The sequence below is a fragment of the Streptomyces sp. NBC_00887 genome, assembly GCF_045207585.1.
Map to the genome: position 1 here is coordinate 5,769,225 of NZ_CP108788.1, position 57,671 is coordinate 5,826,895.

47 protein-coding genes, 2 tRNA genes, 1 pseudogene and 1 riboswitch (2 of these 51 cut by a window edge) are annotated in these 57,671 nt (G+C 69.6%); of the genes and pseudogenes, 26 read left to right on the plus strand and 24 right to left on the minus strand.

The genetic code is table 11. The features are described from left to right. A protein-coding gene (locus tag OG844_RS26400; RefSeq protein WP_406393572.1) for a PAS domain-containing protein crosses the window boundary here: on the plus strand, positions 1 to 2,023 show its final stretch. 2,048 nt of this gene lie to the left of the window's left edge; the window shows 2,023 of its 4,071 coding nt (coding positions 2,049-4,071); the start codon falls outside the window, past its left edge; it ends in the stop codon at positions 2,021 to 2,023. Positions 2,024 to 2,117: 94 nt separating this feature from the next. Here the strand turns inward: OG844_RS26400 and OG844_RS26405 are convergent. The 3 genes and pseudogenes from OG844_RS26405 to OG844_RS26415 all read right to left on the minus strand — a co-directional run bounded on the left by OG844_RS26405 (position 2,118) and on the right by OG844_RS26415 (position 5,035). Continuing rightward, positions 2,118 to 3,763, minus strand: a pseudogene (locus tag OG844_RS26405) (long-chain fatty acid--CoA ligase). A gap of 138 nt (positions 3,764 to 3,901) precedes the next feature. Further along, positions 3,902 to 4,456, minus strand: coding sequence for a SigE family RNA polymerase sigma factor (locus OG844_RS26410; RefSeq protein WP_406393574.1), 555 nt, complete (start codon positions 4,454 to 4,456; stop codon positions 3,902 to 3,904). 267 nt (positions 4,457 to 4,723) lie between these two features. Beyond that, positions 4,724 to 5,035 (minus strand): hypothetical protein, encoded by a 312-nt coding sequence (locus OG844_RS26415; RefSeq protein ID WP_406393576.1) that lies wholly within the window; start codon positions 5,033 to 5,035, stop codon positions 4,724 to 4,726. Between the two features lie 298 nt (positions 5,036 to 5,333). Here OG844_RS26415 and OG844_RS26420 point away from each other — a divergent pair, with 298 nt between their 5' ends. Beyond that, complete coding sequence (locus OG844_RS26420; RefSeq protein ID WP_406393578.1) at positions 5,334 to 6,218, plus strand: bifunctional DNA primase/polymerase; 885 nt, start codon at positions 5,334 to 5,336, stop codon at positions 6,216 to 6,218. A 124-nt stretch (positions 6,219 to 6,342) separates the two neighbouring features. Here OG844_RS26420 and OG844_RS26425 read toward each other — a convergent pair. After that, a tRNA-Ser gene (locus tag OG844_RS26425) sits at positions 6,343 to 6,429 on the minus strand. 179 nt (positions 6,430 to 6,608) lie between these two features. After that, complete coding sequence (locus OG844_RS26430; protein WP_406393580.1) at positions 6,609 to 8,114, minus strand: S1C family serine protease; 1,506 nt, start codon at positions 8,112 to 8,114, stop codon at positions 6,609 to 6,611. Positions 8,115 to 8,311: 197 nt separating this feature from the next. Here OG844_RS26430 and OG844_RS26435 point away from each other — a divergent pair, with 197 nt between their 5' ends. The 3 genes from OG844_RS26435 to OG844_RS26445 all read left to right on the plus strand — a co-directional run bounded on the left by OG844_RS26435 (position 8,312) and on the right by OG844_RS26445 (position 10,904). After that, a complete protein-coding gene (locus OG844_RS26435) occupies positions 8,312 to 9,139 on the plus strand; it encodes a glycerophosphodiester phosphodiesterase (RefSeq protein ID WP_406393582.1) in 828 nt (275 codons plus the stop codon). Positions 9,140 to 9,192: 53 nt separating this feature from the next. Further along, positions 9,193 to 9,786, plus strand: coding sequence for an ATP-binding protein (locus OG844_RS26440; protein ID WP_406393584.1), 594 nt, complete (start codon positions 9,193 to 9,195; stop codon positions 9,784 to 9,786). A 152-nt stretch (positions 9,787 to 9,938) separates the two neighbouring features. Then, complete coding sequence (locus OG844_RS26445; protein ID WP_406393586.1) at positions 9,939 to 10,904, plus strand: DUF5926 family protein; 966 nt, start codon at positions 9,939 to 9,941, stop codon at positions 10,902 to 10,904. 725 nt (positions 10,905 to 11,629) lie between these two features. Here the strand turns inward: OG844_RS26445 and OG844_RS26450 are convergent. Beyond that, on the minus strand, positions 11,630 to 12,313 hold the full coding sequence (locus OG844_RS26450) for a bifunctional DNA primase/polymerase (protein WP_351173103.1): 684 nt from the start codon (positions 12,311 to 12,313) through the stop codon (positions 11,630 to 11,632). Positions 12,314 to 12,952: 639 nt separating this feature from the next. Between OG844_RS26450 and OG844_RS26455 the strand changes: the two genes are divergently transcribed. Further along, entirely contained in the window at positions 12,953 to 14,323 is a 1,371-nt protein-coding gene (locus OG844_RS26455) for a PP2C family protein-serine/threonine phosphatase (protein WP_406393588.1), read from the plus strand. 99 nt (positions 14,324 to 14,422) lie between these two features. Then, entirely contained in the window at positions 14,423 to 15,898 is a 1,476-nt protein-coding gene (locus OG844_RS26460; protein WP_406393590.1) for an aminopeptidase P family protein, read from the plus strand. A gap of 49 nt (positions 15,899 to 15,947) precedes the next feature. On the opposite strand, the gene OG844_RS26465 is transcribed toward OG844_RS26460, so the two are convergent. After that, a complete protein-coding gene (locus OG844_RS26465) occupies positions 15,948 to 16,547 on the minus strand; it encodes an ATP-binding protein (protein ID WP_406393592.1) in 600 nt (199 codons plus the stop codon). 258 nt (positions 16,548 to 16,805) lie between these two features. Here OG844_RS26465 and OG844_RS26470 point away from each other — a divergent pair, with 258 nt between their 5' ends. From OG844_RS26470 to OG844_RS26510, 9 genes are all read left to right on the plus strand, one after another. Beyond that, positions 16,806 to 17,633 (plus strand): hypothetical protein, encoded by an 828-nt coding sequence (locus OG844_RS26470; protein ID WP_406393594.1) that lies wholly within the window; start codon positions 16,806 to 16,808, stop codon positions 17,631 to 17,633. Positions 17,634 to 17,761: 128 nt separating this feature from the next. Further along, positions 17,762 to 18,511 (plus strand): YcnI family protein, encoded by a 750-nt coding sequence (locus OG844_RS26475; RefSeq protein ID WP_406393596.1) that lies wholly within the window; start codon positions 17,762 to 17,764, stop codon positions 18,509 to 18,511. A gap of 43 nt (positions 18,512 to 18,554) precedes the next feature. After that, positions 18,555 to 19,211, plus strand: a complete 657-nt coding sequence (locus OG844_RS26480; protein WP_406393597.1) for an SCO family protein — start codon at positions 18,555 to 18,557, stop codon at positions 19,209 to 19,211. Continuing rightward, positions 19,208 to 19,651, plus strand: a complete 444-nt coding sequence (locus OG844_RS26485) for a copper chaperone PCu(A)C (RefSeq protein WP_406393599.1) — start codon at positions 19,208 to 19,210, stop codon at positions 19,649 to 19,651. Before OG844_RS26480 ends, OG844_RS26485 begins: the two co-directional genes overlap by 4 nt. Positions 19,652 to 19,665: 14 nt before the next feature. Then, entirely contained in the window at positions 19,666 to 21,606 is a 1,941-nt protein-coding gene (locus tag OG844_RS26490) for a copper resistance CopC/CopD family protein (RefSeq protein WP_406393601.1), read from the plus strand. 5 nt (positions 21,607 to 21,611) lie between these two features. Then, entirely contained in the window at positions 21,612 to 22,943 is a 1,332-nt protein-coding gene (gene efeB, locus OG844_RS26495; RefSeq protein ID WP_406393603.1) for an iron uptake transporter deferrochelatase/peroxidase subunit, read from the plus strand. 41 nt (positions 22,944 to 22,984) lie between these two features. After that, a complete protein-coding gene (gene pheA, locus OG844_RS26500) occupies positions 22,985 to 23,920 on the plus strand; it encodes a prephenate dehydratase (protein ID WP_406393605.1) in 936 nt (311 codons plus the stop codon). 713 nt (positions 23,921 to 24,633) lie between these two features. Beyond that, positions 24,634 to 25,911: a serine--tRNA ligase gene (serS, locus tag OG844_RS26505; RefSeq protein ID WP_406393606.1), complete on the plus strand. Its 1,278-nt coding sequence runs from the start codon at positions 24,634 to 24,636 to the stop codon at positions 25,909 to 25,911. Then, on the plus strand, positions 25,908 to 26,723 hold the full coding sequence (locus tag OG844_RS26510) for an HAD family hydrolase (RefSeq protein WP_406393607.1): 816 nt from the start codon (positions 25,908 to 25,910) through the stop codon (positions 26,721 to 26,723). Before serS ends, OG844_RS26510 begins: the two co-directional genes overlap by 4 nt. A 57-nt stretch (positions 26,724 to 26,780) precedes the next feature. Here OG844_RS26510 and OG844_RS26515 read toward each other — a convergent pair. The 6 genes from OG844_RS26515 to OG844_RS26540 all read right to left on the minus strand — a co-directional run bounded on the left by OG844_RS26515 (position 26,781) and on the right by OG844_RS26540 (position 31,698). Then, positions 26,781 to 26,870, minus strand: a tRNA-Ser gene (locus OG844_RS26515). A gap of 274 nt (positions 26,871 to 27,144) precedes the next feature. Continuing rightward, the gene (locus OG844_RS26520; protein ID WP_406393609.1) at positions 27,145 to 27,837 is read right to left on the minus strand and encodes a hypothetical protein; all 693 of its coding nucleotides are present in this window, start codon (positions 27,835 to 27,837) and stop codon (positions 27,145 to 27,147) included. Positions 27,838 to 28,131: 294 nt separating this feature from the next. Beyond that, entirely contained in the window at positions 28,132 to 28,851 is a 720-nt protein-coding gene (locus OG844_RS26525; RefSeq protein ID WP_406393611.1) for an ABC transporter permease, read from the minus strand. A 30-nt stretch (positions 28,852 to 28,881) separates the two neighbouring features. Beyond that, entirely contained in the window at positions 28,882 to 29,793 is a 912-nt protein-coding gene (locus OG844_RS26530) for an ABC transporter ATP-binding protein (RefSeq protein WP_329208994.1), read from the minus strand. Then, positions 29,790 to 30,698 (minus strand): ABC transporter permease, encoded by a 909-nt coding sequence (locus OG844_RS26535; protein ID WP_406393613.1) that lies wholly within the window; start codon positions 30,696 to 30,698, stop codon positions 29,790 to 29,792. Before OG844_RS26535 ends, OG844_RS26530 begins: the two co-directional genes overlap by 4 nt. Beyond that, positions 30,688 to 31,698, minus strand: a complete 1,011-nt coding sequence (locus OG844_RS26540) for an ABC transporter ATP-binding protein (RefSeq protein WP_406396267.1) — start codon at positions 31,696 to 31,698, stop codon at positions 30,688 to 30,690. The genes OG844_RS26535 and OG844_RS26540 overlap by 11 nt, the downstream gene beginning before the upstream one ends. 342 nt (positions 31,699 to 32,040) lie before the next feature. Between OG844_RS26540 and OG844_RS26545 the strand changes: the two genes are divergently transcribed. The 5 genes from OG844_RS26545 to OG844_RS26565 all read left to right on the plus strand — a co-directional run bounded on the left by OG844_RS26545 (position 32,041) and on the right by OG844_RS26565 (position 37,619). After that, positions 32,041 to 33,813, plus strand: a complete 1,773-nt coding sequence (locus tag OG844_RS26545; protein WP_406393614.1) for an SDR family oxidoreductase — start codon at positions 32,041 to 32,043, stop codon at positions 33,811 to 33,813. Beyond that, positions 33,810 to 34,844: a MerR family transcriptional regulator gene (locus OG844_RS26550; protein WP_406393616.1), complete on the plus strand. Its 1,035-nt coding sequence runs from the start codon at positions 33,810 to 33,812 to the stop codon at positions 34,842 to 34,844. Before OG844_RS26545 ends, OG844_RS26550 begins: the two co-directional genes overlap by 4 nt. 148 nt (positions 34,845 to 34,992) lie before the next feature. Next, positions 34,993 to 35,535: an RNA 2'-phosphotransferase gene (locus tag OG844_RS26555; RefSeq protein WP_406393618.1), complete on the plus strand. Its 543-nt coding sequence runs from the start codon at positions 34,993 to 34,995 to the stop codon at positions 35,533 to 35,535. Between the two features lie 141 nt (positions 35,536 to 35,676). Next, on the plus strand, positions 35,677 to 36,588 hold the full coding sequence (locus OG844_RS26560; RefSeq protein WP_406393620.1) for an LLM class flavin-dependent oxidoreductase: 912 nt from the start codon (positions 35,677 to 35,679) through the stop codon (positions 36,586 to 36,588). A gap of 185 nt (positions 36,589 to 36,773) precedes the next feature. Further along, positions 36,774 to 37,619 (plus strand): Cof-type HAD-IIB family hydrolase, encoded by an 846-nt coding sequence (locus OG844_RS26565; RefSeq protein WP_406393622.1) that lies wholly within the window; start codon positions 36,774 to 36,776, stop codon positions 37,617 to 37,619. A gap of 175 nt (positions 37,620 to 37,794) precedes the next feature. Here the strand turns inward: OG844_RS26565 and OG844_RS26570 are convergent, their stop codons facing one another. The 5 genes from OG844_RS26570 to hisC all read right to left on the minus strand — a co-directional run bounded on the left by OG844_RS26570 (position 37,795) and on the right by hisC (position 47,161). After that, positions 37,795 to 39,495 carry a GAF domain-containing sensor histidine kinase gene (locus OG844_RS26570; protein ID WP_406393624.1) on the minus strand — a complete coding sequence of 567 codons (1,701 nt, stop codon included), beginning with the start codon at positions 39,493 to 39,495 and terminating at the stop codon, positions 37,795 to 37,797. Between the two features lie 9 nt (positions 39,496 to 39,504). Next, positions 39,505 to 43,125 (minus strand): thiol reductant ABC exporter subunit CydD, encoded by a 3,621-nt coding sequence (cydD, locus tag OG844_RS26575; protein ID WP_406393626.1) that lies wholly within the window; start codon positions 43,123 to 43,125, stop codon positions 39,505 to 39,507. Between the two features lie 141 nt (positions 43,126 to 43,266). Continuing rightward, positions 43,267 to 44,268, minus strand: coding sequence for a cytochrome d ubiquinol oxidase subunit II (gene cydB, locus OG844_RS26580; protein WP_406393628.1), 1,002 nt, complete (start codon positions 44,266 to 44,268; stop codon positions 43,267 to 43,269). Between the two features lie 18 nt (positions 44,269 to 44,286). After that, complete coding sequence (locus OG844_RS26585) at positions 44,287 to 45,795, minus strand: cytochrome ubiquinol oxidase subunit I (protein ID WP_406393630.1); 1,509 nt, start codon at positions 45,793 to 45,795, stop codon at positions 44,287 to 44,289. Positions 45,796 to 46,081: 286 nt separating this feature from the next. Further along, positions 46,082 to 47,161 carry a histidinol-phosphate transaminase gene (hisC, locus tag OG844_RS26590; RefSeq protein ID WP_406393631.1) on the minus strand — a complete coding sequence of 360 codons (1,080 nt, stop codon included), beginning with the start codon at positions 47,159 to 47,161 and terminating at the stop codon, positions 46,082 to 46,084. A 405-nt stretch (positions 47,162 to 47,566) separates the two neighbouring features. Here hisC and OG844_RS26595 point away from each other — a divergent pair, with 405 nt between their 5' ends. From OG844_RS26595 to OG844_RS26605, 3 genes are all read left to right on the plus strand, one after another. After that, positions 47,567 to 48,688: a LacI family DNA-binding transcriptional regulator gene (locus tag OG844_RS26595; RefSeq protein ID WP_406393633.1), complete on the plus strand. Its 1,122-nt coding sequence runs from the start codon at positions 47,567 to 47,569 to the stop codon at positions 48,686 to 48,688. A 165-nt stretch (positions 48,689 to 48,853) separates the two neighbouring features. Beyond that, complete coding sequence (locus OG844_RS26600) at positions 48,854 to 49,909, plus strand: metallophosphoesterase (protein WP_406393635.1); 1,056 nt, start codon at positions 48,854 to 48,856, stop codon at positions 49,907 to 49,909. 181 nt (positions 49,910 to 50,090) lie between these two features. Beyond that, complete coding sequence (locus tag OG844_RS26605; RefSeq protein WP_406393637.1) at positions 50,091 to 50,927, plus strand: hypothetical protein; 837 nt, start codon at positions 50,091 to 50,093, stop codon at positions 50,925 to 50,927. 130 nt (positions 50,928 to 51,057) lie between these two features. On the opposite strand, the gene OG844_RS26610 is transcribed toward OG844_RS26605, so the two are convergent. Further along, positions 51,058 to 51,411 carry a DUF805 domain-containing protein gene (locus OG844_RS26610; protein WP_406393638.1) on the minus strand — a complete coding sequence of 118 codons (354 nt, stop codon included), beginning with the start codon at positions 51,409 to 51,411 and terminating at the stop codon, positions 51,058 to 51,060. Positions 51,412 to 51,731: 320 nt separating this feature from the next. Then, positions 51,732 to 53,552 carry a phosphomethylpyrimidine synthase ThiC gene (gene thiC, locus OG844_RS26615; RefSeq protein WP_406393640.1) on the minus strand — a complete coding sequence of 607 codons (1,821 nt, stop codon included), beginning with the start codon at positions 53,550 to 53,552 and terminating at the stop codon, positions 51,732 to 51,734. Further along, a riboswitch (TPP riboswitch) is annotated at positions 53,545 to 53,678 on the minus strand. (Overlaps the previous gene by 8 nt.) A 71-nt stretch (positions 53,679 to 53,749) precedes the next feature. On the opposite strand from thiC, the gene OG844_RS26620 reads away from it, so the two are divergent. Next, positions 53,750 to 55,099: a YibE/F family protein gene (locus OG844_RS26620; protein ID WP_406393641.1), complete on the plus strand. Its 1,350-nt coding sequence runs from the start codon at positions 53,750 to 53,752 to the stop codon at positions 55,097 to 55,099. A gap of 51 nt (positions 55,100 to 55,150) precedes the next feature. Here the strand turns inward: OG844_RS26620 and OG844_RS26625 are convergent, their stop codons facing one another. The 4 genes from OG844_RS26625 to OG844_RS26640 form a co-directional block, all read right to left on the minus strand. Beyond that, positions 55,151 to 55,588, minus strand: a complete 438-nt coding sequence (locus OG844_RS26625) for an SsgA family sporulation/cell division regulator (protein WP_329209020.1) — start codon at positions 55,586 to 55,588, stop codon at positions 55,151 to 55,153. Positions 55,589 to 55,689: 101 nt separating this feature from the next. Beyond that, a complete protein-coding gene (locus OG844_RS26630; RefSeq protein ID WP_406393642.1) occupies positions 55,690 to 56,460 on the minus strand; it encodes an IclR family transcriptional regulator in 771 nt (256 codons plus the stop codon). Positions 56,461 to 56,748: 288 nt separating this feature from the next. Next, positions 56,749 to 56,958 (minus strand): DUF5326 family protein, encoded by a 210-nt coding sequence (locus tag OG844_RS26635; RefSeq protein ID WP_406393643.1) that lies wholly within the window; start codon positions 56,956 to 56,958, stop codon positions 56,749 to 56,751. A gap of 127 nt (positions 56,959 to 57,085) precedes the next feature. Beyond that, complete coding sequence (locus OG844_RS26640; protein ID WP_351173496.1) at positions 57,086 to 57,403, minus strand: cupin domain-containing protein; 318 nt, start codon at positions 57,401 to 57,403, stop codon at positions 57,086 to 57,088. Between the two features lie 78 nt (positions 57,404 to 57,481). On the opposite strand from OG844_RS26640, the gene OG844_RS26645 reads away from it, so the two are divergent. Further along, a protein-coding gene (locus OG844_RS26645) for a phage holin family protein (protein ID WP_351173499.1) crosses the window boundary here: on the plus strand, positions 57,482 to 57,671 show its 5' portion. It continues 188 nt past the right edge of the window; 190 of the gene's 378 nt are visible here — the first part of the coding sequence; its start codon is at positions 57,482 to 57,484; its stop codon lies off the right edge, out of view.

The window sequence follows — 57,671 nt, forward strand, 5'->3', positions numbered from 1 at the left end:
CTCCGAGGGCTCCGTGGTGACGGCGGCCGAGGGTGCGCAGGGCGGGGGCGGCCGGCCGCAGCGCGGGCAGACCGTGCCTCCGCAGGGTGTGCCGCAGGAGGCCCAGGGCAGACAGACGCGTCCCGGCGGCGGGAATCAGCGTGCCCTCCCGGCCCTCGCGTCGGCCGACGCCGGGGCCCAGCAGACCCAGCAGGGTCAGGCACAGGGACAAGCGGCACAGCAGACCGGTGGGCGACGGGCCCGGCGGGCGCTCTCGGCTGCGCCGGAGCACTCGGCTCCGGCCGAGCCCGCACAGCCGCGTACGGCGTTCGCGCTGCCTCCCGCCGATGCGGACCGGGTCCCGCCCGTCGCGCAGGGCCGGCCGTCCGGGCCGCTGCCCGAGCGCCACGACGCCGTACGGAGCACACCGGACGCGGACCACACACCGCCGCAGGCGCACCCCGCGCCGTCGGGTCGCCGCAGGGCGCGCGCCGCCGACGTGCAGGAGCAGCAGGGCGGGCCGGACCACTCCGTCGCCGGGCAGCCGCTGCCCGCCGTCCCCCCGCAGCCCGACTGGTCGCAGTCCGACACCTCGGGACAGGGCCTGGCCGCACTGGACGTGCAGGACGCCGTCGACGTCCCTGCCCAGGCTTCCGACGAATCCTGGGTGGGCCCGGACAGCACCACGCACACCACGGGCACCATCGCTGCTCCCCCCGCGGCCGGGGCTCCCTCCGGGCCCGGGGCCGCAGCCACGTCCGTACCGGCTCCGCATCCGGCAGCCGACGACGCGGACGACCCCGCGCCCGAGGCGCAGGGCCCTGCGGACGCCCCCGTGGCCGCGCAGGTCCCCGCACCGGACGCGCGGCGCCAGCCGCTGCCCGCCGAGGCGCCGTCGCCCGCGTCGTCGGACTCGACGCAGGGCCGCGCGTTCAGCGTGCGGACACTGGGCCAGGGGGTGCCGTTCGCGCAGCACCTCGCGCACCAGCAGAACCAGACGCTCGGCGGTGCCGGACGCCGCCGTAAGCTCGCCGCCCCTCCGGAGGCCGAGCACCCGGTGCTGCCCGCGGCGCCGCAGCCCGTCCCGTCACCTGTCGCTCCGGCCAGGCCCGGCTCCGCGGGTGCGCCGGCGGGTGCCGCACAGGGCGGCACCACCCAGGGCTCCGGCTCGGGTCAGCTGCTGTCCGCTCCCGCGGCCGAGGGGCGCTCGTACGCCATAGGCGCTCCCGACGAGGGCGCCGAAGGACCGGAGCCGCTGGACGGACCGGGTGGCGCGGTCGAGGTGGCCAACCGGCCCCAACCGCTCCACCTCGACGACGAGCTGCCCCCCGAGCCTCTGGACAACCCGCGGCGGCTGCTCGTCTGGCCCGCCCCGGACGTCTCCACCCAGCAGGCCCTCAGCGACCGCGGCTACCGTCCGGTGATCGTGCACTCCCGCGAGGAGGTCGACGCCCAGATCGCGGCGTTCCCCGCCGCGCTGTTCGTCGACCCGCTGACCGGTCCGATCACCCGTACGGCTCTGCAGTCGCTGCGCCAGGCGGCCGTGGCCGCGGAGGTTCCGGTGCTGGTGACGGCCGGTCTGGGGCAGGCGACCAGGGAGGCCGCGTACGGTGCCGACCCCGCCGTGCTCCTCAAGGCCCTCGCCCCGCGCGACAGTGATCAGCATCCGCCGCGGGTGCTGGTGATCGACGAGCACGAGGAGATCGCGCTGGCGCTCACGGAGACGCTGGAGCGCCGCGGCATGCAGGTCGCGAGGGCGTCGAGTGACAGCGAGGCGGTCGAGCTCGCCACGCGGATGCGGCCGAACCTGGTGGTGATGGACCTGATGCAGGTACGTCGCCGACGTGCCGGGATCATCGACTGGCTGCGCGCGAACGGCCAGTTGAACCGCACGCCGCTGGTCGTCTACACCTCCGGCATGGACGAGGCGGATCTGCCGCGGCTCGGTTCGGGCGAGACGGTGCTGTTCCTGGCCGAGCGCTCCACGAGCGACGAGGTGCAGTCCCGCATCGTGGATCTGCTGGCGAAGATAGGGACCAACTGACGGTCGGCCTCGGGAGAGACCGACGGACGCACGCGTACGACGAGGGCGGTACGGGAAGACCCGTACCGCCCTCGCCCGTGTCCAGCGGTTCGGCTCAGAGCTGGGTGACGTCCAGCTCGCCGTCCGCGTACTGCTTGCGGATCACCTTTTGTCGAACTTGCCCACGCTCGTCTTCGGCACCGCCGGAATGATCGACCAGCGCTCCGGCAGCTGCCACTTGGCGACGGACTGGGCGAGGAAGGTCCTGAGCGCCGCGTAGTCGGCCGTGGCACCCTCCTTCAGGACGACCGTCGCGAGCGGGCGCTCACCCCACTTGTCGTCGGGGACGGCGACGACCGCGGCCTCCGCCACATCGGGGTGCGCCATGATCGCGTTCTCCAGGTCGACGCTGGAGATCCACTCCCCGCCGGACTTGATGACGTCCTTGGCGCGGTCGGTGAGCGTGAGGAAGCCGTCGGCGCTGATCACACCGACGTCGCCGGTCTTCAGCCAGCCGTCCTCACTGAACTTGTCCTCGGGGCGCAGGTCCTCACCGTTCGCACCGCCGTAGTACGAGCCGGCGATCCAGGGGCCGCGGACTTCCAGTTCACCCGCGGACTCTCCGTCCCAGGGCAGGTGCTCGCCACCCGGGCCGACCAGACGCCCTTCGACCCCGGCCGGGAACCTGCCCTGGGTGACGCGGTACGGCCACTCCTCATCGGCGGTCAGTCCGGCGGGCGGGTTGGCCATGGTGCCGAGCGGTGAGGTCTCCGTCATTCCCCAGGCGTGGCAGAGGCGGACGCCCAGCTTGTCGTAGGCCTCCATCAGGGAGGGCGGACAGGCGGCGCCGCCGATGGTGACGTTCGCCATGGAGGTGAGGTCGCGCGGTTTCGCGGTGACCTCGGCCAGCAGGCCCTGCCAGATCGTGGGGACGGCGGCCGCGTGCGTCGGCCTCTCCTGCTCGATCATGTCGGCGAGCGGGGCCGGCTGGAGGAAGCGGTCGGGCATGAGCATGTTGACGCCGGTCATGAACGTCGCGTGCGGCAGCCCCCAGGCGTTCACGTGGAACTGGGGGACGACCACCAGGGTCGTGTCCTTGTCCGTCAGGCCCATCGACTCGGACATGTTGACCTGCATGGAGTGCAGGTAGACGGACCGGTGCGAGTAGACGACGCCCTTGGGGTCCCCGGTGGTCCCGGAGGTGTAGCACATGGCCGCGGCCTGGCGTTCGTCCAGCTCGGGCCAGTCGTACGTGGTGGGGCGGCCGGCGATCAGGTCCTCGTACTCGTGCACCCGTGGCGCGATTCCCTCGAGCCCGGAGCGGTCGCCCGGCCCGGCGACGACCACGTGCTCGATGGACGGCAGGCGGGGGAGCAGCGGTACGAGGAGCGGCAGCAGCGAACCGTTGACGAGAACGACCTTGTCGTCCGCGTGGTTGACGATCCACACCAGCTGCTCGGCCGGCAGCCTGAGGTTCAGCGTGTGCAGCACGGCGCCCATGGAGGGAATCGCGAGGTACGCCTCCACGTGCTCCGCGTTGTTCCACATGAGGGTGGCGACGCGCTGGTCGCCATCGATGCCGAGTTCGTCGCGCAGGGCGTGGGCCAGCTGTGTGGCGCGCCTGCCGATCTCGGCGAAACTGCGCCGTTGCGGCTCTGGTTCGCCGGTCCAGGTCGTGACCTGTGACTTCCCATGGATGGTCATCCCATGCGTCAGGATGCGGGTCACAGTCAGCGGTACGTCCTGCATGGTGCTCAGCACGGCGTCCTCCCGGTGGGCGCTACGCGGCAGTAAGGTTGCGCTGATTCTGCTCACATACCGCTTGGTATGTCACTACTCCCGGGAGTACGAATCGGTGTCGGTCGGCAGAATCGGGCCGTCACGGGCACGCGCCGGGGCTCACCGGACCGGATCGAGCCCCGGATCCTCGCGCAGCTTCCCGAGCGCACGGGACACGGCGCTCTTGACCGTGCCTATGGACACCCCGAGGACATCGGCCGTCTGGGCCTCGCTGAGGTCCTCGTAGTACCGGAGGACGACCATGGCCCGCTGGCGGTCCGGGAGCTTCATCACGGCACGCCACATCGCGTCGTGCAGCACCTGCTGCTCGGCCGGATCCGGCGCGGGAGCGGCCTCCTTCTCGGGCAGTTCCTCGCAGGCGAACTCGTCGACCTTGCGCTTGCGCCACTGAGAGGTGCGGGTGTTCACCAGGGCACGGCGGACGTATCCGTCGAGCGCCCGGTGGTCCTCGATCCGCTCCCAGGCGACGTACGTCTTGGCGAGAGCGGTCTGCAGCAGATCCTCGGCATCGCTCGGGTTCGCGGTGAGGGAGCGGGCGGTACGCAGCAGCACGGGGCCCCGTGCCCGTACGTACGACGAGAACGATGTGAAACGCGGGTGTCCGGCGGAAGCAGCGACTGCCCTGGAGGCGCCGGTGCAGACTGGCGTGGTCATGCCTCCACGCTAGGAGCGGGCACCGTCGAGGGGATCGGCCCCAGGTCCCGAAGCGGCGTCCGCCTCAGGTTGTAGGGGTGGGGCAGGCTCCACCTCCTGAAGGTGGAGGGACCACCGGCCTCCCTCAGGGTCCTCACCCCGAGGGAGGACCGCACGGGCGCCGCCCGGACAGGCGGACAGCGGTCTGCGGGGCGCACCGGAGTGCCGCCCCGCAGACCGCTGCTCAGCCGGCCGGGTGTCGACCCCCCGGCACCCTCGGCCGGGCGCTCACCAGAGCGGCGTGAAGTGGACCGCGACGATGTCCGTGGACTGGTCGATCGCGGTGAAGGCCGATCCGCTCACCTGGGCCGAATTGCTGTGGTTCGATGCGCCGGAGCCGACGGCCTGTTGCTGCGAGGTCGATGAATTGCCGGAGTTGTTCCCTCCGACTCCGGCGGACCCGATCGTCGCCACCGCCGCGTTCGATCCGTCGCTCGCGAACGATCCGTTGTCGGCGACCGCGACACCGCCGAACAGTGCGGCAGCGAGAGGCAGCGCGGCAACGGCGGCGAGGGCACGAGCGGTACGGGTGCTTGCCATGTCAATTTCCTCCAGGAACCGAAAGTACGGCTTGGTACGGCTGGTTCCGAAGCAGTTGGCCGACCACCTCGGTGCTGGTCACGACGTCGCGAGACGAAAGCTGCCCACCGAATCCATGGCGAACCACCCATGGTTCCTGATTCCCCCGCAAGCATGAGGAACACCCGATAAACCTCTCGCACACCCGCAAGTCGTCACACACCCCCACCCCGCGCCCGGCACAGGAAGAAGCGTTCCGCCACCCCACACGCCCTCCAATCCACTTCCCTTTTTCGAACATCTGTACGAACATAGAGGCATGGCCACCATCGACCGGCAGACCGCCACCCTGGCCCTGGCGCACGCGCTCTCCGCCGCCGAACGCGGGCTCCCCGTCTTCCCCCTGTCCGCGACCAAGCTCCCCGCACTGCGCTCCCCGCATCGCGGCGAGGACCCTCCCGTACGCTGCCGGGGTGCCTGCGGACTGCCCGGTCACGGCGTCCACGACGCCACGACCGACCCGGCCGCGGTGCGGGCACTCTTCGCCGCCGCGCCCCGGGCCGCCGGATACGGAATCGCCTGCGGACGGCCTCCCCACCGCCTCATCGGCATCGACCTCGACATCGACGGGACGCACGGCAACGACTCCGTGGCCGCACTCCAGCAGATCGCCCTCCAGCACCTGTTCACCATCCCGGCCACGGTGACGGTGCTTACTCCCAGCGGTGGCCGCCACCTGTGGCTGACGGGACCGTCCGGCACCACCGTGCCCAACTCCGCGAGCCGCCTCGCCCCCGGCATCGACGTCCGCGGCAGCGGTGGCTATCTGGTCGGACCCGGATCGGTCACCACCCACGGCAGGTACCGGCTCGCCCCCGGCACGGCCCACCTCTCACCCGCCCCGTGCCCGCGCGCCCTCCTGCGCCTGCTCACGCCCCCCGCGCGCCCCCACCACCCCACGAGCCGCCCTTCCCGTGCCGGCCAGGGTCAGGGCCTCGTCCAGTTCGTGCTCGCCGCCCACGAGGGCCAGCGCAACACCCGCCTCTTCTGGGCAGCGTGCCGCGCCTACGAACACGGCTTCGGCGACGCGCTCGCGGACGCCCTCACCGACGCCGCAGTCCGCACCGGTCTCTCCGAACAGGAGGCCCGCGCGGCGATCGCCTCGGCGGCCCGCCTGACATCGGAACGCCCTGAGGCCCTGTGAACCCCCCGCGCACCCGTATCTGCGCCCGGCAGACAGCGGACTGACGGCCGGTCACCGCACCCGACGCGCAACGCGAACAAGAACGGCCCCTGACCGATTCACCTGGTCAGGGGCCGTTCATCTGCGGTGGGTGTGGGATTTGAACCCACGGTGACATCGCTGCCACGACGGTTTTCAAGACCGTTCCCTTAGGCCGCTCGGGCAACCCACCCTCGCCCGCCCACCTGCAGCGGAGCGCCTACAGCGTACCGGGTCGCTGATCCTTCCGGGCAACACTGACCGGAGGGGGGTCGGCCACACGTGCCGGAGGGGGCGGGCCGACGTGCCGGAGGGGCCGCCGAGGATTTCGGCGGCCCCTCCCACGTGCAGCGTTCGGACAGTCCCGGCCGGTCAGCTGTCGCCCTTGCGCTCGCCCAGGACGAGTTCGGCCGTCGCCGTCTTGCCGTCGCGCTTGTAGGTGAGCGTGACCCTGTCGCCCGGCTTGTGGGTCCAGATCTCACCGATCAGGGTCGGTCCGCTCTCGACCACCGTGTCGTTGAACTTCGTGATCACGTCGCCGGCCTTCAACCCGGCTGTGGCCGCAGGCCCGTTCGGCGTGACGGCGGGAGTGCCTGCCGCGCCCTGGTCCGAGATCGTGGCGCCGCCGGTCTTCTCCTCCATCGTGACCGTCGCGCCGATCACCGGGTAGACCGGCTGCCCGGTCTTGATCAGTTGCTCGGCGACGTTCTTCGCCTGGTTGACCGGGATGGCGAAGCCGAGGCCGATGGAGCCCGCCTGGGACTGGCCCGCGCCGCCCCCGGTGGTCGACTGGATGGCGGAGTTGATGCCGATGACCGCACCGCCCGCGTCCAGGAGCGGACCGCCGGAGTTGCCCGGGTTGATCGAGGCGTCGGTCTGCAGGGCGCTCATGTACGAGTTCTTGTTGCTGGAACCGTCGCCGGAGGCGACAGGACGGTCCTTGGCGCTGATGATGCCGGTGGTGACCGTGTTGGACAGGCCGAACGGCGCGCCGATCGCGATGGTCGAATCGCCCACCGCGACCTTCTCGGAGTCACCGAGGGGCAGCGGAGTCAGTCCGTCCGGAGCGTTCTTCAGCTTCAGGACGGCCACGTCGTAGCCCTGTGCCCGGCCGACCACCTCGGCGTCGTACTTCTTGCCGTCGGAGAACGTCGCGGTCAGCTGTCCGTCGTCCGCCGCGGAGGCCACCACGTGGTTGTTCGTGAGGATGTGGCCCTCCTTGTCGTACACGAAGCCGGTGCCCGTGCCGCCCTCGCCGTCGCCGGACTGCGCGTCGATGGTGACCACGCTGGGCAGCGCGTTCGCCGCGACGCCCGCGACCGTGCCCGCATCGCGCTTGAAGTCCTTCGGACTGTTGGAGGCCGCCACCGTGGTCGATCCCGAGGAGGAACCGGAGTCGTTGCTGTCGGCGGCCCAGTAACCGAGGGCTCCGCCGACGCCGCCCGCGACGAGCGCCGCCGCCGCGACTGCCGCGATCAGACCGCTCGCGCGCCGCTTGCGGGGACCTTCGCCTTCGGGCTCCGCCGCGGCCGGGGCGCCCCACACCGGGGTGCCGCCACCGTCCGCGTACGACGGGACGGCCGGAGGAGGCGGCGGCCAGGAGGCCGGACCGGCGGGAGGCTGCTGCGACGGGGGCCCGTAGGGCTGCTGCGGCTGTTCGTGGTGCGTCATGGACGGCTCGGGGCCGGACCGGTGCGCGGCGTCAGCCGGAATCTGCGCCGTCGGCGTGTCCGCGGGAGGGGCCGGGGTGGCCCCGGATGCCGGCAGGCCGCCCGGCGGGGTGCCCTCAGGAGCGGCAGCCGGCACGGGAGGTGCGGACGGAACAGACGGTACGGACGGAACCGTGTTGCCCTCGTTGCCCTCGTTCTCGGTGCTCACAGCTCTTTACTCCTCGGTTCCACTCGGCATTCGGCAAGAGATCCGCTGTGCACGTGTCTGCGGTCAGCTTTTCCCACAGCACGTCAGGCCACTGTAAGCAGGACCTGTGCATCCGCACACCAATCTTTACATCAGGCAAAACGGTCCCCCGCGACAAGGTGCCCGCACCCGCCGCGTCACGGTGGCACCATGACGCGGTGACCCACGCACGGCAGCACAGCATGCCCCCTCCCATCCAGGTCATCGCCCATCGCGGAGCCTCGGACGATGCCCCCGAGCACACCCTGGCCGCCTACCGGAAGGCGATCGAGGACGGCGCCGACGCCCTGGAGTGCGACGTACGCCTCACCGCGGACGGACAGCTCGTCTGTGTGCACGACCGCAGGGTGAACCGCACCTCCAACGGGCGCGGCGCCGTCTCCGCCCTCGAACTCGCCGACCTCGCCGCACTCGACTTCGGTTCGTGGAAGGACCACGAGGAGTCCCCGGACTGGGATCCGGTGCCGGGGGAGCTCACCTCCGTACTCACGCTGGAACGGCTCCTCGAGCTGGTCAGTGAGGTGCGGGCCACCGGGCGGCCGCTCCAGCTGGCCATCGAGACCAAGCACCCCACCCGCTGGGCCGGGCAGGTGGAGGAACGCCTCCTCCTGCTGCTCAAGCAGTTCGGCCTGGACAAACCCCCGGCGGGCGGACCCTCCCCCGTACGCGTCATGAGCTTCTCCGCACGGTCCCTGTACCGCATCCGGGCGGCGGCGCCCACCCTGCCCACCGTCTTCCTGATGCAGTTCGTCTCGCCGCGGTTGCGCGACGGACGGCTTCCGGCCGGCGCACGGATCGCCGGTCCCGGGATGCGGATCGTACGCAGCCACCCCGGGTACATCGAACGCCTGCACCGGGCGGGCCACTCCGTGCACGTATGGACGGTGAACGAACCGGAGGACGTCGAGCTCTGCGTAAGCCTCGGCGTGGAAGCAATCATCACGAACCGCCCGAAGCAGGTTCTTTCGCAACTGGACCGCTTTTAACATCAGTTATAGGGGGTGCACCGGCGCATTCGCTCCGCAATCGATCGTTACGAGTGCATCACTGCCAGGGCTTTGGCCGGTTTCCGGTGAAGCCCAGGGGGGCATCCAATCCGTGGCGTGGGGCAAAGGAGGTCTCGGGGGTGACGTTGGTGGTGGCACAAGAGGTGCCCACGTCGTCGAGCATGGCCGTTCCTCATGGCCCTGCAGGCGTGGGGCAGGCACGGCACTGCATGCGTGAGCAGCTGCGCGGCAACGGGGTGTCGGACACGGTCGTCGACGACGCCGTATTGATCCTTTCCGAACTGCTCAGCAACGCCTGCCGCCACGGCAGGCCCCTGGGCCTGCACACGGAGGTCGGCGACGGCGACGTCCGCGCCGCATGGCGCGTCGACAGAGCGGGCGGCCTGACCGTCGAGGTCACGGACGGGGGCGGCCCGACCAGGCCGATTCCGGCCACCCCTTCGGTCACCGCGCGCGGCGGACGAGGGCTCAACATCATCAGCGCCCTCGCCCAGGAGTGGGGCGTACGGGACGACACCTCGGGCGAGGTCACCGTATGGGCCCTGGTCTCCGCGGATCACGGGCTCGGCCCGCTGGACGGAATGGACTTCGCCGACGCCTTCGACGCGTTCGACGACGCGGACTGAAGCGGCTCGGCAGGAGGGGCGCGGGCTCCGGCCGGCCGCACTCCGGGGCGGAACTGCCGTGACGGGCCCGGCGGCAGGTGTGACCCTGCGGTGGCGGGGGCGGCTAGGCTCGCGCCGGAGACCGCACCGTCACGATCGGGAGAACGCCCACCATGGCCAAGAAGCGCCCTCAGTCCAAGGCCGGGAAGCAGCAGCTCAAGGATGGTGAGATCCCGGTCGTCGGGGCCCGTGAGCCCTGCCCCTGCGGTTCGGGCCGCCGCTACAAGGCGTGTCACGGACGCGCCGCCGCCCAGGCCGTGACCGAGCTGGTCCAGCGCCCCTTCGAGGGACTTTCCGGAGAGTGCGACTGGATCGCCCTGCGCGAACTGGTGCCCGCCGCTACGGTCGAGCTGGCGCTGAAGGGCGGTCTGCCCGAGGGCGTACCGTCCGTGACGCTCGCGACCGTACTGCCGATGGCGTGGCCGGCTCTGCGCCGTGACGACGGTTCCGTCCTGCTCGCCCTGCAGAACGACACCTCATCCGGCGACCTCAGCCGCGACCTCGCCGACACCCTGCAGCGGGCGCTGGAGGCGGAGCCCGGTACGCCGGTCGCCGCCCGCCGTGTGTCCGCCGACGGTCCTCGGCTGCAGGACGTCCTCGACCCGAGCGCCCCGTTCGAGCCGGTTGTGCACTCGGGGTTCGAGTTCTGGGTCCCGGACGCGGAGAACGCCACCCCCGAGGTGTCGGCATCCCTGGAGCGCGCCAACGCCGCGGCGATCCCGACCACGCTGCTCTCAGGAGTGGACGCCGCGTACTGGTGCGAGACGCCGGAGAAGAACCACCTGCGCTGGGTCATGCCGCATCCGGAGGAGCAGCTCCTGGACGCGCTCGCGCGACTGCACGCGGCGGGTGCGTCCTCGCTCGGCGAGGGAACGAGGCTGGTCGGCTCGTTCCGGGCGCACGGGCTGATGGTCCCGGTCTGGGACCTGCCCTCCGCGATGGGCGCCGAGGAGTGCGAGAAGCCCGCGGCGAAGTTCGCGGAGCAGCTCGCCGAGGCTCTCGCGTCGGACGCCCCGCTCACGGGTGAGGAGCGGCGGGCACGTGGTGGGCTCACCAACCGCCAGGTGACGCTCAGCTGACAGTGACGGCGCCGCGGACGGTTCGGTGACCCCGGTCACAACTCGCCGTACTCGTAAGTAAATCGCTGTCCGAATAGGCGAGATCGAATTTGCTCACAGCAGATCTCTTGTTACCGTTCTGGAAGCCCGGTCGCTGGTGCATCCCCCGTCGCCAGCGGCCGGGCGTCCGCGTTTCCGGATAGGGCACGTGCCGGGCGCACGCCGGAGCACCGGCGGATCGGCCCTGCCACGGCACTCTGGCCGCGTCCGATGTCAGCGCCCCCTCCGCGCACTCCCTCCGCCGCCGGTTACACGCCTCGGCCGTTGCACGCGGAGGGGTTCCGATACGCACACCGAAGGTCCGGGAACACCGGCGCGCGCCGTCTTCCTTCAGGGCTACGGGTGATGACGGAGTGTTTGCTTTCGGACAGATGTCCGGCACCACAGAGGCGTCGTGCGCATGGGCGAGGGCTCAGCACGAGCATGTGCCCCCCTCGACTTCCGCCCGGACTTCCATCGCCGCACCGTTTCCGTGATCCTCTGCGGAAAGGTCATCAGAAAGTCTGCCATCAGCGCATTTTGCGCCCGGCACGGGATTCCATCGATTCGGGCCGGGGATTTCGGGGACGAATTGAGCTCGTCCCGTGCGGGCCCGTCCGGTTGTCCGCGCAGAACACGGGCGGACTCACACCCTTACGAGTGAGCCGCCCGTCGTTCATCGGTTACCCGCAGCCGACACCGGTTGGTCAGTACGCGAGCCGACTGCCGCCGTCGGGAGCGCTGTTGCTCGCCTCGACGAGTGCGTCCAGGACCGATTCCACGTCCGGGAGCCACGGCGCGGCAGGGCCGGCCAGCGGTGCCCGTTCCCAGCGCACCTGCCCCGTACCCACCTCGGACGGAGGAAGGATGAGGTAGCCGCCCTCACCGTGGAACCTCAGGGAGCTGGGCACCCAGTCCTTGGCGTGCAGCAGCTCTCCGAGCCGTTCCAGCGTGTACGGAGCGACCAGCAGCGACCAGCGGGTCGGCGTCGCCACCACCGGGCCGAGTCTCAGCCCCATGGCGTCGAGCGCGGTCAGCGCCCGGGCACCCGCCACGGCCGGCAGGCTCAGCGCGCAGGGCGCCTGGCCACCGGTGGCCAGCACGACGGGAGCGGCCGGCCGGTTGGTCCACCACCAGCGCACCATGCGCGCGTCGGTGGTCGCGGCGAGGAGACCGGGGTCGAAGGGATGTGCGCCAGGCACGGCGCACTCGGGATCGGGGCAGGCACACCCGCGGCCGCGCTCGCCGCGCACACCTGCCGTCGCCAGCCCCGCTCCGGGGAGGACGGGCCATTTCCAAGCGGTGGCACAGGTCAGCGCCGCGTCGAGCTGGGCGGGACTTGCCTTGCGCCGGGGCCGGTGCCTGCGTCGCCTTCCGAGGATCTCGCGCATGAGCGCTCGTTCCTTTCCGTTGAACGCCGAGGTCCACATCACACCACGTGTTCGTTACACCACGTGTGCGTCTCTTCGCTGTGCGTGCATGCCCACCGGGCTGCGGTACGGACCGGGCAGTCCGCGCCGAGCGTGAGCCGAGCCGAGCAGAGTGGAACCGAACAGAATGGAGCTGAGCCGAGTCGAACCGTGTGGAACCGAGCCGAGTCCAGTCAATACATCGCGCGGGCGGCGTGCGCGTCGCGCTTGCCGTCCCTTGTGCAAACCCCGCCACTCGCGGGCGGGGGTGCGGCCGTCACGGGTGAGGACGTCCGGGCGCGCTGTCGGGTTCCGGGGCGATCACAACTGCCCCTGGCCATCAACGGTTACGTACCCAGCATGCCCGGAATGACGCTCCCTCCGGCACTTCACCCCGAGGGCGCCCCCTGTCGAGCACACCCAGTCGACCGCAAATAGCTGCACGGGGGTGCATTTTTTGGCCAACTTAACAGACCCTTGGACACCACAAATATCGCAAGGACAATACTGGACATCACCTTACTTGTACGTGTACATGTGGATGCATTGATAGCGGCGCAGAATGACATGGGGGTTTGCGATGCTATTTGACCAAAAACACCAGTCGGAAAGCCGACGGCCATGAGCGCCCCACATCTTCCGAAAGTGGCTGGAATCGATCCCATGGTTCCTGTTTCAACGCACACTGCAGCACCCCTCAAGGCTGTACCCGCCGCACCGGGAGCGTTCATCCAGGACCGGCTGGCGGGCTGGGTCTCCGACCTCACGACGTTGCACGAACTCACCGAGCGGCTGGCGGGAACCAGCACCCTCGACACCGCCCTCCACGAATTGCTGGGCGCCGGAGCGGCTCTGGTAGGAGCCCGCCGCGGACTCCTGGTCCTCGAACCGGCCGACGGCGGCGGCCCGTCCGTCACCATCGGCCTCGGACTCGCCCACGCCGAACTCGGAACCATCGAGACCGTGCCGCGCAGCGCCACCTCCTACGGCCGCTTCCTCGACGGCCTCCCGGACACCGACACCCCCCTGGCCAGCCCCGACATCCTCGGCGACGACAGCATCGACCCCCGCTGCCGCGAAGTCGCCGCCACGCTCGGGTACGCCGCCAGCTACACCCTCCCGCTCGCCACCCGGACCTCCGGCCGGCTCGGCGTGGCCGTCTGGCTGTACGACGAGCCCGCCGAACCACTGGAACGCCAGTGCCACCTCGTCGGCCTGTACGCCCGCTACGCCACAGAGCACCTCGCCCGCCTCCTGGAACTGGAACGCGCCAGAGCGGACGCCGCGATCATCGCCGAGGAACTGCTCCCCACCAGGCTGCCCCGGGTACCCGGGGTACAGCTGGCCGCCCGCCACCGGACCGCCCCGAAGGGCGGCGGCGACTGGTACGACGCACTCCCCCTGCCGGACAACGCGCTCGGCCTGGCCGTCGGCTCGGTCAGCGGTTCCGGTCCCAGCGCCCTGGCCGCGATGGGCAGGCTCCGCGCCGGTCTGCGGGCCTACGCCGTCATGGAGGGCGAGGACCCCGTCGCCGTACTCTCCGACCTCGAACTCCTGCTGCGGCTGACCGAACCGGCGTGCGCCGCCACCGCGCTCTACGCCTACTGCGAACCCGAGCGCCGCACGATCCTGCTCGCCGGGGCCGGACACACCCCGCCGCTCGTCATCGGCGACCGGCGCACCGAGTTCGTGGAGACGACACTCTCCGCCCCCCTGGGCATGCTGGCCTGCTGGGAGGCGCCGAGCGTGGAGTTCACCCCCGCCCCCGGCGAGACCGTGCTGCTCTACACCGACGGGCTGCTGCGCCGCACCGGCGATCCCATGGACCGGGCGTTCGCACGACTGCACGCGGCGGCCGCCGGCGTACCGAAGGCGCTGCGTCACGACCCGGGAGCCGTCGCCGACCATGTTCTGCGGACCGTCCTGCCCGACGGCCTGGACCGGAGCGACGGCACCGAGGACGTGGTCCTGCTGGCCGCGCACTTCGACTGACGGCCGCACCGGACCGGTAAGAGGTCTTCCGGCCCTGGGCCCCCTTCCGTACGCCCGTACGATGGATGGGGTCCAGTGTCGTATAAGGAGAGACAAATCGTGTCTGAGGAGCTCACCCCGGAGACCCCGGAAGCCACCGAAGCAGAGCCGATCAAGCAGCGGAAGAACGGCCTGTACCCGGGCATTTCCGATGAGCTCGCCGAAAGCATGAAGTCCGGCTGGGCCGACACCGAGCTCCACGGCCTCGAGCCGATCGCCCAGGCCGAGCACACCGCCGCCCGCCGCGCCGCGCTCTCCGCGCGCTTCCCCGGCGAGCGGCTCGTCATTCCCGCGGGCAACCTGAAGACCCGCTCCAACGACACCGAGTACGCGTTCCGTCCCTCCACCGAGTACGCCTACCTCACCGGCGACCGGAACCAGGACGGCGTCCTGGTGCTCGAGCCGACCGGCTCCGGCGACACGGCCGGGCACGACGCGACGGTCTACCTGCTGCCCCGCTCCAACCGCGAGAACGGGGAGTTCTGGCTCGACGGCCAGGGCGAGCTCTGGGTCGGCCGCCGCCACTCCCTCGCCGAGGCCGAGCAGCTGCTGGGCATCCCCGCGAAGGACGTCCGTGAGCTCCCGGCCGCGCTGGCCGAGGCCACCGGTCCGGTGCGCAACGTCCGCGGCCACGACGCGGGCATCGAAAGCGCCCTGACCGACAAGGTCACCGCCGAACGCGACGAAGAGCTGCGTGTCTTCCTCTCCGAGGCCCGTCTGGTCAAGGACGCCTTCGAGGTCTCCGAGCTGCAGAAGGCCTGCGACGCCACGGCCCGCGGTTTCGAGGACGTCGTGAAGGTCCTCGACAAGGCCGAGGCGACCAGTGAGCGCTACATCGAGGGCACCTTCTTCCTCCGTGCCCGGGTCGAGGGCAACGACATCGGCTACGGCTCGATCTGCGCCGCCGGCCCGCACGCCACCACGCTGCACTGGGTCCGCAACGACGGAGCGGTCCGCTCCGGTGAGCTGCTGCTCCTGGACGCCGGCGTGGAGACCAACGAGCTCTACACCGCGGACGTGACACGGACGCTGCCGATCAACGGCACGTTCACCCCGCTGCAGCGCAAGATCTACGACGCCGTGTACGAGGCCCAGGAAGCGGGCATCGCGGCCGTCAAGCCCGGCGCCGCCTTCCGCGACTTCCACGACGCCGCGCAGCGCGTCCTCGCCGAGAAGCTCGTCGAGTGGGGCCTGCTGGGCGACCTGACCGTGGAGAAGGTCCTGGAGCTGGGCCTGCAGCGCCGCTGGACCCTGCACGGCACCGGCCACATGCTCGGCATGGACGTCCACGACTGCGCCGCCGCGCGCACCGAGTCGTACGTCAACGGCACCCTGGAGCCCGGCGTGTGCCTCACGGTCGAGCCCGGACTGTACTTCCAGGCCGACGACCTGACCGTGCCCGAGGAGTACCGGGGCATCGGCGTCCGGATCGAGGACGACATCCTCGTCACCGAGGACGGCAACCGGAATCTGTCCGACAAGCTGCCGCGCCGGGCCGACGAGGTCGAGGCGTGGATGGGCCGGCTCAAGGGCTGACACGGACGGGGCGCGGGGCCGCACCCCGTGGGCCGGGAGGGCGCGCTGCTCAGGACACCATGAGCAGCGCGCCCTCCCGCCATTTGAGAATCTTGTCGAAGCTCACGACCGCACCACGCCCCGGGCGGTTGCCGAAGTGGACGTGATCGGCGAGCTCCTCGATCAGGCCGAGTCCCCGGCCGCTCTCCGCCATGACGGACTGCGTTCCCGCCGGGTACCCGTCTGTGGAGCGCGCGGGCGACGGGTGACCCGCCGGGGGATGCCCTGCGGACGGCTGCGGATCCGGCGGAGACCCGGCGGACTGCTGCGCGGCGGTGCGAAGCGTGCGCCGGGCGGGGAAACCGGGCCCCGAGTCGGCGACTTCGATACGGCATTTCTCGCCGTCCAGATAGGCGGTGACCCGGTACTGGCCGGAACCACGTCCGGGCTGCTCGTCACCGGTGGGACCGAGGCCGGCGAAGTCGTCGGCGTCTGCCAGGTCGCCGCCGTGTTCCACGGCGTTCGCACAGGCTTCGCTGAGCGCGACCGACAGGTCGTAGGAGATGTCCGGGTCCACCCCCGCGGTCTCCATGGTGCCGAGCAGAAAACGACGGGCGAGCGGAACGCTCGCAGCTTCGCGCCGCAGATGGAGTGACCACCACATGCTCATGCTCCAGCCTCCTGGCTGCGGCTCGACATACCGATACGTATTGCCGCGCAGAGCACTTCGTAAGCACGGATCGGCTGTGACAGCGCTCATTCGGCGGATGCGAATGTTCCGTATACCGGTGTATGCCCGGCACCGGGGACGCCGATGAGCGCTCCTGAACAGGTGCAACACTCCCCGTTCACCCGCGATGCGGACAGTTGCCGACCTTCCGGACCTGCCGTACGGGAGCAGGGGGCGCAGTGCGATGATGTCCCGGCCATGTCTATGCCTGTCGCACGCGCCGGAGCCGGTCTGCGGCTTCTGAGGACCGCGGTGTTCACCGCGGTCTGCGTCGTGCTGGCCGCGGCAGGACACACGCTGGCCGCCGGTACGGCCGTGCCCGGGTGGACACTCCTCGCCGGATTCCTCGTAGTCTTCGCCGCCGCGGCACTGCTCGCCGGGCGCGAGCGGTCACTCCCGTCGATCACCGCCGCCCTCGCGACCGGACAGATCGCCCTGCACGTCCTCTTCGGACTGGGCCGCCATGTGCCCGGCCCCGCGACGGCGTCCGGGGACGACTCATTGATCCGGTTCGCCGCCGGGCTGGTCTGCGGTGCCGGGCCGGCACAGCTGAGCGCCGGTGAGGCCCACCGCATCGTCACCACTGCGGGCATCGACCCCGCGACCGTGACGCACGGACACACCCACCTCGCATCCGGCGGGGCTGCGGCCACGGACGCCGCTTCCGCGGCCGGCGCGGGCGCCCTGGTGCCGGGCCTCCTGCCGAGTCTGCCCATGTTCCTCGGGCACCTCCTCGCCGCACTCGCCACCGGTTGGCTCCTGCGGCGCGGCGAGGTCGCGCTCTTCCGGCTGGCAAGGCTCTCGGCGTTCGGCGGCCGGCAGCTGGCGGCCGGAACCAGGCTGCGGGCACTGCGGGCAGCCATGGCCCTCGTACGCACACTGCGTGCGGGACTTCCGGGGCGCCCCACGACCGGGCCGCTCCTTCCCCGTACCGCCGTGGACGCTCCGGCGCCCGCGACCGGGGATCCTCTGCAGCACATGGTGATCAGGCGCGGGCCTCCACCCGTATACGTACGCGCAGCCTGACGCGACTCCTCGCCCGGCCCCGGATCCCGAATCCCGAATCCCGTGACCGGGGGAGAGCTGTCGCGATGCCGTCGCGCACCCGCGTGCCGGACCACCTTTTCCCTTGTGCCTGTGGAGTGATCTCTGCCATGAACGTTTCACGCATCGCCGTCGCGGGCGGCGTCGCCGCGTCCACCGTCCTGCTGCTCGCCGGTACCGCCTCCGCGCACGTCAGCGTGCAGCCGCAGGGCGAAGCCGCCAAGGGCGGCTACGCCACCATCAACTTCAAGGTCCCCAACGAGCGCGCCAACGCCTCCACCACCAAGCTCGAGGTGAACTTCCCGGCCGACCACCCGCTGGCCTCCGTCAGCGCGCAGGCCCTGCCCGGCTGGAAGATCGAGATCACCAAGAGCAAGCTGGCCAAGCCGCTCGACGTACATGGCAAGAAGATCAACGAGGCCGTCTCCAAGGTCACCTGGACCGCCGACGGCACCGGGATCGCGCCCGGCTACTTCCAGCAGTTCCCGCTCTCGGTCGGACAGCTCCCCGAGGACGCCGACCAGCTGGTCTTCAAGGCCCTGCAGACGTACAGCAACAAGGAAGTCGTCCGCTGGATCGAGGAGCCCACCGCGGGTGGCGACGAGCCCGAGAGCCCGGCGCCCGTCCTCAAGCTGACCGCTGCCTCGGCCGACGCCCACGGTGCCGCCGCGGACGACAAGAGCAGCGACGCGGGCGCCGCGAAGTCCAAGGACACCACCGCGTCATCGAAGACCGCGTCCTCGTCCTCGACCTCCTCGTCCTCCGACAGCACCGCACGCGTTCTGGGCATCGCCGGCATCGTCATCGGCATCGCGGGCGTGGCGTTCGGCGTGCTCGCGGGCCGTCGCCGTAGCGCCTGACCCACCGGCCCCACCCGCACCACAGACCAGGAAACAGCTCTCCATGCGCAACAAGAAGACAGTGCCGGCCGCGGCGTTCGCCGCCGTGGCCGCACTGACCCTCTCGGCCTGCGGCAGTGGCGACGCGTCGGCGGACAAGTCCGTCGCCGACGTCTCCGTCGAGTCCGAGACGAAGGCTGCGACGGTGCTCGACCAGCCGTTCACCAAGCCCGACCTCGTCCTCACCGACACGCGCGGCAAGTCGTACGACCTCCGTGAGCAGACCAAGGGCAAGCCGACACTCATCTACTTCGGCTACACCAACTGCCCCGACGTATGCCCGCTGACCATGAGCAACATCGCACTCGCCAAGCGGGCCCTGCCCGAGGCCGACCGGGACAAGCTCCAGGTCGTCTTCGTCACCACGGATCCCGAACGGGACACCCCGGCGTCCCTGGGCAGCTGGCTCAGGGCCCAGGACCCCGCCTTCACCGGTCTCACCGGCGACTTCCCGACCATCCAGGCGGGAGCACGGCAGATCGGCATCGGCATCGACCCGCCGAAGAAGGAGAAGGACGGCACCGTCGTGTCGATGCACGGTGCCCAGGTCATCGCGTTCTCCCCGAAGACCGACAAGGGGTACGTGCTGTACGGCGAGGACACCACGGCCGACGACTACACCGAGGACCTCCCCGAGATCATCAGGGGGGAGAAGCCGTGACCCGCCGCACGGCTCTGGCCGGTGCCCTCGCCCTCACCACGGGGCTCGCACTGACGGGGTGCTCCTCGGAGAGCAAGCCAGAACTCGAGGTGACCGGTGCCTTCATGCCGCAGCCCGTCGGCGACATGGCGGCCGGCTTCCTCATCGTGAAGAACAACGGCGGTACCGACCGGCTCACCTCGGTGAGCAGCTCCCTCTCGGACCACGTCACCATCCACGAGACGAAGAAGCGGGCCATGCGGATGGCCTCCTCGTTCGAGGTTCCCGCCGGTGGCGAGCTCGACCTCGAACGCGGTGGCAGCCACATCATGTTCACGGACCTCAAGCAGCGGCCGAAGCAGGGCGAAACGGTCTCCCTGGAACTGCACTTCGAGACGGCCGACCCCATCACGGTCGACGTTCCCGTGAAGGAGACCACCTACAACCCGAAGAAGCAGTGAGGTACTGACACCCCATGACAGCCACCGCCCCGCCCTTCGGGCTCTCCCCGATACGACGGCCGCTCGCCGCGGTCGCGCTCCTCGCCGCGCTGATCAGCCTGCTGTTCGGCCTGGCGCTGGCAGGCGCGAGTCCCGCGTCCGCGCACGCCGCCCTCACCGGGAGCAACCCGCAGGACGGGTCGGTGGTCGCCACCGCCCCCAAGGAGGTCACGCTCACCTTCTCCGAGCAGATCGCCATGGGTGAGGGCTCGATCCGGGTCCTCGACCCGAGCGGGAAGCGGGTCGACACCGGAAGCCCCCGCGAGCTGCGGAACGGAACCGTGCAGTACGGCATCAACCTCCACGGCGGCCTGCCCGACGGCACCTACACCGTGGCCTGGCAAGCCGTCTCCGCGGACAGCCACCCGGTCTCCGGTGCCTTCACCTTCTCCGTCGGCGCCCCGTCGCAGACCACGGTCGCCCTGCCCTCCGACGAAGCCGGTGGCGGCCTCGTCGGGACGCTCTACGGAATCGCGCGCTACGCCGCCTACGCCGGATTCATCCTCCTCGCCGGCGGCTCCGCCTTCGTGCTCGCCTGCTGGCAGCGCGGGGCGGGCGCCCGGCCGCTGCAGCGTCTCGTCGTACGCGGCTGGGTCACACTCACCGCGGCCACCCTCGCCATGCTGCTCCTGCGCAGCCCCTACACCGGCTCCGGGAAGCTGGCGGACGCCTTCGACCTCGACGGTCTGCAGTCCGTGCTCGACACCAAACCGGGGGCGGCGCTCGTCTCCCGGCTGCTCCTCCTCGGCGCCTCCGCGCTCTTCATCGCGGTCCTGTTCGGGGCGTACGCCAAGCGCGAGGACGAGAAGGAGAAGCAGGACCTCACCTTCGGACTCGTCATCGGCGGAGCGGTCATCGCGGCCGGGATCGCAGGGACGTGGGCCCTGGCCGAACACGCCTCGACCGGCATCCAGCCAGGCATCGCCATGCCGGTCGACGTCCTGCACCTCCTCGCCGTCGCCGCCTGGCTCGGCGGGCTCGCCGCGCTGCTGGTCGCCCTGTACAGGACACCGGACATCACGAGCCGCGCGGTGCGGCGGTTCTCCCGCATGGCCTTCGGCAGCGTGCTCGTACTCACCGTGACCGGGCTGTACCAGTCCTGGCGGCAGCTGGGTTCGTGGTCCGCGCTGACCGACACCCGGTACGGGCAGCTGCTGCTCATCAAGGTGGCCCTGGTTGCCGTTCTCGTCGGCGTCGCGTGGATCTCACGGCGGTGGACCGGGCGGCTGGCCGGGGACGAGGCGCGGGCCGGAGACGAGGAGCCCGCGGCCGAGGCGGGGAGTTCCGTAGCCGACGGCGAGGCGGAACGTCCCGCGGCCGGGGGCACCGGAGAGGTGGACCCCGAGCGCGCCGTCCAACTCACCAGGCAGCGCGCCGCTCTGACTGCGACGAAGGAGAAGCGCGCCCGGGACGCCGATCCGGACCGATCCGGACTGCGCCGCTCGGTCATGGTGGAGACGGGCATCGCCGTGGTGCTGCTCGCGGTCACGACGATCCTGACATCCACCGAGCCCGGACGCACCGAGGAGGAGGCCGCCCGCAGCAGATCGGCGGTGGCCGCGCCTCTGACCGGCGGGCAGGTCAACCTGAGCCTGCCGTTCGACACGGGCGGCCGGAACGGCAAGGGGACCGTACGGCTGGACGTCACCCCCGGCGGGACCGGCGCCAACAACGTGCACATCTGGGTCGACGGGCCGGGCGACCGCCCGATGGATGTCCCCGAGGTGAAGCTCGCCTTCACTCTGGAGTCCAAGGACATCGGCCCTCTGCCGGTCGTCCCCGACCGCCTCACCACAGGACACTGGACGGCCGGCGGTGTGCAGATCCCGATGGCGGGCGACTGGAAGGTCACGGTGACCGTGCGCACGTCGGACATCGACCAGACGACCGTCGACAAGAACGTGAAGATCGGCTGAGCAGAGTGAGCAGGAACAAGAGCAAGAAGGGCGAACCCGGCGGTATCACCGATGGCGTCGGCATCTCCCGTCGGCGACTGATCGGCAGCGCCGGAGCAGCCGGGGCCACCGGCCTGGTGCTGGGCACGGCCGGAGGCGCCGGCGGATATGCGGCGACGAGCGACGACGAACCGGCCCCGCTGACCGCCCTCGGTTCGACCGAGGCGATGTTTCACGGGAAACATCAACCGGGGATCACCACTCCGCTTCAGTCCCGCGGACATCTGATCGCCTTCGATCTGGCGCCCGGCACGGGCCGCAAGGAAGCCGCCGCCCTGATGCGCCGGTGGTCGGCCGTGGCGCAGCTGCTGATGGCCGGCAAGCCGGCCGGGGGCGGCACCGGCCACGACACGGGGGTCGCCCTGGACGCCGGACCGTCCTCTCTTACGGTCACCTTCGGATTCGGCCGCACCTTCTTCGAACGCACGGACCTGATCGCCCGCCGGCCCGCCGCACTGGACCCCCTGCCGCCGTTCTCCTCCGACCACCTCGACGCCAAGCGGTCCAACGGTGACCTCTGGGTGCAGATCGGCGCCGATGACGCGCTCGTCGCCTTCCACGCGCTGCGCGCCCTTCAGAAGGAGGCCGGCACCACGGCCCGGGTGCGCTGGCAGATGAACGGCTTCAACCGCACTCCGGGAGCAACCGCCCGGCCGATGACCGCCCGAAACCTGATGGGCCAGATCGACGGGACAGGCAACCCGAAGCCGGAGGAGAGCGACTACGACCGGCGGATCTTCGTCCCGTCGGCAGACGCCCCGGGCACCTCGGGCACATCGGACGGCTCGTCTTCCTCCGCGTCTGCCCACGAATGGATGGCGGACGGCTCCTACGCGGTCGTACGGCGGATCAGAATGCTCCTGGATGACTGGGAAAAGCTCACGGTCGACCGGCAGGAACGGGTCATCGGGCGGCGCAAGGCGGACGGCGCACCTCTGAGCGGCGGCTCGGAGACCACCGAGATGGACCTGGAGAAGGCAGGCCGGGACGGCAGGCTGCTGATTCCCGCCAACGCCCACGCCCGGATCTCCTCCCCCGAGAAGAACGGCGGCGCCGCGATGCTGCGACGCCCGTTCTCGTACCACGACGGCATCTCCGCGGACGGCACTCCGGACGCCGGGCTGCTCTTCGTCTGCTGGCAGGCCGATCCGTTCAGGGGCTTCGTTCCGGTACAGCGCAAACTCGACCGCGGGGACGCGCTCTCACCGTTCATCCGGCACGAGGCCAGCGGCGTCTTCGCCGTTCCGGGCGGTACCGCGCCCGGCGAGTACGTGGGGCAGCGTCTGCTGGAAGGGTGAGTTCGCTCGGACCCTCCCGTACGGCCCATTAGGGTGACCGTATGTCAGCCACGCGCTACGCCTATCTCGGCCCCGAAGGCACCTTCACCGAGGTCGCCCTCCGTACCCTTCCGGAATCCGCCACCCGTGAGCTCGCCCCCATGCTCTCCGTACCGGCGGCACTGGACGCGGTACGCAACGGGGAAGCGGCGGCGGCACTCGTCCCCATCGAGAACTCCGTCGAGGGCGGGATCACCGCGACGCTGGACGAGCTGACCAGCGGCGCACCGCTGATGATCTACCGCGAGGTGCTGCTCTCCATCACCTTCGCGCTGCTGGTGCGCCCCGGGACCAAGCTGTCGGACATCAAGACCGTCACCGCTCACCCGGCCGCGCAGCCGCAGGTGCGCAACTGGATGGCGGCCCATCTGCCGAACGCGGTGTGGGAGTCCGCCGCCTCGAACGCGGACGGTGCCCGACTGGTCCAGGAGGGGCGTTACGACGCCGCCTTCGCCGGTGAGTTCGCCGCGTCGACCTACGGGCTGGAGCCACTGGTCACGGAGATCCACGACGCGGAGAACGCGCAGACGCGCTTCGTCCTGGTGGGCCGGCCCGCCAGGCCGTCGGCACCGACCGGTGCGGACAAGACGTCGGTCGTCATCTGGCTCGGCGACGACCACCCGGGCGCCCTGCTCGAACTGCTCCAGGAGTTCGCCGTGCGAGGCGTCAACCTCATGCTGATCCAGTCACGGCCGACGGGGGAGGGCATCGGGAACTACTGCTTCGCCGTGGACGCGGAAGGCCACATCGCGGACCGCCGGGTCGGGGAGGCCCTGATGGGGCTGAAGCGGATCTGCCCGAAGGTGCGGTTCCTGGGTTCGTATCCACGAGCCGGAGTGACGCCCGAGGACGTGCGCGCCCTGCGGCCCGGGACGTCCGACAGGGACTTCACCGAGGCTTCGGACTGGCTCGCACGCAGCCAGGACGGCCGGGCCTGACCGACCAAGGACGGCCATGCCCGACCAGCGAGGACAGGGCAGGAGCCGCAGGGCGGGAACAGGGGGCGGGGATGGACCCGCCGCACGTGGCCGACCGGTCCGATTTCGGATCTCATGCCCGGCGCAAAGTTATCCACAGGCATCTCGGCAACCTGGGGACAAGTCGACAGTGCAACACGACATGGTCGACAAATCACCCCAGTGAGCCCGGATCCCCCGCAGGCCCCCAGCCCCGCACCTGTCGGCCCAATTCCATTGATCAACTCCCCAGAGCAATCAATTCCCACCCGAATGAGTGCGCGAACCAGGTTTCGGAAGGAATCCATCCACCCTCATGCGGCATTCGGAACGATCTCTTCCGATGTCCACAGATCTTCTTCACAGCCTGTGGATAACTAAATGAGCCCGCGCACACCTGTGGACAAGACCCGGACCCACACCCCGTCAACTCCCGCCCGAAGCACCGCCGATGCGCCGGGACACGAAGGCACTTGCTCCACTTTCGGAGCAATCCGGCCCCTTTGTTGGCGACATTGGCGACATCGACGACATTGACGACCGCCCCTCGTGGCCCGCTCCGCGTTTCCCCGTCGAATGCCCGCCACAGTCCCGATGATTCTCCGCCAGGATTACCAATCCAGGCAATTCGGTCAAACTGACACACTCGTCGATATCGGTCGAGCTGCGGATCCCCACACCGGTAGCCTTGGGGGGTGATTGACCTTCGCCTGCTCCGTGAGGACCCCGACCGTGTTCGCGCCTCCCAGCGCGCCCGTGGAGAGGACGTCGCCCTCGTCGACGCCCTGCTCTCCGCCGACGAGCTGCGCAGGTCGTCCGGCGTCCGCTTCGACGAACTCCGTTCCGAGCAGAAGTCGCTCGGGAAGCTGATCCCCAAGGCAACACCCGAGGAGCGCACCGAACTCCTCAAGAAGGCCGATCAGCTGAAGGCCGAAGTCAGGGCGGCCGACGCCGCGCAGGACGAGGCCGACGCCGAGGCCAAGCGGCTGCTGCTCCTGCTCGGCAACATCGTCCACGAGGACGTGCCGGTGGGCGGCGAAGAGGACTTCGTCGTCCTGGAGACGCACGGCACGATCCGTGACTTCGGTGCGGAGGGCTTCGAGCCCAAGGACCACCTGGAGCTCGGCGAGTCGCTCGGGGCCATCGACATGGAGCGCGGCGCCAAGGTCTCGGGCTCGCGCTTCTACTACCTGACCGGGGTCGGCGCCCTGCTCGAACTCGCCCTGGTCAACGCGGCGATCGCACAGGCGACCGCGGCCGGCTTCATCCCGATGCTGACCCCCGCGCTGGTCCGGCCGCGCGCGATGGAGGGCACCGGCTTCCTCGGCCAGGCCGCGGAGAACGTGTACCACCTGGAGAAGGACGACTACTACCTGGTCGGCACCTCCGAGGTCCCTCTCGCGGCGTACCACATGGACGAGATCATCGACGCCGACAAGCTGCCCCTGCGGTACGCGGGCTTCTCGCCCTGCTTCCGCCGTGAGGCCGGTACGTACGGCAAGGACACCCGGGGCATCTTCCGCGTCCACCAGTTCGACAAGGTCGAGATGTTCTCGTACGTCGACCCCGAGGACGCCGAAGCCGAGCACCGCAGGCTCCTGGACTGGGAGAAGCAGTGGCTCACCGGCCTCGAGCTGCCCTTCCAGGTGATCGACGTCGCCACCGGCGACCTGGGTGCTTCGGCCTCCCGGAAGTTCGACTGCGAGGCCTGGATCCCGACCCAGGGCAAGTACCGGGAGCTGACCTCCGCGTCGAACTGCAACGGCTTCCAGGCCCGGCGCCTCTCCGTCCGCATGCGCGACGGAAAGAAGGTCCAGCCGCTGGCCACTCTGAACGGCACGCTCTGCGCCGTACCGCGCACGATCGTGGCCATCCTGGAGAACCACCAGCTGGCCGACGGTTCCGTACGGGTCCCGGAGGTGCTCCGTCCGTATCTGGGCGGGCGCGAGGTTCTGGAGCCGGTCTCCAAGTGAGCTTCCCCTACAAGCTCGTCGCCACCGATCTCGACGGCACGCTGCTGCGTGACGACGACACGGTCTCCGAGCGCACACGCGAGGCGCTGGCCGCGGCTACCGCGGCCGGCGCGGCGCACATCATCGTCACCGGACGCGCGGTCCCCTGGACCCGGCACATCCTGGACGACCTGGGCTACGAAGGCCTCGCGGTGTGCGGCCAGGGCGCGCAGGTCTACCACGCGGGCGAGCACAAGCTGCTGACCTCCCTGACCCTGGACCGGCAGCTCGCGGGTCTCGCCCTGTCGAAGATCGAGGCGGAGGTCGGCCCGCTCGCGCTGGCGGCGAGCCGTGACGGCCTCGACGGCGAGGTGCTGGTCGGGCCCGGCTACCGGGTGCAGGAAGGGCCGCTCCCCGCCCTGTTCGTGGACGACGCCGCCGAGATGTGGACCGCCCCCCTGAACAAGGTCTACATCCAGCACCCGGAGCTCAGTGACGACGCCCTGGCCAAGGCCGCGCGCAGCGCCGTCGGCAGCCTGGTGGACGTCGTCATGGCGGGCCCGGGTGTCGTGGAGATCCTTCCTCTCGGCCTCAGCAAGGCGACCGGGCTCTCGCTGGCCGCCCGCCGGCTGGGGCTGAAGGCCGCGGACACGCTGGCCTTCGGTGACATGCCGAACGACATCCCCATGTTCGGCTGGGCACAGCACGGTGTGGCCATGGCCAACGCGCACGACGACCTCAAGGCAGTGGCGCACGAGATCACGGCGTCGAACGAGCACGACGGCATCGCGGTGGTGCTCGAGGAGCTGCTCAGGACGGCCACGCGCGTGTAGGGGTTCCTGCGGCGGGGGTTCCTGCGGCGGGTCCGGTTCTGCTGCTGCTGCTCATGGTGGCGGAGGATGCGCGGATCGAACGCGCGCGGGGGCACGCCCCCGACGACGGCTTAGCAAGCCGCTGCCTTACCACTCGGCCAATCCTCCGGGAGGGTGGCCGCGCGATGCGCAGGGAAAGCCACCCCGGGGGCCCTGCCCAGCGGTTCACGCGCAGCTGATGCGTCAGCTACTGCGGTACCGGCTGCGGACCACCCCGCTGGGAACTCGACGGACTCGGACTCTCGGTCATCGCCGCGCTCCTCTCCCGGTCTTCATGGGCGCCCTGTTCGCGTGCGCCGTCCCCCTCACTGTGCCCGAGGGCGGCCGCCGGGGGCCACTCCTTTTCTCCGGCCCCCGGCGGCCGGCCTCCCCGGGCCGGATGTCAGCTGTGCCTGCTGCGGCTCAGGTCCTTGAGGTGCCGGGCGAAGTCGTCCATGCGGGCGTCCAGCCGGACGATGTCCTGGGAGACGTCGGTGAGCCGGAGGCTGATGGCCCCGACGACCTGGTGGGTGACGTCCAGCTTCCGGTCGAGGACATCGAGCCGGTGCGACATCCTGCTCAGTACAGGACCGAGCTCCTGAAGCGCGCTGCCGACGCCGACGAGGCAGCCCTCGACACGGGTGACCCGCTGGTCGAGCGAGGCGATGGACGCCCGGAGATCCTCCTCGGCGTCGAGCAGATAGGTCCGGACGCAGCGGGCGATGTCGCTGTCGCGAAGAAGCATGGCGACGTTGAGCACGGTCCTGCGGGTGTACAACGTGAGCTGCGTAGCCGCCTGTGGATAACTTCCACTCCCCTCGCCGCCCCATAGGGACACCATGTCCCTATGGAAGATGCGCAGCTCAGAACCCCGGAGGAGCCTGAGTCCGTTCTCCTCCACCTCAGCGCGATGGCGTTGCGTCACCTTCTTGATGACTTCTGTGGATACTTCGAAGTAACGAGCCACGTCATCTGTGCGGACGTGAATCCCGTCAGGGAGCATGACAAGGCTCTTGACCTTGTCGAGGGCGTCGACGCGCCCCATCCGCTCCACACGCAAGGCGTGCGATTCGAGCAGGGCTACTTCCGTGGGCATGGGCATGCCTTTCGTGCGCGGAAACGGCGAGGGACGGCCCTGTCCCCGGGCTGCGAGGGCGGAGGACGCTCACGGTTGCCACTCACTCGATGACCGGTACAGCGGGACACAGCCCCACCCGTGCCGGCATTCCCCTGATTCACGAAAGCTCGACGCCACAGATCCCAGTTGCCTCCACGCATCCAGGTCAACGAGCCGATAACCGTACAGTTACGCGTTCCACTGCCCGCTCACAGCACAACCCCCGCCCATCGGACGGGGGTTGCATGGCATACCAGGCGGGTGGAAGCGGTCTCACTCCTCGCCGGCGAGCTTCAGCGCCCGCAGCTTCTGCCCCGCGTACCACGTGGCCGCGATCGTGACGCCCGCCAGCAGCACCGTGGCGAGCGGCAGGCCGACGTCCGAGGTCACCAGGCCGTCGCCGGCGACCTTCTCGGCGACCGAGAGGGACCACTGCTGCACGCTGAGCGTCCTGGCCCCCGGTACCAGGCTGCCGAAGAGGGCTTCCCAGACCAGCGCGTAGACCAGACCGAAGACCACCGCGTGCCTGCTGACCGTGCCGAGCAGCAGGAACAGCGCGCTGTAGGCGATCGAGGCGACCAGCGCCGCGATCGTGTACGCCACGGCGATCTGCCCGCCGTTGCCGTTGAGGATCATGCCCGCGATGAAGGTCGGCAGCGCGGAGAAGAGCATCGTCACCGCGATGGCGACGATCAGCTTGGTGAAGATGATCGTGGGCCGCTTCACCGGCTTGGCCAGCAGATAGACGATCGAACCGTCGTCGATCTCCGGTCCGATGGCTCCGGTCCCGGCGATGACGCCGATCAGCGGCACCATCGTGGCGATGGCGAAACCACCGAGCACACCGGAGGCGACGTCGTCATCGGCCCCGGCGAACGCCCGTACCGCCACGGCGATGGCCACGAGCAGAACGGGCAGGATGAACAGGATGGCGGCCCGGCGCCGGCCGAGCAGGGCCCGGTAGGTGAGCCGGGCGACTGTGGGGTCGTACATGACGCTTCACAGCTCCTTTCAGGCCACTACTCAGGCCGCTACGAGATAGGAAAAGACCGATTCGAGGGACTCGTCGGACGGCGAAACGGTCAGCAGCCGGATGCCCTGTTCACGTGCCACCTTCGGCAGCAGCGTGGTGAAGCGCCCGAAGTCGACGGCCTGGATACGCAGGGCCTGCTCGCTCAGGTCGATCTCGATCCCCGCAGTCGACGGGTCGGCGATGAGCGCGGCAGCCAGTGCCCGGTCGTCGCTGGACCGCACGAGATAGCGGTGCGGCCGGTCCGTCATCAACCGGCGGATCTTGCGGAAGTCACCGGACGCGGCATGCCGCCCCGCCACGATGACCTCGATGTGCGAGGCGAGCTGCTCGACCTCCTCGAGGATGTGGGACGAGAAGAGAACCGTGCGCCCCTCCGCCCCCATCCGCCGCAGCAGCTCCATCAGTTGCATGCGTTGGCGCGGGTCCATGCCGTTGAACGGCTCGTCGAGGAGCAGCACCGAGGGCTCGTGGACCAGGGCGGACGCCATCTTCACGCGCTGGCGCATGCCCTTGCTGTACGTCGAGATCTTGCGGTCCTGCGCGTACTCCATCTCGACCGTGGCCAGCGCCTTGCGCGCCTCCGCGTCGCCGAGCCCGTGCAGCTCCGCGTTGGCGACGACGAACTCCCGGCCGGTCAGGAAGTCGTACATGCCTTCCCGCTCCGGCACGATCCCGATCGCCTTGTAGACCGCCTCGTTGCGCCAGATGGTCTTGCCGTCGAGCGTGACCTTGCCCGTCGACGGAGCGAGGAATCCCGCCATCATGTTGATCAGCGTGGACTTTCCGGCACCGTTGGGGCCCAACAGCCCGGTGACACCGGGCCCCACGGTCATGCTCACGTCGTTGACAGCGACCACGTTCCCGAACCAGCGCGACGTGTGGTCGATCTCGATGGTGGTCACAGCCCGACCCTCCGGTAGCGGCGCATCAGTACGGCGTACGAGCCGGCGACGAGCGCGAGTACAACGATCAGATAGGCCACCCCGGCACCGGCACCCGGGCCCACTCCGCCGGGGAAGTTGGTGGTGGCACCGAGGTACGCGGTCTGCACCCCGTCGATCAGCGTGATCGGGGAGAAGAGACCGAGCCAGGTGATGGCTCCCATGGAGTCCGTCGACCAGGCGATCGCCTGGACCGTGGAGACCGCACCGTAGGTGATGGTCAGAACGGCGATCACAGCGGCGACACCGAACCCGCGGCGCGGCGTCAGGGCGGCGACCACCAGTCCGATCCCGGCGAACAGCACGGACAGCAGCGCCACCGAGACCAGCCCCTGCCCGAACCCCGCGGTCTGGTCGGCGAAGTCGAACTTCGCGAGCAGCGCGCCCGCATAAAGAATGACGAGCGGCAGGCCGGTGAGGATGAGGAGGGCCGAAGCCATGGCCGCGAACTTGGCGACCACGTAGTCGACGCGCTCGATGGGCCGCGAGAAGTACAGCGGAACGCTCTTGAAACGAAGGTCCCTCGACACGGACTGCGGCGCCTGCGAGGCGATGAAGAGCCCGATCACCGCCTGCAGGTAGATCGCGAACGCCGTGTACTTGATGGGAAGTTTCGTCATGTTCGGCGTGGCGATCGCGACCGCGACGATGATCAGCGCCACCAGGCACATCACCCCGCACAGCAGCATCGGCAGCACCTTGGACTTCGCGGAGCGACCCAGCCCGAACGAGCCTCGCAGGGACTGGGAGTAGAGCGAACGGCGGGCGTAGGCCCGGCCCAGGCGGACCCCGTCGTAGGAGCGGTACCCGATGTTGTGGATCCGGGAGGTGTCGCTCCCGGTCACGGTCCCGGTCTCAGTGCTCATCGCGACCGCTCCCCTTCTGCTGTACGGCCCCGGCTGTCGCGGTCATGGCCTGCGGTGCCTCTTCGGTGCGGAAGACCTCGGCGATGTGGTGCCGCCGCTGTTCCATCCGGATGAGACCGAGTCCGAGTCCGGCGACGCTGTCGCGGACCAGGTCGTACGTCTCCTCGCCCGTCGCCTCGACCAGGAGGATGTGGCCCGCGCCGGGCAGCCCCTCCGAGTCGAGACCGTCCAGGCCGATGAGCTTGACCCCGGCTCCGGTGAGGCTCCGGCGCAGGGCGTCGGTGCCGTCCGGGTGGTCGTCGCTGTCGGTGACTTCGACCGCCAGGGTCGTCGTGATCTGGGTGAAGTCGCTGGTGGAGCTCGAACGCAGCAGAGCACCGCCGTCGATGACGACGACGTGGTCGCAGGTGCGCTCGAGTTCGCCCAGGAGGTGCGAGGTGACCAGCACCGAGATACCGAAGTCGGTGTGGACACGACGGATCAGACCGAGCATCTCGTCGCGGCCGACCGGGTCCAGACCGTTGGTCGGCTCGTCGAGGAGGACCAGCTGGGGGTCGTGGACCAGAGCCTGTGCCAGCTTCACCCGCTGCTTCATACCGGTCGAGTAGCCGCCGATGGGGCGGTAGCGCTCCTCGTACAGACCGACGTGGCGCAGCGTGTCGGCGGTGCGCTCGCGCGCTGCCGTCGGCGGCAGTCCGGACATCCGCGCCATGTGTACGACGAACTCGGTCGCCGATACGTCAGGGGGCAGGCAGTCGTGCTCGGGCATGTACCCGACCCGTTCCCGGATCGCGGCGCCACTGGTGGCGACGTCGAGCCCGAGCACCGCGGCCCGGCCCTCGGTGGCGGGGGACAGACCCAGCAGGATCTTGATCAATGTGGACTTGCCGGCTCCGTTGGCGCCCACCAGGCCGGTTACGCCCGGCCCGATGTCCAAGGAGAGCCGGTCAAGAGCGGTCACCCGGGGGAACCGCTTGCTCAGGCTTTCGGTCGCGATCACAGTCACGTCTTCGAAGGTAGTGGCGCGCACCACAGGAGTCGTCAGACCTGACGGTGGTATCCGCGTCCGACTCCAGGCGTACGGACCCGTAGGGGGGACCCCACGAGGGAGGAGCCGGGAGCCGCACACCGGCACAAGCCCGGACACACGGCCCCGTCGCCGTGCTCGTGCCGCCCTCACACCGTGCCCGTCCGTACGGCGTCCGCGTCCGCACCGGGTTGTCCACATCCCGTTGTCCACAGGCTCGGCGCACCCCCTTGACGCAGCCGCCGGGGATTGTCACATTCATCGGTGTCACGTTACGGGCACGTACCGCGACACCGCACAGACCAAGGGGGCTGCGTGAATCTGCAAGGCGCGCGCGAGCGCTGGGTTCGTACGGGCGGAGTCGAGCTGTGCGTCGCCGAGTTGGGCGACCCGACGCTGCCGACCATCGTCCTGGTGCACGGCTATCCGGACAGCAAGGAGGTCTGGTCGCAGGTCGCGCTGCGGCTGGCCGGGCACTGGCATGTCGTGCTGTACGACGTGCGGGGACATGGCCGGTCGACGGCGCCCAGACCCCTGCGCGGCGGCTTCACGCTGGAGAAGCTGACGGATGACTTCCTGGCCGTCGTGGACGCCGTGAGCCCGGACCGGCCGGTGCACGTGGTCGGCCACGACTGGGGTTCGGTCCAGGCCTGGGAGTTCGCCACGGTCGAGCGGACCAAGGGCCGGATCGCCTCGTTCACCTCGATGTCGGGCCCGTCCCTGGACCACTTCGGGCACTGGATCAAGCAGCGGGTGTCCCGCCCCACGCCACGCCGCCTCGGTCAGCTGCTCGGCCAGGGCGCCAAGTCCTGGTACGTGTACGCCCTGCACACGCCCGTCCTGCCCGAGCTCGCCTGGCGCGGGACGCTCGGCAAGCAGTGGCCGCGCATTCTTCGGCGGATGGAGAAGGTGCCCGCGGACGGCTATCCGACGTCCTCGCTTCCGAGGGACGCGTCACACGGGGCCTGGCTCTACCGCGACAACGTCCGGGCCCGCCTGCGCAGACCTCGCGCCGACGCGGTCGCCCATGTGCCCGTCCAGCTGATCACCCCGACCGGTGACATCTTCCTCTCGGCGACGCTCTACGACGAACTCGGCTCCTGGGCACCCCGATTGGTGCGTCGGTCCCTTCCTGCCAAGCACTGGGTGCCGCGTACGAGGCCGGATCAGCTGGCCGCCTGGATCAGCGACTTCGTCACCGCAGGCGAAGCGGCAGGCAAGGGTGGCGCGCCGGTGCCGGAGACCGTGGCGACCGGGGCACACGCGGACCGGTTCAGCGGGCGGTTGGTCCTGGTGACGGGCGCGGCCGGTGGCATCGGCCGCGCCACCGCTCTGGCGTTCGCGGCAGCGGGCGCGCGCGTGGTGGTCGTGGACCGCGACCCGGAGGGGGCAGCCCGGGCGGCACAGGAGGCCCTGCGGTCCGGTGCGCGGGACGCCTGGAGCGAGGTGGTGGACGTCGGCGACGAGCAGGCGATGGAGAAGCTCGCCGAGAAGGTCGCGGCGGAGTACGGAGTCGTCGACGTCCTGGTGAACAACGCCGGGATCGGACTGTCCGGTTCCTTCCTGGAGACCACGAGCCAGGACTGGCGGAACGTCCTCGACGTCAATCTGTGGGGTGTCATCCACGGCTGCCGGATCTTCGGCACGCAGATGGCCGCCCGCGGCCAGGGCGGCCATATCGTCAACATCGCCTCGGCAGCCGCCTACCAGCCGTCGAGGGCACTGCCCGCGTACAGCACCTCGAAGGCCGCCGTGCTGATGCTCAGCGAATGCCTCCGTGCGGAGCTGGCCGAGCAGTCGATCGGGGTCAGTGCGATATGCCCGGGCATCGTCAACACCGGCATCACCGGGACGGCTCGCTTCGCCGGGACGGATGCGGCTGAGGAGAGCCGCCTCCGGAAGCGCACGAGCCGCCTGTACGCGCTCCGCAACTACCCCCCGGAGAAGGTCGCCGACGCGATTCTCGGGGCCGTGGTGCACAACCGGGCCGTCGTGCCGGTGACGCCCGAGGCCCGCGGTTCCCGGCTGCTTTCGCGGATCAGCCCCGGAGTGCTGCGTGGGATCGCCCGGCTGAAGCCACCGCTGTGAGCGGGCCCCGACCGTCCGGAGCGCAGGGCCGGAACGCTCCGGCGAACCCGGCCGAAAGGGGCCCGGTAGTCCCGGAGTACCGGATCGAGGACCTGGCGCAGGCAAGTGGTGCGACCGTCCGTACGATCCGCGCCTACCAGGACCGCGGCCTGCTGCCTGCACCGGAGCGGCGCGGGCGGGCCAATGTGTACGGGGAGATACATCTGACCCGCCTCAGGCAGATCGCCGGCCTGCTGGACCGTGGCTACACCCTGACCAGCATCAGGGAGCTGCTGGACGCCTGGGACACGGGGCGCGGGCTCGGCGGAGTGCTCGGTCTGGTCGCCGAGGTGCAGGGCCCGTGGTCGGACGAGGAGGCCGGCCGGATCACGCGGGCGGAGCTGGAGGCGAGGTTCGGCGGGACGCCGGGCAGCGCGTCGGTCGAGGGTGCGGTGGCGGACGGGTTCGCCGAAGCGGTGGCGGACGCGGTTGCTCTCGGCGTACTCGAGCCCGCTCCGGAAAGCGTCGACGAGTTCCTGGTTCCGAGTCCTCAAGAGCTGTCCGTGGCAGTGGAGTTGCACGCTGCCGGGGTGCCTCTGTCCGCAATCTCCGGGCACCTGGGGGAACTCCGGCAGCAGGTCGAGCACATCGCGTCCCGTTTCCTGGAGTTCACCGCCGAACACGTCTTCGCCCGCTACGCGGGCCATCGAAGGCGAACCGACACGGACGCGGCGGAGGCTGCCTCGATGGTGCGCCGCCTGCGCCCGCTCGCCCGGCAGGTGGTGGATGCAGAACTGGCCCGCGCCATGGGCCGGTTGGCAGTACGCCATCTACAGAATCACCTCACCGCACCCGATGTCCCTGCGGAGAGCCCGGGATCGCGACCGGTGCTCATTCCGGCTTCGACAATGCAGGCGGTCCAAGACCTTGTTGGCCCGCAGGGCATCGCCGCCTTCGTAGCGGCGGCGGCTGAACGAGAGGTCCACGCCAGGGCATTGGATGCATTGACCTCATCTCATGTCAGAACAGGAGAGATTGGACAAAAGCCCTAATTGCCACGCTACTTGTCCACAGAACCGTCAAATACCCTGTGGATAACTTGAGTTGGCTGTGGACCAAACCTGAGCTCCCCCATGAGTGTCACGAACTCTGAGCGAAATCGGGGTGCGCCGGGACGAACGCTGCGGGCACTCTGACGGGATGGACGAACGACGCACCGTCAAGGTGTCCAAGTACCTGTCGAAACACCTGCGGCATCAGCCGGAACGGATCGGCATCACCCTCGACCCCTCCGGCTGGGTGCCGGTCGACGAACTGATGCGGGCCTGCGCCGCACACGGCTTCCCCGTCACCCGCGCGGAGCTCGACCATGTCGTCGCCGCCAACGACAAGCAACGTTTCGCCGTGGACGGCGACCGCATCCGGGCGAACCAGGGCCACACGGTCACGGTCGACCTCGGGCTGCCACCGGCCGAGCCACCGGCGTACCTCTACCACGGCACAGTGGGCCGGGCACTCGACGTGATCCGTACCGAAGGGCTGCGTCCCATGGCCCGCCACCACGTCCACCTCTCGCCCGACCGCGAGACGGCAACCCGCGTCGGCGCCCGGCGCGGGGTGCCTGTCATCCTCTCCGTGGACGCGGGCGCCATGCACCGGGAGGGCCACGTCTTTCACGTCAGTACCAACGGGGTGTGGCTCACCGACTCCGTGCCACCGCAGTTCCTGCGGCTGGGCGAGTGACTGGACGAGCGGGACCGCCGCCGGGTCCGGACGCCCTGCGCCCGCTCCGCCCCTGCCCCGCCCGGACTCGCGTCCGTGCCATCGCCCGCGCAGAGCTGTACCGACGCGGAGGACGCCACGCGCCGCCGTAGAGTCGGGTGCATGACGTCCTCACTCCGCCTGAGCACCGTGATCCTCCCCATCCGCCGCTGGCACGACGGCGGCCGGGCCCTGTGGGTCCGCGCCGAGGAACTGGGTTTCCACGCGGCGTACACCTACGACCATCTGGCATGGCGGACCTTCCGCGACGGCCCGTGGTTCGGCGCGGTCCCGACCCTGACGGCCGCTGCTGCCGCCACGGCGCGGCTGCGGCTGGGCACCCTGGTCACCTCGCCCAACTTCCGGCACCCGGTGACGCTCGCCAAGGACCTCATCACGCTGGACGACGTCTCCGACGGACGGATCACGCTCGGGATCGGCGCCGGCGGGAACGGCTTCGACGCCACGACGCTACGCAGGAGCGGCGAGGAGCCGTGGACGCCGCGGGAGCGCGCCGACCACTTCGAGGAGTTCGTGCCGCTCCTGGACCGGCTGCTGCGGGAGCCGTCGGTGACGCACGAGGGCCGGCTCTACTCCGCGAACGAGGCCCGGAACATCCCCGGCTGCGTACAGAGCCCCCGGCTGCCCTTCGCGATCGCCGCCACGGGACCTCGGGGACTGAAGCTCGCGGCTCGGTACGGACAGGCGTGGGTGACGACGGGCGATCCGAAGCTGTACGAGAGCGGCACCCCGGAGCAGTCCGTCGCGGCCATCCGCGGACAGGTCTCCAGGCTCGGCGCGGCCTGCGAGTCCGTGGGCCGGGATGTCTCGGAGCTGGACAAGGTACTGCTCACCGGGTTCACGCCGGACCGTCCGTTGTCGTCCTTCGACGCGTTCGTGGACTTCGCCGGTACGCATGCCGAGCTCGGCTTCACCGAGATCGTCGTGCACTGGCCGGTGCCTGACTCCGACTTCGCCGCCGACGAGAAGGTGTTCGAGCGGATCGCCACCGAGGGCCTGTCCCAGCTCGGCTGACCGTCCGGGCCCGCGTCGGGCGGCGCTACACCTCGTGCGACTGCGTGATCCCGCGCTCGGGCGACGATTCACGACCGAACAGCCGTCGGCATATACCCCTGACATGTTCCGCAGTTCAGGGGCGCGCCATCTCAGATGTGCGCCCCTCTGCCCGCCCGTGCAACTCCGTGCGGGAGGATGGGCAGGTGACTTCAGCTATCGACTCGCCTCTGCCTGCCGTGACCCGGCTGATCGCCACCGACCTGGACGGCACCCTGCTGCGTGACGACAAGACACTGTCGGACCGTACCGTCGCCGCCCTCGCGGCAGCCGAGGAGGCGGGGATCGAAGTCTTCTTCGTCACCGGGCGCCCCGCCCGCTGGATGGACGTCGTGACCGCCCATGTGCACGGCCACGGCATGGCGATCTGCGCGAACGGGGCCGCCGTCGCCGATCTGCACACGGACGGCCGGCTTATCGAGGTCCGCCCGCTGGAGCGCGACGTGGCCCTGGAGGTGGTTCATGTCCTGCGGGAGGCCGCACCGGGGGTCTCCTTCGCGGTCGAGCTGACCACGGGCATCCACTACGAACCTGCCTACCCGCCCTTCCACATGGACCCGGGGGCCACGGTCGCCGTCGCGGAGAAGCTGCTCCACGAGGAGGCGCCGGGCTCCGCCGCCCCGGTTCTGAAGGTCCTGGCCCACCACCCCGAACTGGCTCCGGACACCTTCCTCACGCTGGCCCGTGAGGCTGCGGGGGACCGGGCCTCGTTCACCCGCTCCAGTCCCACCGCCCTGCTGGAGATCAGCGGACTCGGGGTCTCCAAGGCCGGCACGCTCGCCGCGTGCTGTGCGCAGCGTGGCATCGACCGGGCCGAAGTGGTCGCCTTCGGGGACATGCCCAACGATGTCGAGATGCTGAGCTGGGCCGGCGCCTCGTTCGCGATGGGCAATGCCCACCCGGCCGCGGTGGCTGCCGCCTCCGGTGTGACCCTTTCCAACAACGAGGACGGTGTCGCGGTCGTCATCGAGCGAATCCTCGCCGCCCGCTGAACCCGTCCGCTGAACCTGCCCGTTGAACCCTCCCGCTGAACCCGCCCGTTGAACCCGCCCGTTGAACCCGCCTGCCGAGCCTGCCCGCTGACCCGGCCCAGCCGAGGCACCTGCCGGCCCCGCCCGCTCACGCTGCCCGCACAGGGCGCAGAGTCCGGCCGATGCCCCGGCATCGTCAGAGCGGGACCTCCCAGACCACCACCGCACCGCCACCGTCCTCCCCCGGTCCGAACCAGCTCGCTCCCCCCAGGGACTCCGCACGACGTGCGAGGTTGCGCAGTCCGCTGCGCCGCCCGCTGTCCGGGATACCCACCCCGTCGTCGACGACCGAGAGCCGCACCGCGTCCCGTCCGTCCGGGAGGGTCGCGGTCGCATCCACGCTCACCTCGACCTTGGAAGCACCGGCGTGCCGGAACGTGTTGGACAGCGCCTCGCGCAGCGCCGCGATGAGGTTCTTGCCCGCCAGTTCGCCGACCAGCGAATCGACGGGCCCGAGAAAGCGGTGCGTCGGCTTGAAGCCCAGGGGCACCGCCGCCATGTTGATCTCCCGCAGCACACGGGTCCGCAGTCCGGACGGTGCCTCGGCCGTTTCCTGCTGCAGCGCGAAGATGGCGGTACGGATCTCCTGGATGGTCACGTCCAGTTCGTCGACGGCCCGTCCGACGCCGTTCCGCACCGCGGGGACGGACGAGCGGCGCTGCGCACGCTCCAGCAACATCCCGGCGGCGAACAGGCGCTGAATGACGAGGTCGTGGAGGTCCCGGGCGATCCGGTCCCGGTCCTCGTACACCGCGAGCCGCTCCCGGTCGCGCTGGGCCTCGGCCATCTTCAGGGCGAGGGCTGCCTGCGCGGCGAACTGGGTGGCCAGCGTCCGCTCCGCCTGGGTGAACGGGCGGCCGCCCCGTTCCCGCGGGACGGCGAGCGCACCGAGCACCCGTCCGCCGCTGCGCAGCGGCAGCAGCATGTGCGGGCCGAACTGGTGGGACAGCCTGGTGATCATGCGGGGGTCGGTCGCCGCGTCATCCATGAAGACCGCCTCGCCCCTGAGGAGCGCCGCAACCACGGGGCTCCGGGCCGGAATGATCACTCCGAGCGAGGCGGACGGCTTGGTGCCGGCGACGGCGACGATTTCCAGGCCGCCCTCCTCGGCCGGCAGCAGGACGATTCCGGCGGCGGAATCGGCGAGACGGCGTGTCTGTTCGGCGACGACAGTCAGCGCGTCATCGGCGTCCCCACCCGAGAGCAGGGCCGTGGTGACGGCCACCGAACCCTCGATCCACCGTTCCCGCTGGCGCGCGGCCTCATACAACTGCGCGTGACCGATGGCGATCCCGGCCTCCGTGGCGAGCACCCCCACCATGTGCAGATCGTTGTCGTCGAAGTCGGCCCCGTCGTGCTTCTCCGCCACGTAGAGATTCCCGAAGATCTCGCCCTGGACGCGGATCGGTACCCCGAGGAAGGTCCGCATCCTGGGGTGGGCGGGCGGGAACCCGGTGAAGCGCGGGTCGGCAGATACGTCCGACAGCCTGATGGGAACCGGATCGCGGATCAGCGCGCCCAGGAGCCCGGTACGGCCATCGGGCAGGTGCCCGACGGCGTGAGCGATCTCTGCCGGGACCCCGTGGCTGATGAAGTCGGAGAGACCGTCACCCGATTCGTCGACCACGCCGATCGCCGCGTAGCGGGCGTGGGCGAGGTCGGCCGCGGTCTCGCAGATGCGCTCGAGTGTGGAATGGAGCTGCAGCCCGGTACCGAGGGAGCGCATGGCGTCCAGCAGCTGCGGAACACGGGCGGTCAGCTCCGTGCGGAGTCCCTGCAGGCTTTCGTCGGCCGGCGCCGAGGCATCGGGTGAGTCCTTCGCGTCCTGCTCAGGCATGAACCGAGCCTAGTTAGTCATGGTTAGTCCGGAAAGTCGGCCGCCGTCGCCACCGGTCACCCGTACCTCCACGGGCAGCGTCTCCCGCCGCCGTGCCTCCTCCAGCCGTTCCGGCTCCTGCTCGCGATCCAGCATCAGGCGCAACGGCCCGTCCTGGGCGGCCAGCGCGGCGTACGTCCCCTGCTGCACCACGCGGCCTCCGTCCAGCACCAGGACCTCGTCCACCGCGTCGAGTCCCGCCAGCCGATGGGTGATCAGCACGGTCGTACGTCCCTGAGTGGCGTCCAGCAGGTCGGCCGTCAGCGCATCCGCCGTGGCCACATCGAGGTGCTCTGCGGGCTCGTCGAGGACGAGAACGGGGAAGTCGGCAAGGAGTGCACGGGCCAGCGCGAGCCGCTGCCGCTGACCACCGGAGAGCCGGGCACCGTGTTCGCCCACCAGGGTGTCGAGGCCGTCCGGCAGCGACCGGGCCCAGTCCAGCAGCCGCGCCCGGGCGAGTGCGTCCCGCAGCTCGCCGTCCGTGGCGCCGGTGCGGGCGAGCCGGAGGTTCTCTCGGATGGAACTGTCGAAGACATGGGCATCCTGGGCACACAGCCCGACCAACGTCCGGACCGTGTCCCCGTCCAGCGCGGCCGCCTCGACGCCGCCGAGCCGGTACGTCCCCTCCCGTGCGTCCAGGAAACGGAGCAGGACCTGGGCGAGTGTCGTCTTTCCCGAGCCCGACGGCCCGACGACAGCCACCCGCTTTCCCGGGAGCAGCGTCAGGTCCACGGAGTGCAGGGCGTCCCTTTCGGCTCCCTCGTAGCGCGCCGACAACGCCCTTACGGAGAGCGGGAAGGGCGAGGCCGGCGCCTCGGCCGGCTCGGCGGGCTCGGCGGGCTCCTGGACCGGCAGGGAGGCGTCGAGCACCTCGTGGACCCGCTCGGCACTCTGCTTGACCCGCTGGCGGTACTGCACGGCGAGCGGCAGTCCCGTCACGGCCTCGAACGCCGCCAGCGGGGTGAGGACGACGACGGCGAGCTCCACGCCGGCCAGCCGTCCGTCGAACACCGCAGGAACAGCGACGAGTGCGGCACCGACGACGGTGAGCCCGCAGATCAGCGCGGAGAGTCCGCCGCCGAGCGCGGTCGCGGCCGCGGCGCGCGAGGCGATCCGGGTGAGTACACCGTCGGCCGCGCGCAACCGACGCATGCGGGAGGGCAGCGCACCGGCGACGGTCAGCTCCGGCGTCCCACCGAGGAGATCGGTGATCCGGGTAGCCAGCACGGCCCGGGCCGGAGCCAGTTGGCGCTCCGCGTGCCGGGCGCAGGCCCCGCTGACCAGCGGCACGCCCACGCCGGCGAGGAGCAGCCCGACGGCCAGAACGGCGCCGGCCTCCGGGAGAAGCCAGCCGGTGAAACCGACGGCCCCGGCGCCGACCGCGAGCGCGGTTCCCGCCGGCAGCAGCCAGCGCAGCCAGTAGTCCTGCAACGCGTCCACGTCGGAGACCAGCCGGGACAGCAGGTCGCCGCGCCGTGTCGTACGCAGGCCGGCCGGTGCGACGCGTTCGAGCCCTCGGTACACGGCGACCCTGAGCTCGGCGAGCATCCTGAGCACCGCGTCGTGGGACACCAGCCGCTCGGCATAGCGGAATACGGCCCGGCCGATACCGAAGGCCCTCGTCGCGGTGACGGCGACCATCAGATAGAGCACCGGGGGCTGCTCCGACGCACGCGAGATCAGCCAGCCGGAGACAGCCAGGAGGCCGACGGACGAGCCCACGGCGAGGCTGCCCAGCAGCAGCGCGAGGCCCAGTTTCCTGTGCTGGGCCCCGGCAGCCTCCCTGACCCTGGCGAGCACCCGGCCGCCGGTCCTCGGGGCGGTGTCCTTGAGCAGCCCGGGGTCGCCCGCGTGCATCGGCTCACCGGAAGCCCGAGCCTCCGGGTCATCAGGCCTGTCGGCCCCGTCCAGCCCGCTCGGGCCCGCCACCGCCGACCCTGCGATGCCGGCCCCGACCTGCCGCGGCTCCAGCACCACCACCCGGTCCGCCACCGAGAGCAGCGCGGGGCGGTGTACGACCAGCAGCACCGTGCGCCCCGCCGCCAGCCTCCGTACCGCGTCGACGATGCCCGCTTCCGTCTCGCCGTCCAGGCTCGCGGTCGGCTCGTCGAGCAGCAGCAGCGGCCGGTCGGCAAGGAACGCCCGCGCCAGTGCCAGCCGTTGGCACTGTCCCGCGGAGAGCCCGGCGCCGTCCTCACCCAGCAGTGTCCGCACACCGTCCGGCAGGTCGGCCACGAAGTCGTACGCACCCGCGTCCTTCAGCGCCGCCATGACCGCGTCGTCGTCGGCGTCCGGACGCGCCAACGTTACGTTCTCCGCGATCGTTCCGGCGAAAAGATGCGGGCGCTGCGGCACCCACGCGATCTGTTCGCGCCAGCGTTCGGGGGAGAGCTCGGACAGGTCGGTTCCGCCGACCCTCACCCGTCCCTCGCCGGGCACTGCGAACCCCAGCACCACGTTCAGGAGCGTGGACTTGCCCACCCCGCTGGGGCCGACCAGGGCGACGGTCTCCCCCGGCTCCACCACCAGGGACACGGCGTCCAGCGAGGGTTCGGTACGGCCCCGGTGCCGGACGGTCACATGCTCCAGTTCCAGCCGCAGCGAGGGCGGAACATCCTGGGCACCCACCGGCCGGAGTTCGGTCTCCAGCACCGCGAAGATCTCCTCGGCGGCCGAAAGCCCCTCTGCTGCGGCGTGGTACTGAGCACCCACTTGCCGGATCGGCAGAAAGGCCTCGGGCGCCAGGATGAGAACCACCAACCCGGTGTAGAGGTCGAGTTCCCCGTGAACCAGGCGCATCCCGACGGTCACGGCCACCAGCGCCACGGAGAGGGTCGCCAGCAGCTCCAGCGCGAAGGACGACAGGAAGGCGATCCGCAGCGTCTTCAGCGTGGCCACGCGGTACTGCGAGGTGATGGTGCGAATCGAGTCGGCCTGCGCCTTGGCGCGACCGAAGACCTTCAGTGTCGGCAGCCCCGCGACGACATCGAGGAAGTGCCCGGACAGCCGCGACAGCAGCCGCCACTGACGGTCCATGCGGGACTGGGTGGCCCAGCCGATGAGGATCATGAAGAGGGGGATGAGCGGCAGCGTCACCACGATGATCGCGGCCGAGACCCAGTCTTCCGTGACGATCCGGGCCAGGACCGCCACCGGCACCACGACCGCGAGTCCCAGCTGCGGGAGGTAGCGCGAGAAGTAGTCGTCGAGCGCGTCGACACCCCGGGTGGCGAGAGCCACGAGCGAACCGGTGCGCTGCCCGCTCAGCCAGTCCGGGCCCAGGGCTGCTGCCCGCTCCATGAGCCTGCCGCGCAGTTCGGACTTGACCGCGGCGCTCGCCCGGTACGCGGCCAGTTCGGTCAGCCAGGCAACCAGCGCCCGGCCCAGCGCGACCGCGCCGAGCAGCAGCAGCGGTGTGCGGAGTCCGGAAACGGTCAGCCCGTCCTCGAATCCGCCCACCACCACTTCGGCGACAAGCATGGCCTGGGCGATCACCAGGGCTGCGCCGACCAGTCCGAGTGCCACCACGGCCGCCAGGAACAGACGGGTGGCGTGGGCGTACCGAAGCAGACGCGGATCAATCGGTTTCACGTGAAACAGCTCCCCAGTGAGCTCATGCCAGTCCTTCGACGCGGCACTTGTTGACGCAGCGTCTGTGCCTTTCGGCTCTCGGTTCTCGGCCTTCGCCTGTCGCCTGTCGCCTGTCGCCTGTCGCCTGTCGCCTGTCGCCTGTCAGTGCGGATCGGCGATGTGCTGCGTGCCGATGCGCTTGCGGAACACCCAGTACGTCCAGCCCTGGTACAGGAGCACCACCGGAGTCGCGACAGCGGCACACCAGGTCATGATCTTGAGTGTGTACGGGGACGACGAAGCGTTGGTCACCGTCAGGTTCCAGGCGTCGTTCAGCGAGGACGGCATGACGTTCGGGAAGAGCGTCAGGAAGAGCATGGTGACCGCGGCCGCGATGGTCAGTCCGGAGAGCGCGAACGACCAGCCCTCCCGTCCCCTCGCGATGGCCCCGATCGCGCCGGTCAGTGAAACCGCGGCGACGATCAGCGCCCCCAGGCTCCAGCCGTCGCCGTTGTCCGCCTGGGTCCAGATGAGGAAGCCCAGGGCGAGTACCGCGGCGGCCGGACCCAGTCCGAGCGCCAGCCTGCGCGCCCGCTCCCGGATGTCCCCGACGGTCTTCAGCGCGGCGAACACGGCACCGTGGAAGGTGAAGAGGAACAGCGTGACCAGCCCGCCGAGGATCGCGTAAGGGTTGAGCAGGTCCCAGAGGTTGCCGACGTACTCCATGTCGGCGTCGATCTTCACGCCCCGGACGATGTTCCCGAAGGCCACACCCCAGAGCACCGACGGGATCAGGGAGGTCCAGAAGATCGCGTGCTCCCAGTTGGTCTGCCACCGTTCTTCCGGCCGCTTCGCCCGGTACTCGAAGGCCACACCGCGCACGATCAGGCAGACCAGGATGATCAGCAGCGGCAGGTAGAAGCCGGAGAACAGCGTGGCGTACCACTCGGGGAAGGCGGCGAAGGTCGCGCCGCCCGCGCTGAGCAGCCACACCTCGTTCCCGTCCCAGACAGGCCCGATCGTGTTGATCAGTACGCGCCGTTCCTTGCGGTCACGGGCGAGCAGCTTGGTCAGTACGCCGATTCCGAAGTCGAATCCCTCCAGGAAGAAGTACCCCGTCCACAGGACGGCGATGAGCACGAACCAGACGTCGTGGAGTTCCATCTCTCAGCTCCGCTGCTCTCAGTAGGAGAAGGCCATGGGCCTGTCGGCGTCCTGGTCATGGCCGCCGATCCTGGTGGGCGGATTGAGGTCGGCCTCCGTGAGCTCCGGCGGTCCGGCCTGGACGTACTTCAGGAGGAGCCTGACCTCGATCACGGCGAGCACCGCGTAGAGCGCCGTGAAGACGATCATGGAGGTGAGCACCTCCCCCTGCGAGACACCGGGGGAGACCGCGTCACGGGTCTGGAACACGCCGTACACCACCCAAGGCTGGCGGCCCATCTCCGTGAAGATCCAGCCCCAGGAGTTGGCGATCAGCGGGAAGAGCATGGTCCACAGGGCGACGATCCAGTAGAACCGGGTGAGCTTCGGGCTCAGTGCCTTGTTCTTGAAGAGCACCAGATGCGGCACCTCGTCCTCACCGGTCCGCAGGGCCGGGGGCAGCATGAACTTCTTCCGCGTCAGCCACAGCCCCAGCAGTCCGAGCCCGAAGGACGCCATGCCGAAGCCGATCATCCAGCGGAAGCTCCAGAAGGCCACGGGGATGTTCGGCCGGTAGTCACCCGGGCCGAACTTCTCCTGCTCCGCCTTGTTGATGTCGTTGATGCCGGGGACGTACGAGGTGAAGCTGTCGTCCGCGAGGAAGGACAGTATTCCGGGGATCGAGACCTCTACGGTGTTGTGCCCCTTGGCGACGTCGCCCACCGCGAAGAGCGAGAAGGGCGCACCGTGCTCCCCCTCCCACAGGGCTTCCGCCGCGGCCATCTTCATCGGCTGCTGCTTGAACATCACCTTGCCGAGCAGGTCACCGCTGACCGCGGTGAGCAGGCCCGCGACCACGACCGTGACCAGTCCGAGGCGCAACGATGTCCGCATCACCCGGATGTGCTTCTTGCGCGCGAGGTGGAAGGCGGAGATGCCGACCATGAACGCGCCGCCGACGAGGAACGCCGCCGTTATCGTGTGGAAGAACTGCGTGAGCGCGGTGTTCTGGGTGAGCACGTGCCAGAAGTCCGTGAGCTCGGCACGGCCCCGTTCCTCGTTGATCCGGTAGCCGACCGGGTGCTGCATCCAGGAGTTGGCCGCCAGGATGAAGAACGTCGAGAGGATCGTTCCGATGGAGACCATCCAGATGCAGGCGAGATGGATCTTCTTCGGCAGCTTGTCCCAGCCGAAGATCCACAGCCCGATGAAGGTGGACTCGAAGAAGAACGCGATCAGCGCCTCGAAGGCGAGCGGTGCACCGAAGACGTCACCGACGAACCGCGAGTAGTCGGACCAGTTCATGCCGAACTGGAATTCCTGGACGATGCCCGTGACCACACCCATGGCGATGTTGATCAGGAAGAGCTTGCCCCAGAACTTCGTGGCCCTGAGGTACTTCTCGTTGTCCGTGCGCACCCAGGCGGTCTGCAGGCCGGCCGTGAGGGCGGCGAGAGAGATCGTCAGTGGGACGAACAGGAAGTGGTAGACGGTGGTGATGCCGAACTGCCATCGCGCCAGAGTCTCTGGCGCCAGCGCTAGGTTCACGTCCTCTTCTCCTTGCGTCGCCGTGATCACAGCCGCAGCTCGCTCCGCCAATCCCACCGATCACGGGAGGAAACGGGGCGCGCTTGTGAACGCGTTCACATTCACAAGCAATTATGGCGCACACATCTTCGAAGCCATCGCGCGGGGGGGTGGTTTCCGGCCGACCGGACCGAGCCACCGATACCGGACACCGCGCCCATGTCCGTCCGGCCGCTCAGCACAATGGCCCCGGACCTCGTCGAACGAGGTCCGGGGCCACCGGCACGCAAGCGGTCGAGCCGCCCTCCTACTGCTCCTTGTGGAACGACTCCGCCACCTTCAGGAACACGTCGTTGGCCTCGGTCTCACCGATCGTGACCCGCACACCCTCACCCACGAACGGCCTGACCATCACACCTGCCCGCTCGCACGCCGCGGCGAAATCGAGCGTACGGTCCCCGAGCCGGAGCCAGACGAAGTTGGCCTGGGACTCGGGCACGGTCCAGCCCTGCTTCACCAGGCCCTCGTACACCCGGGTGCGCTCGCCGACCAGCGATCCGACCCGGCCCAACAGTTCGTCCTCGGCCCGCAGCGAGGCGACCGCGGCGTCCTGCGCGACCTGGCTGACCCCGAAGGGGACGGCGGTCTTGCGCAGTGCCGCCGCCACCGGCTCGTGCGCCACCGCGAAACCGACCCGCAGACCTGCCAGGCCGTACGCCTTGGAGAAGGTCCGCAGCACCGCCACGTTGGGCCTGTCCCGGTAGATCTCGATGCCGTCCGGCACGTCGGCGTCCCGGATGAACTCCTTGTACGCCTCGTCGAGCACCACCAGCACATCGCCGGGAACCCGGTCCAGGAAGCGCTCCAGCTCCGCCCTGCGCACCACGGTGCCGGTCGGATTGTTCGGGTTGCAGACGAAGATCATCCGGGTGCGGTCGGTGATCGCACCGGCCATCGCGTCGAGATCGTGCACCTCGCCGTCGGTGAGCGGCACCTTGACCGAGGTCGCGCCGCTGACCTGCGTGATGATCGGATACGCCTCGAAGGAACGCCAGGCGTAGATGACCTCGTCACCCGGGCCGGAAGTGGCCTGGAGCAGCTGCTGCGCCACGCCGACCGAGCCGGTACCGGTGGCCAGATGGGAGACCGGCACACCGAACCGGTCGGCCAGCTCGTTCATCAGGCCGGTGCAGGCCATGTCCGGGTACCGGTTGAAGTTCGCGGCGGCCCCGAGCGCGGACTCCATGACCCCCGGCAGCGGCGGATAGGGGTTCTCGTTGGAGGACAGCTTGAAAGCAACCGGTCCGTCGGCGGCCGCCGGCTTGCCCGGCACATAGGCAGGCACACCGTCCAGCTCGGCACGCAGCTTGGGGCTCGTCTCGCTCACCGCAGGTCCTCCTCGACCATCCGTACACATCAATACTGCTCACCTTAAGAGGATTCGACGTCCCTGCGAATGGCCGGACCCGGACAATCGTCCGCTGTGCCGGAAAGCACCGTCAATGCCCGGCGGCCCGACGAGCCTCCCCGGGGGGAGCGCCGCATCCCGTGGCGCGTGCCCGTGGCTCACTCCGTAGCGCGCATCACTCGAACAGGTGAGTTGAGACCTCTTCGAGACATGGACCAATTAGCAGGTCCATGCACACCGACACATGACACATTGGCCTCCAACCCGCCAACTCCCTTGAATTTCAAGGTATTTAATGCCTCATGATCATGCAGAAACGTGCCTGTCGACGTACGCATATGCGACCGGCCCAACCCGCCACCGGAGCCCTACTATCGGCTCGCCATGACAGCAGCAGGGAAGCACCAGGTGAGCCGGACAGAGACGCCCCGGCGCAGCGGCCGACAGGGACGGGCGGGGATCCGGGACGTAGCCGCCGCGGCCGGAGTCTCCATCACGACCGTCTCCGACGCGCTCAACGGCAAGGGCAGGCTCCCGGACGCCACCCGCCGACATGTCCGCGAGGTCGCCGAGCGGCTGGGCTACCGCCCGTCCGCCGCGGCCCGCACCCTCCGTACCGGCAGGTCGGGGCTCATCGGCCTCACCGTGACCACGTACGGGGACGAACCCTTCACCTTCACCGAGTTCGCCTACTTCGCGGAGATGGCCAGAGCCGCCACATCGGCGGCGCTCGCCCGCGGCTACGCCCTGGTCATCCTCCCCGCCACCTCGCGCCACGACGTCTGGTCGAACGTCGCCCTGGACGGCACCGTCGTCATCGACCCCTCCGACCAGGACCCGGTGGTCACCGAACTCGTGCGGCAGGGACTGCCCGTCGTGTCCGACGGCCGACCGGCGGGCACGCTGCCGGTCACCGCCTGGGTCGACAACGATCACCGGGCAGCCGTACTCGACCTCCTCGACCATCTCGCCGCCGCCGGAGCCCGCCGCATCGGGCTGCTGACCGGCACCACCACCGACACCTACACCCGCCTCTCCACCACCGCCTACCTCCACTGGTGCGAGCGGGTGGGCCAGGACCCGGTCTACGAGTCCTATCCGGCCCACGACCCCTGCGCGGGCGCCGTGGCCGCCGACCGGCTCCTCGCCCGCCCGGACCGGCCTGACGCCGTCTACGGGCTCTTCGACCCCAACGGAACCGATCTGCTCGCCGCCGCCCGCCGCTACGGCCTGCGGGTCCCCGAGGACCTGCTGGTGGTCTGCTGCAGCGAGTCCACCGTGTACACAGCGACCGATCCCCCCATCACGACGCTCTCGCTCAAGCCGCGCAGAATCGGCACGGCTGTCGTCCAGCTCCTCATCGACGCCATCGAAGGCGTCGAGCACGACGGACCGCTGGAACAGGTGATACCGACGGAACTCATCGTCCGGACGTCCTCGCAGCGGCGTCCGCCGCGCACCACGATCAGCCCTCCGCGCTCCCCCGCCGGGGACTGTTCGGATTAATCCGTACCAATCGGTCGGCGAACCAAGCGTGCACTCGGATTCACCACCCCTGGTGCGTCCCAGAGCACGATCCGCATTCCTATGATGGGCGCACGACACCGCGGACCACCTCTACCAGGCAGGGCCCGTCAGGTGTACGGCGGCGCGACGGTGGTGGAGGGGTCGATGACTCAGGGGGCCGGTCAGGAACCCGTGGTGCGGACAGCGACGTTGCGTGACTTCCGCGTACCGCCGTATGCGCAGGCACCTATGCCTTCGCCGTTGCCGCATCCCGGTAACGCCGTCATGGGCGACGAGCCGGAGGGGTACACCCCCACCGCGCGCGATCTCCCCGTGATCAACCGCGGCGACACCGTCCAGGTGCAGGCCGTTCCCCAGCCCCGGCCCGCCTCCGCCACGGGACGAGGTCCCCTCTACGTCGTCGGCGACGTCCACGGCTACCTGGACGAGCTCCTTGCCGCGCTCCGCGAGCAGGGCCTCATCGACTCCGAGGGCCGGTGGTCCGCCGGCAACGCCAGACTGTGGTTCCTCGGCGACTTCACCGACCGGGGACCGGACGGCATCGGCGTGATCGATCTCGTCATGCGGCTCTCCGCCGAGGCCGCGGCGGCCGGCGGGTACTGCAAGGCCCTCATGGGCAATCACGAGCTCCTTCTCCTCGGCGCCAAGAGGTTCGGCGACACCCCGGTGAACTCCGGTGCGGGTACGGCGACCTTCCAGGCGGCCTGGCTGCTCAACGGCGGCCAGAAGACCGACATGGAGCGGCTCCAGGACGTCCACCTGCAGTGGATGGCCCGCCTCGACGCGGTCGTCGAGGAGGACGGGCACCTGCTGATGCACTCCGACACGACGGCCTACCTCGACTACGGCTCCACCATCGAGGACGTCAACGACACGGTGCACGCCATTCTCACGCGTAACGACGCCGACGAGTGCTGGGACCTCTTCCGCAAGCTCACCAAGCGGTTCGCCTTCCGCGACGAGGGCGGTTCGCAGGCCGTTCGCGAGCTGATGTCCACGTACGGCGGGCAGCGCGTCGTGCATGGTCACAGCCCCATCCCGTACCTGCTCGGCGAGGTCGGATCCGAGGACGGCGAAGACAGCGCCCGCCCCGTGGTGGACGGTCCGCACGTGTACGCGGACGGGCTTGCCATCGCCATGGACGGCGGAGTGACCATGGCCGGAAAGCTACTGGTTGTCCAACTTCCTCTGAATGACTGACGGCCGTCGGGGAAGACGCACCCACGACCTGACAACGCCGACCACTGGGCCTATTTCCGGAAACCCCCTGTCAACCCGTGCCATGGTCGCTCTACCATCGGCGTATCAGTAGCAGGCTCTCCTCCGTTCCGCCCGATCGCCCGGCCCAGGCGGTCGATCAGGCCCTACGGAGCATCGGGGGATGCACATGAAAAGCGCTCCGCACCTGCTGGCCGAGGACCGACCCGAGTACGAGCGGATCCTTGCCGACTCTCTGCGCCATGCTCACGAACGCCCGGATCTGGACGGTGTGGGGGACCGGCTCAACGCGGAACAACTGCGGACGATGGCGCTGAACGCCACCGCTCTGATCACCGCAGCCGCCGCTACCGAGTACGAGCACTACGTGAAGGTCCGCGGCGAACTGCGCGGACCGGCCGATGCGTCGGCCCCCGAAACCGCCCTCGGGTCAGCCCTCGGACCGCCCCCTGACGAACCGGACGGGGAGGGTGCGGGAACCCTTGCCGTCATCGCCGCGCTGGCCCCCGTGCTCGCCGGCTCCGCCGCCCTCATATTCCTGCTGGTCGGCTATCTCCTGAAGGCGGTCAGCCCGGCCCTGGCGTTCGGCGGCACCCTGGTAGCCGCCGGATGGTTCTTCGCGGCGGTGGCCGCCGCGGCCATCCTGGTCGCCGCGGTCGGACTCCTCATCACCGCGCTGCGGAACGGAGCCACCGCGCTGCCGGCCATGGACGACGAGCAGGAGTTGCCCGAGGACGTGGCACGCGCCAGGGAGGCCTGGCGCCACGCACTGCTGGAGCGCGGCATCCTGCCCTTCCTGCGGGACGCCCTGGCCGACCCGACCGCGGGGCCGGCCTCACGGACCCCGCACCGCTCGGCGAACCGCATCCCGAAGATCGGCTACAGCAGACCGGACTTCTCCGGTCCGCAGGACGGCCCCTCGGCCGGACCTCGCCCCTCCTTCACCAGCCCCGACTTCACCAGTCCCGACTTCGGCGGCCCCGAACACCAGCCGGAGTGATCCGGCCGGTTCCCCGAACCGCGGGGGCTGTGCCGCGTCCGGGCACGGCGGAGGCCGGGGCAGCTCTGCTGCACCCGGCCTCCGCGTTGTTCAGTGTGCGGTGGTACTCCGACTCGGTCGGAGCGCCCCGTCAGACTCCCTGGGGAGCCAGCTTGGGGTTCGCACCGTACTCGTTGGCCTCGGGCGCACTGTCGAGGAAGGTGAAAACGAGCAGGGCGATGTTCACGAACGGGACGCAGCCGATCAGGACCCACCAGCCCGAACGGCCGGTGTCGTGCAGCCGACGGACGGTGACGGCCAGCGAGGGGATAAACAGGGCAATGAAGTAGATGAAGTACGGAATCTGGGTGTCGATGGCGACACCGATGCCGGCCAGTACCACGATGAAGATGGCGTGGAAGAGCGCGAACATCCAGTACTCCTTGCGGCGCGCACGACCGCTGAAGCCTGCGTAGTTCTTGAGGACGTTCAGGTACCAGCTCACTGTGTTTCCCTCCCCTGGCGCCCCCCGTCGGGGCGCACACTTTTTCGGCCAAGCACAGCGGAAGGTAAGGCACAGATAAGGAAATGGTCAAGCCAGGACGTACCCCTGCCGAAACGTACATAGACCTGCCACGTTTCCGTGTCCGTACCGTCTCCGAACGGCACCTGGAATCAGGCGATCAGAGGATCCATCATGTGAAACCAGCCATTGCTCATACTCTCCTGGTTCAATACGGACAATCTGATGAACAGCCAGACGGCACCGCCCCGGGCACGTAACGCCCAGGACAGCGCCGCCATTTCGTGCGATTTCCCCCGGTGTCAGTCCGCCAGCGGCAGGTACACCCTGTTGCCGCTCGCGGCGAACTCCTTGGACTTCTCCAGCATCCCCGCCTCGATCTCCTCCTCCGACGCGGAGGGGAGCAGGTCGGGGGCGAACTGCTCCGTGATGCTCCTGCTGATCTTCATCGAACAGAACTTCGGACCGCACATCGAGCAGAAGTGAGCCGTCTTGGCCGGCTCGGCCGGCAGCGTCTCGTCGTGGAACTCCCGTGCCGTGTCCGGGTCGAGCGCCAGGTTGAACTGGTCCTCCCAGCGGAATTCGAACCGGGCATCCGACAGCGCGTCGTCCCATTCCTGCGCCCCGGGGTGCCCCTTGGCGAGATCCGCAGCATGCGCGGCGATCTTGTAGGTGATGACGCCGGTCTTCACGTCGTCCCTGTTCGGCAGCCCCAGGTGCTCCTTGGGCGTGACGTAGCAGAGCATCGCCGTCCCCCACCAGGCGATCATCGCCGCACCGATGCCCGAGGTGATGTGGTCGTACGCCGGGGCGACATCGGTGGTCAGCGGGCCGAGCGTGTAGAACGGCGCCTCCTCGCAGATCTCCTGCTGGAGGTCGATGTTCTCCTTGATCTTGTGCATCGGGACGTGGCCCGGGCCCTCGATCATCGTCTGGACGCCGAACCGCTTGGCGACGGAGTTCAGTTCACCGAGCGTGCGCAGTTCGGCGAACTGCGCCTCGTCGTTGGCGTCGGCGATGGAACCGGGGCGCAGTCCGTCACCGAGCGAGTAGGTCACGTCGTAGGCCGCGAGGATCTCGCAGAGCTCCTCGAAGTGCTCGTAGAGGAACGACTCCTTGTGGTGCGCGAGGCACCAGGCCGCCATGATCGAGCCACCGCGGGAGACGATGCCGGTCTTGCGGCGTGCCGTCAGCGGGACGTACGGGAGCCGGACCCCGGCATGCACCGTCATGTAGTCGACGCCCTGTTCGGCCTGCTCGATGACGGTGTCCTTGTACATCTCCCAGGTCAGCTCCTCGGCCCGGCCGTCCACCTTCTCCAGTGCCTGGTAGAGCGGAACGGTGCCGATCGGCACGGGGGAGTTGCGCAGGACCCACTCGCGCGTGGTGTGGATGTTGCGGCCGGTGGACAGGTCCATGACCGTGTCGGCACCCCACTTGGTCGCCCAGGTCATCTTGTCCACCTCCTCCTCGATGGAGGAGGTGACCGCGGAGTTGCCGATGTTGGCGTTGACCTTCACCAGGAACCGCTTGCCGATGATCATCGGCTCGATCTCCGGGTGGTTGACGTTGGCCGGCAGCACGGCCCGCCCCGCCGCGATCTCCTCGCGCACCACCTCGGGCTCCACGTTCTCCCGGATCGCGACGTACTCCATCTCCGGAGTGATCTCGCCGCGGCGGGCATAGGCGAGCTGTGTGACCGGCTGCCCGTCGCGGCTGCGGCGGGGCTGACGGGGGCGGCCGGGAAAGACCGCGTCGAGGTTGCGCAGGCCGCCGCGCGGCGACGTGTGCTTGAGCCCGTCGTCCTCGGGACGCGCCGGGCGGCCCGCGTACTCCTCGGTGTCGCCGCGGGCGATGATCCAGTTCTCCCGCAGGGGCGCGAGCCCGCGACGGACATCGGTCTCGGTGGAGGGATCGGTGTACGGCCCCGACGTGTCGTAGAGCGTCACGTCCTTGCCGTTGGTGAGGTGCACCTGACGGACCGGCACCCGGAGGTCCGGGCGCGAGCCCTGGACGTACCCCTTGTGCCAGCCGATGGACTTCCCGGCCTCGCTGTTCGCCACGTCCTGCGCATTCTGGGCGTTCTGCTTCGAGGCAGGCGTGCGTGCGTCCGCTGTGGTCATGAGACCTACTCCCTACGCCGGCATTACCCGGTAACAGGTTCGGCGGTCGGCGCAGCGTGTCCCGTACGGATATACGGAGGTCAGCGCCCTCTCAGCCCGGTGCTCCGAGCTCCCGCGTGTGCAAAGGTGCCTCCACGCTAGCCTCCCTCCTGGCGTGCTGGCCAGAGGGCCTCTCCCGTTCTTGGGATGATCGCCCGGTGACGTCCTCCCCCAGCGCCCCCGAACCGCACGGCCCCCGGTCCGGCAGTACGCAGAGCCATGCACCGGGCCACAGCCACGGCCCCGCCGCGCCCGTGTCCAAGCATCTGCGCAAGGTCATCGCCGCGGTGCTGATCCCGTTCGCCGCCGCGGTCCTGGTCGGTCTCGTGGCCTTCTGGCCGGGCGGCGCGCCCTCCCACGAGCGCACGGGTGTCGGTTTCGACCGGCAGACCCAGCAGGGCAAGGTGGTGGAGATCGCCAGGGTGGACTGCGCGGACGTGAACGCCGCGCAGGTGCCGCCCACCGGCGACACCTCGACACCCTCGGGGCGTGAGGCGGTCAACGAGCAGTCGGGGCTGTGCAAGAAGGCCACGGTCGAGGTGACGACCGGCAAGGACAAGGGCCGTACGTTCGTCGAGATCATCCAGCCCGACGCGACCAGGCAACTGAGGGACGGTCAAGGGGTGGTTGTGGCGTACGCGCCCGACGCGCCCCGTGATCTGCAGTACTCGGTGACCGACGTGGCCCGTACGTTCCCGATGGCCCTGCTGGCCGGGATCTTCGCCCTCGCGGTGATCGTGGTGGGCAGGCTGCGCGGGCTGATGGCGCTGATCGCGCTCGCGGTCTCGTTCGCCGTACTGACGCTGTTCATCCTCCCGGCGATCCTGCAGGGTTCGAATCCGCTGGTCGTCGCGGTGATCGGGGCCAGCGCCATCATGCTGATCGCCCTGTACATGTGCCACGGGCTGACCGCGCGCACATCCGTGGCCGTCATCGGCACGCTCGTCTCGCTGCTGCTGATCGGGCTTCTGGGCTCGCTCTTCATCGGCTGGGCGAGCCTCAGCGGCAACACCGATGACAACACCGGCCTGATCCACGGGCTGTTCCCGAACATCGACATGAGTGGCCTGCTGCTGGCCGGTGTGATCATCGGCTCGCTCGGTGTGCTCGACGACGTGACCGTTACCCAGACGTCGGCGGTCTGGGAGCTGCACCAGGCCGATCCGACGATGGGCGTACGGCGGCTCTACCGGGCAGGCATCAGGATCGGGCGCGACCACATCGCCTCGGTCGTCAATACGCTGGTACTCGCTTACGCGGGCGCCGCGCTGCCCCTGCTGCTGCTCTTCTCGATCGCCCAGAGCAGCGTGGGAACGGTGGCAACGAGCGAACTGGTCGCGATGGAGATCGTCCGGACCCTGGTCGGATCGATCGGGCTGGTCGCCTCGGTGCCGGTGACGACGGTGCTCGCGGCCCTGGTGGTCTCCGCGGACCGCACGGGGCTCGGCGCGGAAGCCAGAGCTCCTGCCCCCGTACGGACCGGGAGGGGCCGACGCCGTAAGGCGTGAGCTCCGGGCATACGGGGCACCGGTGTTGCCTGTTCAGCGGGTGGTCCCTGTTCAGCCGGCGTTCTGTTCCTTGGCGAGGATGCGGCCCAGCGCCTCTTCCAGATTGCCGTCGAAGTCACCCAGCGTGTGCTCCTGTCCCAGTGGCACCAGCTTGTCCGTCCGGTCGAGAAATGCCACAAGAGGCGCCGTGCCGGCGCGGAAGAGCGCACGATCCGTGCCGACCTGGAGCCGGATGTGTACGTCCGAGAGACCCTCGGGCTCGGTCGGGCCGATGTGCACATCGCCGTCGCCGCTCGGGTTGTTGAGACCGTCGAGCAGCAGCTCACGGCCGAAGGCCCAGGTGACGGGGGCGTCACCTGGCAGGTGGAAGGTCATCCGGATCGCGTACGGATCGCCCACTTCGTACCGGAGCTCCACCGGAATACGGAACGAAAGCTCCTCGGAGACGAGGAAGCTCATCATGACCTCTGCTTGAACCGACTCGCGCATCGTTCAACCCCGCAGTAGATGAATCTGGCCAGGAATGATCCCCCATGGCCCTATTGACGCCATCGTGGTGCACGCGATAGCAGATCACAAGGAGTGATTTTTCAGATACTGATAGAGAACACGAACGAGCGCAAGAGACGGGTCATTTCACAGCGTAGTTGTTCGACTGCGGGGAGCAACCGTTCCTCTTGGTCCAGGGGTAGTGAAATGGCCATGGCCGCCACGGCAGTTCCCACAGTGATCGGGATGGCCGCACAGACCGTTCCCAGGGCATATTCCTGTCGTTCAACGACAGGTTCCATACGGTTCATCGATCTCATCCGGTCGAGAAACGCCGGACGATCTCTTACGGAGTAGCGCGTCAGTGGTTGCACTGGGTGACGGTCCAGATGGTCCTCGCGCGCCCTCTCGTCGAGTTGGCCCAACAGACACTGACCGAGAGCATGTGCATGGCCGGTCTCACGGAAGGCGGCCCACTCCTCGACGGCGGGACAGTCGGGCGTATCAGCCACCGCGACGAGTTCGATCTCCCCGTCGCGGTAGACAGCGCAGTACACGGGTGCGCCGATGACATCGGCCCAGTGTGCGAGCGATTCGATGATCACACCGCGACGAGGTGCGGGCGCCCGGCCTCCGACGAGGCGCTCGGCAGCGGCACCGAACAGGAAGACGCCGTTCTCCCTGCGGAGGTAGCCCTCGTGGGTGAGAGTGCGCAACAGGTGGTAGGCGGTGGGAAGGGGAAGCCCAGCTTCCCGCGCGAGCTGCTTCGCCGGCGCCCCTTCCCGATGGGTGCCCACAGCCTCCAGCAGTCTCAACGCCCGCTGAACCGAACCGATCAACGTCGGGACAGCGGTACTCGATGCCGTGGTCAAAGGTCACCCCCAGGCATGGTGACGGGCATTCAGCCCTCCCGCGGGGGCCGCCCCCACGGGCCCGCCGCGAGCCGGGGGTCCGGAGACCGGGCGGTCGCACAAACCACTGGTCAGGACGGTGACGGGCAGTCATTTCCCAGCCGACGGCAGCGGTCTGCCACTGTATCGGCACCGTCCGTCACGAGTGAGGTTTCATCCTGGACTTAACTCAGCTGGGCTAATCGCCGTATCTGCGGCCCGGCTCCCGTCCCTCACGCGCCGACTGCCCGGCACCGCCCCGCGTCCTGCCTACCAGTCGCTGCGGGAGGAAGATGCCATGAACTTCCGCACGACGAAGATCAGACCACCCACCAGGACGACGAAGACCAGCGCCTTGAACAGCAGGCCGATCACGAAGCCGACCACGCTGGCGATGAGGCCGCCGAACACGACGATCGCGATGAGAGGCACCGCGACCCACTTCACCCACCAGGGCATCCCCGCGAAAATCTCCCGCACCGCCATCGTCCTTACCTCGTCTCTGTGAGTTCCTGCTTCGATGCTAGAGGCGTGGGGGTGGCCGGTGGGGGCCCGGGAGCCCTTGAAGTCCCCTGACCGATCCCCTAGGGAACCCCGAGGTGCCGGCTCAGCTCTCCGGTGGAGAGAAGACCACCATCACCCTGAGGTCCTCGGTGATGTGGTGGAACTTGTGGGCCGTCCCGGCGGGGACGTACACGACGCTCCCCCTGCCCACCTGTGTGGTCTCCATGCCCACGGTGATCGCGGCGCGGCCGCTCACGACGAAGTAGACCTCGTCCTGATTGTGCGGCTTCTGGGGGTCGAGTTCGCCGGCATCCAATGCGTACAAGCCGACGGACATGTTGCGTTCCCGGACGAACTGCAGGTAGGCACCCTCGTTGGCGGCCCGCTCCGCCTCCAGCTCGTCCAGTCTGAATGCCTTCATCGCCTGTCCGCCCCTTGCATCTGTTCTCGTCAGTTCTGCCGGTGTCCGGCAGAGATCGTGTCTGCCACGATCAGACACATGAAGAATTTCGTAGTCAAGACGATCGCCAACGCGGGTGCACTGGCCGTGGCCATCTGGCTGCTCCAGGACATCACGCTCACCGGTGACGACACCGGGCGCGAGGTGCTCACCCTCATAGTGGTCGCGCTGCTCTTCGGCCTGGTCAACTTCGTCGTCAAGCCGGTCGTGCAGTTGCTCACGGTGCCCT

Excerpts from the sequence above, each read along its gene's own strand:
- OG844_RS26445 (WP_406393586.1), top strand. The coding sequence starts at position 9,939 with ATGGCCAAGAAGCGCCCTCAGTCCAAGGCCGGGAAGCAGCAGCTCAAG.
- OG844_RS26455 (WP_406393588.1), top strand. The coding sequence starts at position 12,953 with ATGAGCGCCCCACATCTTCCGAAAGTGGCTGGAATCGATCCCATGGTT.
- OG844_RS26410 (WP_406393574.1), bottom strand. The coding sequence starts at position 4,456 with ATGACCACGCCAGTCTGCACCGGCGCCTCCAGGGCAGTCGCTGCTTCC.
- OG844_RS26475 (WP_406393596.1), top strand. The coding sequence starts at position 17,762 with ATGAACGTTTCACGCATCGCCGTCGCGGGCGGCGTCGCCGCGTCCACC.
- OG844_RS26605 (WP_406393637.1), top strand. The coding sequence starts at position 50,091 with ATGCACATGAAAAGCGCTCCGCACCTGCTGGCCGAGGACCGACCCGAG.
- OG844_RS26625 (WP_329209020.1), bottom strand. The coding sequence starts at position 55,588 with ATGCGCGAGTCGGTTCAAGCAGAGGTCATGATGAGCTTCCTCGTCTCC.
- OG844_RS26595 (WP_406393633.1), top strand. The coding sequence starts at position 47,567 with ATGACAGCAGCAGGGAAGCACCAGGTGAGCCGGACAGAGACGCCCCGG.
- OG844_RS26470 (WP_406393594.1), top strand. The coding sequence starts at position 16,806 with ATGTCTATGCCTGTCGCACGCGCCGGAGCCGGTCTGCGGCTTCTGAGG.
- pheA (WP_406393605.1), top strand. The coding sequence starts at position 22,985 with ATGTCAGCCACGCGCTACGCCTATCTCGGCCCCGAAGGCACCTTCACC.
- OG844_RS26520 (WP_406393609.1), bottom strand. The coding sequence starts at position 27,837 with ATGCCCACGGAAGTAGCCCTGCTCGAATCGCACGCCTTGCGTGTGGAG.
- OG844_RS26525 (WP_406393611.1), bottom strand. The coding sequence starts at position 28,851 with ATGTACGACCCCACAGTCGCCCGGCTCACCTACCGGGCCCTGCTCGGC.
- thiC (WP_406393640.1), bottom strand. The coding sequence starts at position 53,552 with ATGACCACAGCGGACGCACGCACGCCTGCCTCGAAGCAGAACGCCCAG.
- cydB (WP_406393628.1), bottom strand. The coding sequence starts at position 44,268 with ATGGAACTCCACGACGTCTGGTTCGTGCTCATCGCCGTCCTGTGGACG.
- OG844_RS26600 (WP_406393635.1), top strand. The coding sequence starts at position 48,854 with ATGACTCAGGGGGCCGGTCAGGAACCCGTGGTGCGGACAGCGACGTTG.
- OG844_RS26490 (WP_406393601.1), top strand. The coding sequence starts at position 19,666 with ATGACAGCCACCGCCCCGCCCTTCGGGCTCTCCCCGATACGACGGCCG.
- OG844_RS26420 (WP_406393578.1), top strand. The coding sequence starts at position 5,334 with ATGGCCACCATCGACCGGCAGACCGCCACCCTGGCCCTGGCGCACGCG.
- OG844_RS26415 (WP_406393576.1), bottom strand. The coding sequence starts at position 5,035 with ATGGCAAGCACCCGTACCGCTCGTGCCCTCGCCGCCGTTGCCGCGCTG.
- OG844_RS26450 (WP_351173103.1), bottom strand. The coding sequence starts at position 12,313 with ATGCGCGAGATCCTCGGAAGGCGACGCAGGCACCGGCCCCGGCGCAAG.
- OG844_RS26555 (WP_406393618.1), top strand. The coding sequence starts at position 34,993 with ATGGACGAACGACGCACCGTCAAGGTGTCCAAGTACCTGTCGAAACAC.
- OG844_RS26640 (WP_351173496.1), bottom strand. The coding sequence starts at position 57,403 with ATGAAGGCATTCAGACTGGACGAGCTGGAGGCGGAGCGGGCCGCCAAC.
- OG844_RS26560 (WP_406393620.1), top strand. The coding sequence starts at position 35,677 with ATGACGTCCTCACTCCGCCTGAGCACCGTGATCCTCCCCATCCGCCGC.
- OG844_RS26465 (WP_406393592.1), bottom strand. The coding sequence starts at position 16,547 with ATGAGCATGTGGTGGTCACTCCATCTGCGGCGCGAAGCTGCGAGCGTT.
- OG844_RS26535 (WP_406393613.1), bottom strand. The coding sequence starts at position 30,698 with ATGAGCACTGAGACCGGGACCGTGACCGGGAGCGACACCTCCCGGATC.
- OG844_RS26570 (WP_406393624.1), bottom strand. The coding sequence starts at position 39,495 with ATGCCTGAGCAGGACGCGAAGGACTCACCCGATGCCTCGGCGCCGGCC.
- OG844_RS26480 (WP_406393597.1), top strand. The coding sequence starts at position 18,555 with ATGCGCAACAAGAAGACAGTGCCGGCCGCGGCGTTCGCCGCCGTGGCC.